This window comes from Methylobacterium sp. P5_C11 (assembly GCF_054049775.1).
The window spans coordinates 1-57,210 of the sequence record NZ_JBFULS010000022.1 but is presented as its reverse complement, the minus strand read 5'-3'; the positions used below and the strand labels follow the sequence as shown (position 1 = coordinate 57,210).

Sequence of the window (57,210 nt, the reverse complement as noted above, 5' to 3'; positions counted from 1 at the left end):
GCGCAAGGGCGCCCTCGAATGGGATTGATGTCCCGCCGCACGCCGCCCGCACCGAATTCCTGAGTCGCCGATGGCCCTGATCACCGACACGAACCGCGCCCTGTCCCGCGCCCCCGCGATCGCGCCCCAGCCGAAGGGGATCATCGATCCCAACACCGGCCGCCCGATCGGCGCGGACGATCCGACCTTCCTGTCGATCAGCGACGAGCTGGCCGACCGGGGCTTCCTGCTCACGACCACGGACGAGCTGATCAACTGGGCTCGCACGGGCTCGCTGATGTGGATGACCTTCGGCCTCGCGTGCTGCGCGGTCGAGATGATGCAGATGTCGATGCCGCGCTACGATTGCGAGCGGTTCGGCTTCGCCCCCCGCGGCTCGCCCCGCCAGTCCGACGTGATGATCGTCGCCGGCACCCTCACCAACAAGATGGCCCCGGCGCTCCGCAAGGTCTACGACCAGATGCCGGAGCCCCGCTACGTCATCTCGATGGGCTCCTGCGCCAACGGCGGCGGCTACTACCACTACTCCTACTCGGTGGTGCGCGGCTGCGACCGGGTCGTGCCGGTGGACATCTACGTGCCGGGCTGCCCGCCCACCGCCGAGGCGCTGCTCTACGGCGTGCTGCTGCTGCAGAAGAAGATCCGCCGGACCGGCACGATCGAGCGCTGAGGAGCGGCCATGACGAACGGCATCTCGATCCTTCCGCACACCCAGCCGGAATACGGTGCGGGCGCATTGCCGGCGCTGGCCGAGCGGGTCGCCGGCGCCCTGGGACCGGCGGTGGTGTCGCACGCCATCGCGTACGGCGAGCTGACCCTGGTGGTGCAGGCCTCCGACATCGTCTACGCGCTCACCTACCTGCGCGACGATCCGGCCTGCGCGTTCCGCAACTTCATCGACCTATGCGGCGTCGATTACCCGCAGCGCGAAAAGCGCTTCGACGTGGTCTACCACCTGCTCTCCCTGCGCCATAACCTGCGCATCCGGGTGAAGGTGCAGACCGACGAGGTGACGCCGGTCCCCTCGGTGATCGAGGTCTTCCCGGCGGCCAACTGGTACGAGCGCGAGACCTACGACCTCTACGGGATCCTGTTCTCGGGCCATCCCGACCTGCGCCGCCTGCTCACCGATTACGGCTTCGAGGGGCACCCCCTGCGCAAGGACTTCCCGCTGACCGGCTTCGTCGAGGTCCGCTACGACCAGGACGAGGCGCGGGTGGTCTACGAGCCGGTGCAGCTGACGCAGGAATTCCGGAACTTCGACTTCTTGTCGCCGTGGGAAGGCACCGACTACGTGCTGCCCGGCGACGAGAAGACGTCGGCATGAGCCGCGGAGACCGTCCGTGACCGAACACAACATCCGCAACTTCGCGATCAACTTCGGCCCGCAGCACCCGGCGGCGCACGGCGTGCTCCGCCTCGTGCTGGAACTCGACGGCGAGGTGGTCGAGCGCGTCGACCCGCATATCGGGCTGCTGCACCGCGGCACCGAGAAGCTGATCGAGCACAAGACCTACCTGCAGGCGACGCCCTACTTCGACCGGCTCGACTACGTGTCGCCGATGAACCAGGAGCACGCCTTCTGCCTGGCGATCGAGAAGCTCGCCGGCATCGCGGTGCCGCGGCGCGCGCAGCTGATCCGCGTGCTGTTCTGCGAGATCGGCCGCCTGCTGTCTCACCTGCTCAACGTCACCACGCAGGCGATGGATGTCGGCGCCCTCACGCCCCCGCTCTGGGGCTTCGAGGAGCGCGAGAAGCTGATGATCTTCTACGAGCGGGCCTCGGGCGCGCGGCTCCACGCCAACTACTTCCGGCCGGGCGGCGTCCACCAGGACCTGCCGCCGAAGCTGATCGACGACATCGACGCGTTCTGCGACCCGTTCCTGCAGGTCGTCCAGGATCTCGACGACCTCGTGATGGCCAACCGCATCTTCAAGCAGCGCAACGTCGATATCGGCATCGTCTCGGTGGACGAGGCGATGGCATGGGGCTTCTCCGGCGTGATGGTCCGCGGCTCGGGCATCCCGTGGGATCTGCGCAAGGCGCAGCCCTACGAATGCTACGAGGAGATGGAATTCGACATCCCCGTGGGTAAGAACGGCGATACCTACGACCGGCAGGTGATCCGCATGGAGGAGATGCGGGAATCGGCCAAGATCATGAAGCAGTGCTGCGCCAAGCTGCGCGAACCCGCCGGCCAGGGGCCGATCGCCTCCGTCGACGGCAAGTTCGCGCCGCCGCCGCGCCACGAGATGAAGCGCTCGATGGAGGCGCTCATCCACCACTTCAAGCTCTACACCGAGGGCTTCCACGTGCCCGAGGGCGAGGTCTACGCCGCCGTGGAAGCGCCGAAGGGCGAGTTCGGCGTGTATCTGGTCTCGGACGGGACCAACAAGCCGTACCGCTGCAAGATCCGCGCGCCGGGCTTCGCGCATCTGCAGGCGATGGACTGGATGTGCCGCGGGCACCTTCTCGCCGACGTGTCCTGCGTGCTCGGCACGCTCGACATCGTGTTCGGCGAAGTGGATCGGTAAGACAGACGCGATGGCAAACCGCAGACTCGCCCCCGCCTCGGAGCAGCCCGAGAGCTTCGCGTTCTCGCCTGAGAACGCCGAGTGGGCGAAGACCCAGATCGCCAAGTATCCCGAGGGCCGTCAGGCTTCCGCGGTGATCCCGCTGCTGTGGAAGGCGCAGGAGCAGAACGGCGGCTGGCTGCCGCGCGCCGCCATCGAGGCGGTGGCGGCCGAACTCGGCATGCCCAACATCCGCGTGCTGGAGGTCGCCACCTTCTACACGATGTTCGCCCTGGAGCCGGTGGGTCGCTTCTGGATCCAGGTCTGCGGCACGGTGCCGTGCGATTCCTGCGGCGCGCACGGCCTGAAGGAGATGCTCCAGGCCCGGCTCGGACCGGCCGGCCACGTCTCGCCGGACGGCAACTTCTCCTGGCTCGAGGTCGAGTGCCTCGGCGCCTGCTGCAACGCCCCGATGGTGCAGATCAACCAGGATTACTACGAGGACCTGACGCCCGAGTCCTTGGGCACGCTGATGGACGACCTCGCCGCCGGCCGACCCGTGAAGATCGGATCGCAGACCGGACGCGTCTCGTCCGAGCCGCTGGGCGGCGCCGACACGCTGACGGATCCGACCCTGTTCGACGGCTCGCGGGTCGGCGCCTGGCGCAAGCGCTTCGAGGAGGCCGGCAAGGCCGAGGAGCCGGCTGCCGGTCCGGTCTCCAAGACCGGCGAGGCGGCCTCCGCCACGCAGCAGGCCGCCGAGACTCCCAAGCCGGCCCGGCCCGATGCCGGCCGTCCGGTGGAGCGGACCGTGAGCGACGCCCCGGCCCAGCGCGCGGCCAACGGCGAGGCACCGGTCAAGCCCGAGGATCAGGCCGACGCGGCCGAACGCGGCCGCTCGACCGCCAAGCACGGGGCCGCCCGCCCGGGGGACGCGGACGTGCTCGACTCGCCGGCCAAGCGCGTCGCCGAGGGCGAGCCCGCCGCCGGGGATCAGGGACATCAGGATGTCCCGGACCGTGACGCGGTCCCGCAGCAGCCCGAGGCGTCGGGCGCCAGCGAGGGGGAAGTCGCCGCCGAGGCCGAGGAGGCCCGCGTCGCCGGCGCGCTCGCGGCCCTTCCGAAGGATGCCACACCCGAGCAGAAGGCCGATGCGGTCGGCCGGCGCCCGCCGGGGCTCGACGCCGCCCGCGCCGCGACGCCGGACGACCTGACGCGGATCAAGGGCATCGGCCCGGGCAACCGCCAGCGGCTGAACGGGCTCGGCATCTACCATTTCGATCAGATCGCCGCCTGGACCCGCGACGAAATCGCCTGGGTCGGCACCTACCTCGCGTTCCCGGGTCGCATCGACCGGGAGGACTGGGTGGGGCAGGCCAAGGCCCTGTCGGCGCCGGCTCAGTGAGGACCTGACATGCTGTCGGATCAGGATCGCATCTTCACCAACCTTTACGGGCTGCAATCCCCGGGCCTGGACGCCGCCAAGAAGCGCGGCGCCTGGGACGGGACCAAGTTCCTGCTGGAGCAGGGCCGCGACTGGATCATCGAGGAGATGAAGGCCTCGGGCCTGCGCGGCCGCGGCGGCGCGGGCTTCCCGACCGGCCTCAAGTGGTCGTTCATGCCCAAGAAGTCGGACGGGCGCCCGCATTACCTCGTGGTCAACGCCGACGAGTCGGAGCCGGGCACCTGCAAGGACCGGGAGATCATGCGGCATGATCCGCATCTCCTGATCGAGGGCTGCATGCTGGCCTGCTTCGCGATGAACGCGCATGCCTGCTACGTCTACATCCGCGGCGAGTACGTGGCCGAGAAGCACGCGCTCCAGAAGGCGGTGGACGAGGCCTATGCGGCCCGCCTCGTCGGACAGTCGAACGTGCACGACTACCCGTTCGACATCTACGTCCACCACGGCGCCGGCGCGTATATCTGCGGCGAGGAGACGGCCCTCATCGAGAGCCTGGAGGGCAAGAAGGGGATGCCGCGGCTCAAGCCGCCATTCCCGGCCAATATGGGCCTCTACGGCTGTCCGACGACGGTGAACAACGTCGAGTCGATCGCGGTGGCCGGCACGATCCTGCGCCGGGGCGGCGCGTGGTTCGCGGGGCTCGGCGGCAAGAACAACACCGGCACCAAGCTCTTCTGCGTCTCCGGGCACGTCAACAAGCCGTGCAACGTCGAGGAAGAGATGGGCATCACCTTCCGCGAGCTCATCGACCGCCATTGCGGCGGCATGCGCGGCGGCTGGGACAACCTCCTGTGCTCGATCCCGGGCGGCTCCTCGGTGCCGCTGGTGCCGGCCGAGCAGATCGTCGACGCCAAGATGGACTTCGACACCCTGCGCAACCTGGGCTCCGGCCTCGGCACGGCAGCGGTGATCGTCCTCGACAGGTCCACCGACATCGTCGCGGCGATCACCCGGATCTCGTACTTCTACAAGCACGAGTCCTGCGGCCAGTGCACGCCCTGCCGCGAGGGCACCGGCTGGATGTGGCGGGTGATGCAGCGCATGACCGAGGGCCGCGCCCAGAAGCGCGAGATCGACATGCTGTTCGAGGTCACCAAGCAGATCGAGGGCCACACGATCTGCGCGCTGGGCGACGCCGCCGCGTGGCCGATCCAGGGCCTGATCCGGCACTTCCGCCCGGAGATCGAGAAGCGCATCGACCGCTACACCGCCAACCCGCACAGCGAGCCTGTGCCGATGGCCGCGGAGTAGGGGCACGATGCCGGTGTCCAGCCCACAGCCTCATCCTGAAATGCCCGCGTCAGCGGACCTCGACGGAGGCCTCCGGAGATCGCGAGGCGGGCCGGACATCTCCTTCGAGGCTCGGCCGCGCCGCGCACCTCGGGATGAGGGCGCGGGTGAGATCCGGCTTCACGCGTTTGGGCCAGTTTACGAGACGATCCGATGACAAAAATCCTCGTCGACGGCACCGAGGTCGATGTCCCCGCCGATTACACCCTGCTCCAGGCCTGCGAGGCCGCGGGGGCCGAGATCCCGCGCTTCTGCTTCCACGAGCGCCTGTCGATCGCCGGCAATTGCCGGATGTGCCTCGTCGAGCTGAAGGGCGCGCCGAAGCCGGTGGCCTCCTGCGCCTACGCGGTGAAGGATTGCCGCCCCGGCCCGAACGGCGAGCCGCCGGAGGTGCTGACGCGCTCGCAGGGCACCAAGAAGGCCCGCGAGGGGGTGATGGAGTTCCTCCTCATCAACCATCCCCTCGACTGCCCGATCTGCGACCAGGGCGGCCATTGCGACCTGCAGGACCAGGCCATGGCCTACGGGGTCGATTCGACCCGCTACACGGAGAACAAGCGCGCGGTCGAGGAGAAGCATATCGGCCCGCTGGTGCGGACCGCGATGAACCGCTGCATCCACTGCACCCGCTGCGTGCGCTTCCTCGCCGAGGTGGCGGGCGTGCCCGACCTCGGCGCGATCGGCCGCGGCGAGGACATGGAGATCACCAGCTACCTCGAGCAGTCGATGGCCTCGGAGCTCCAGGGCAACGTCGCCGACCTCTGCCCGGTGGGCGCCCTCGTGCACCGGCCGCAGAGCTACAACGTCCGGCCCTGGGAGCTGAACAAGACCGAATCGGTCGACGTGATGGACGCGGTCGGCTCGGCGATCCGCATCGACACCCGCGGCCGCGAGGTCATGCAGATCGAGCCGCGGATCAGCGAGGAGATCAACGAGGAGTGGATCTCCGACAAGACCCGCTACCACATCGACGGGTTGCGCATGCAGCGCCTCGACCGGCCCTACCTGCGCGAGAACGGCCGGCTGCGGCCCGCCTCCTGGGGTGAGGCGTTCCAGGCCATCGCCGCGAAGGTGAAGGGCACGGATCCGAAGCGCATCGGCGCGGTCGTCGGCGACCTCGCAGGCGTCGAGGAGATTTTTGCGCTTCGCGAACTGATCAAGAGCCTCGGCTCGCCCAACCTCGACTGCCGCCAGACCGATCCCGGCCTCGACCCGGCGCTGGGCCGCGCCTCCTACATCTTCAACCCGACCATCCCGGGCATCGAGGCGGCGGACGCGATCCTGATCGTGGGCGCCAATCCGCGCACCGAGGCGTCGCTGCTGAACGTCCGCATCCGCAAGCGCTGGCGCATGGCGCCGCTGGCGGTGGGCGTGATCGGCGAGCCGGTCGACCTGACCTATCCGAGCCACTACATCGGCGCCGGCCCGGACTCGCTGGCGGCCCTGGCCCGGGGCGAGCACAGCTTCCTCGAGGTGCTCAAGGAAGCGAAGGCGCCGCTCGTCCTCGTCGGCGCCAATGCCGAGCCTGGCATCCTGGCCGCGGCGGCCACGCTCGCCAAGGCGATCGGCGCAGTCTCGACCGAGTGGAACGGCTTCGGCGTGCTGCACACGGCCGCCGCCCGCGTCGGCGCCCTCGATCTCGGCTTCGTGCCAGGGGAGGGCGGCCTGACCTTCGCGCAGATGCTGGAGCCGGGCGCGCTGGACGTCCTGTTCAACCTCGGGGCCGACGAGCGCGACGTGCCGCCGGGCGCCTTCATGGTCTACCAGGGCACCCACGGCGACCGCGGGGCCTCCCGCGCCGACGTGATCCTGCCGGGCGCCGCCTACAGCGAGAAGTCGGCGACCTGGGTGAACACGGAGGGCCGTGTCCAGATGGGCAACCGCGCCGCCTTCCCGCCGGGCGACGCCCGCGAGGATTGGGCGGTCCTGCGCGCCCTGTCGGACGTGCTGGGCCACCGCCTGCCGTTCGATTCGCTGACCGCGCTCCGCCGGGCACTCTATGCCGCGCACCCGCATCTGGCCGCGGTCGGGGCCGTGGAACCCGGCAACGTCGCGGAGGCGTTGGAGCGGCTCGCCAGCCTCGGCGGCACGGCGAGCGGACCGGCCTTCGCCTCCCCGGTGACCGACTTCTACCTCACCAACCCGATCACCCGCGCCTCGCGCATCCTCGCCGAGTGCTCGCGCATCGCCCGGGAGCGCGCCGCCGAGGCGCAGCCCCTGGCGGCGGCCGAGTAGGAGCCATCGATGACCCCGCTCGAGATCCTCGGGACCGTGCTCCTGATCGTGCTGAAGAGCTTCGTGCTTCTGTCCGCACTGCTCGTCTTCATCGCCTACGCGCTGCTCGCCGACCGGAAGATCTGGGCGGCGGTGCAGCTCCGCCGCGGCCCGAACGTGGTCGGGCCGTTCGGCCTGTTCCAGTCCTTCGCCGACCTGCTCAAGTTCGTGCTGAAGGAGCCCGTCATCCCCGCGGGCGCCAACAAGGCGATCTACCTGCTGGCGCCGCTGGTCTTCGCGATGCTGGCCCTGTCGAGCTGGGCGGTGATCCCGCTGGCGGACGGCTGGGCGATCGCCGACATCAACGTCGGCATCACCTACATCTTCGCGATCTCGTCGCTCGGCGTCTACGGCGTCATCATGGGCGGCTGGGCGTCGAACTCGAAATACGCGTTCCTGGGCGCACTCCGCTCGGCGGCGCAGATGATCTCCTACGAGGTCTCCCTCGGCTTCGTGATCATCTGCGTGCTGCTCTGCGCGGGCTCGCTCAACCTCTCGCGCATCGTGATGGCGCAGGACACCAGCCTCGGCCTGTTCGGCTGGTACTGGCTGTGGCTGTTCCCGATGTTCGTGGTGTTCTTCATCTCGGCGCTCGCCGAGACGAACCGGCCGCCCTTCGACCTGCCGGAGGCCGAGTCGGAGCTCGTGGCCGGCTACATGGTCGAGTATTCCTCGACCCCGTACCTGCTGTTCATGCTCGGCGAGTACGTCGCCATCATGAGCATGTGCGCCCTGGGGACGATTCTGTTCCTGGGCGGCTGGCTGTCGCCGATCCCGTTCGCGCCGTTCACCTGGGTGCCGGGCGTGATCTGGTTCACCCTGAAGGCGAGCTTCCTGTTCTTCCTGTTCGCGATGGTGAAATCCATCGTCCCCCGCTACCGCTACGATCAGCTCATGCGCCTCGGCTGGAAGGTCTTCCTGCCGATCTCGCTGGTCTCGGTCGTGGTCGTCGCCTTCGTGCTCAAGCTGACCGGCCTCGCGCCGGGCGCCTGAGCCCACCCTTCGCATCGGAGATCCGGGCATGAAGCTCGATCAGGTCGCCAAGAGCCTCCTCCTGAAGGAGTTCGTGTCGGGGATGGTCCTCGGCATGCGCTACTTCTTCAAGCCGAAGGCCACGATCAACTACCCGTTCGAGATGGGCCATCGCGGCCCGCGCTTCCGGGGCGAGCACGCGCTGCGCCGCTATCCCAACGGCGAGGAGCGCTGCATCGCCTGCAAACTCTGCGAGGCGATCTGCCCGGCGCAGGCGATCACCATCGAGGCCGGTCCCCGCCGCAACGACGGCACCCGCCGCACGACGCGCTACGACATCGACATGGTGAAGTGCATCTATTGCGGCATGTGCCAGGAGGCCTGCCCGGTGGATGCCATCGTGGAGGGTCCGAACTTCGAATTCTCGGTGGAGACCCGGGAGGAGCTGCTCTACGACAAGCAGAAGCTCCTGCTGAACGGCGATCGCTGGGAGCGCGAGATCGCCCGCAACATCGCGATGGATGCACCGTATCGGTGACGCGTCATCCCGAGGGGCGGTTTCCGGCCTTCGGACGAAGATGATGCCGAATCAAGGATCTCGTGCCCCGCGCCGGTTCCGGTTTCCGGCGCGATGCTCTAGAGCCATGCCGAGGGCGCTGTTGTGCCCCCGCCGACCGGGTTCTATAGACGGGCCGCCCGCTGCGGACCGTTTCAACGCACGGCAGAAGGGGCCGCTTCGGCGGCCGATCCCGACCAGCGCATGACCGCAGCAGCCGCCTTCTTCTACCTGTTCGCGAGCGTCACCGTCGCGTCGGGCTTCATGGTGATCGCCTCGCGCAATCCCGTCGCCTCGGTGCTGTTCCTGATCCTCGCCTTCGTGAACGCCGCTGGGCTGTTCGTCCTGATGGGCGCCGAGTTCCTCGCGATGATCCTGGTGGTCGTCTACGTGGGCGCTGTGGCGGTGCTGTTCCTGTTCGTGGTGATGATGCTCGACGTCGATTTCGCCGAGCTGCGCCAGGGCTTCCAGCAATACCTGCCGATCGGCGGCCTGATCGGGGCGATCTTCCTGGTCGAGCTGCTGCTGGTGGTGGGCTCCTGGAGCATCGATCCGGGCCTCGTCCAGGCGCCCCTCGGCAACGTCGCGGCGGCCGAGAACCTCACCAACGCGCAGGCCCTGGGCCGGGTGCTCTACACGGACTACGCCTACTTCTTTCAGCTCGCCGGCCTGATCCTGCTGGTCGCCATGATCGGCGCGATCGTGCTCACGCTGCGCGACCGGCCCGGCGTCAAGCGCCAGAACATCGCGGTCCAGAACGCCCGCACCCAGGCCATGGCGGTGGAGACCCGCAAGGTTCCGTCGCGCCAGGGTGTCGAGGTCTGATGCGCGGTCTGATGAACGCCGGGAGATTCGAACGATGATCGGCCTGAGCCACTACCTCACCGTCGCGGCGATCCTGTTCACGCTCGGCGTGCTCGGCATCTTCATCAACCGCAAGAACATCATCGTCATTCTGATGTCGGTCGAGCTGATCCTGCTCTCGGTCAACATCAACCTCGTCGCCTTCTCGACGCAGCTGAACGACATCACCGGACAGGTCTTCGCCCTGTTCGTGCTGACCGTCGCGGCGGCCGAATCGGCCATCGGGCTGGCCATTCTCGTGGTGTTCTTCCGCAACCGCGGCTCCATCGCGGTTGAGGACGTCAGCATGATGAAGGGCTGAGGTCTTCTTCTTCGCGCGCCCCGACTGACATCCGGACGCCGCCGCCAAGCGGCCGGCCCGGAGGACGGACTGCAAGAGAGCGATGTATCACGCGATCGTCTTCTTCCCGCTGATCGGCTTCCTGATCGCCGGCCTGTTCGGCCGGTACATCGGGGCGCGGGCCTGCGAGTACATCACCACGGCGTGCCTCGCCTTCACGGCGCTCATCGCCTGGGGCGTGTTCCTCGACGGCGGCCATGCCGAGCGGGTGCAGGTGGCGTCCTGGTTCTCGGCCGGCGACCTGCAGGTCGACTGGGCCTTCAAGGTCGATACCCTGACCCGGGTGATGCTGGTGGTGGTGACSACSGTSTCSWCSCTCGTGCACCTCTAYTCCRTSGGCTACATGGASGAGGATCCGYACCGGCCGCGSTTCTTCGSCTAYCTSTCGCTGTTCACCTTCGCCATGCTGATGCTGGTGACSGCSGACAACCTCGTGCAGATGTTCTTCGGCTGGGAGGGCGTGGGCCTCGCCTCCTACCTGCTGATCGGCTTCTGGTACGAGAAGCCCTCGGCCAACGCCGCCGCCATGAAGGCGTTCATCGTCAACCGCGTCGGCGATTTCGGCTTCTCCCTCGGCATCTTCCTGGTCTTCGTGCTGACCGGCTCGGTGGCGTTCGACGCGATCTTCGGCAAGGTCGACGCGATCAAGACGCTGTCCTTCCACTTCCTCGGCTACGACTGGAACGCCCTGACGCTGGCCTGCCTGCTGCTGTTCATGGGCGCCATGGGCAAGTCGGCGCAGTTCCTGCTGCACACATGGCTGCCGGACGCCATGGAAGGCCCGACCCCGGTCTCGGCGCTGATCCACGCCGCCACCATGGTCACCGCGGGCGTGTTCATGGTCGCTCGGCTGTCGCCGCTCTTCGAGGAAGCGCCGAACGCGCTGATCGTCGTGACGGTGATCGGCGGCATCACGGCGTTCTTCGCGGCCACGGTCGGCCTCGTCCAGAACGACATCAAGCGGGTGATCGCCTACTCGACCTGCTCGCAGCTCGGCTACATGTTCGTGGCGCTGGGCGTCGGCGCCTACTCGGCCGGCGTGTTCCACCTGTTCACCCACGCCTTCTTCAAGGCTCTGCTGTTCCTGGGCGCCGGCTCGGTCATCCACGCGATGCACCACGAGCAGGACATGCGGAACATGGGCGGCCTGCGCCGCTACATCCCCTACACCAGCGCCATGATGGCGATCGGATCCCTCGCGCTGATCGGCTTCCCCTACACGGCTGGCTACTACTCCAAGGACGCGATCATCGAGGCCGCCTACGCCTCGACCCGGCCCGGGCATACCCTCGCCTTCCTGTGCGTGGTGGTGGCGGCCTTCTTCACCTCGTTCTATTCCTGGCGCCTGTTCTTCATGACCTTCGAGGGTCCGGCCCGCTGGGGCGCGCATGCGGCGCACGGCCATCACGACGCCCCCGCGGTGGCGCACTCGGCCATGGCGTACGAGGCCGACGGTGCCCCCGGTCACACCGAGGGCGTCGCCCACGACGATCACGGGCACGACATCGAACCGGCCCACAAGAGCGACCTCGTCGCCGACGACCATCACGGGCACGGCCACCACGGCGACCGCACCCCCCACGAGAGCCCGCTGGTGATGACGATCCCCCTGGCGATCCTCGCCTTCGGGGCGCTGTTCGCCGGGATCATCTTCCACGACCGATTCATCGGTGAGGGGATGGACGCCTTCTGGGGCCACGCCCTGGCACACGGGCCGAACAACCACATCATGCACGAGATCCACGAGGTCCCGGCGCTCGTCTCCTACGCGCCGCTGATCATGCTGATCCTCGGCTTCGTGCTGGCCTTCTGGATGTACATCCGCCGGCCGGAACTACCGGGCCAGCTCGCCGCGCAGCAGCCGTCGCTGTACCGGTTCCTGCTCAACAAGTGGTACTTCGACGAGATCTACGACCGGATCTTCGTCCGCCCGGCCAAGGATTTCGGCCTGTTCCTCTGGAAGCAGGGCGACGGCCGGATCATCGACGGGCTCGGCCCCAACGGCATCGCGGCCCGCGTCGTGGACGTGACCCGCGGGGTGGTTCGCCTCCAGACCGGCTACCTCTACCACTACGCCTTCGTGATGCTCATCGGCGTCGCCGGCCTGATCAGCTGGTACCTGATGTCCGGCCTGCCCAAGGGTGCTCACTGACATGCTCGGCCTCGGCATCCTCTCCGGCCTGCTGATCGTGCCGCTCTGCGGCGCGGCCTTCATCCTGACGCTGAACGGCGACGAGGAATCGGTCGCGCGCAACAGCCGCTGGGCCGCGCTCGCCACCACGATCGTCACCTTTCTCCTCTCGCTGGTGGCCTGGAGCCGCTACGACGCCGCCTCGTCGAGCTTCCAGCTGGTGGAGAGCCACGCGTGGCTCACCGAGACGATCCGGTTCAAGCTCGGCGTCGACGGCTTCTCGATGCCGCTGATCCTGCTGACCACCTTCCTGATGCCGTTCTGCATCGGCGCCTCGTGGCACTCGATCCACTTCCGGGTGAAGGAGTACTTCGTCGCCTTCCTCGTCCTCGAGACGACGATGATCGGCGTGTTCGCCTCCCTCGATCTGCTGCTGTTCTACCTGTTCTTCGAGGCCGGCCTGATCCCGATGTTCCTGATCATCGGGATCTGGGGCGGCGCGCGCCGGATCTACGCGAGCTTCAAGTTCTTCCTCTACACGCTGCTCGGCTCGGTTCTGATGCTGCTCGCCGTGATGGCGATGTACTGGCAGGCCGGCACCACCGACATCCCGACCCTGCTGCAGTACCGCTTCCCGGTGCAGATGCAGACCTGGCTGTGGCTCGCCTTCTTCGCCTCCTTCGCGGTGAAGATGCCGATGTGGCCGGTCCATACCTGGCTGCCCGACGCCCACGTCGAGGCGCCCACCGCCGGCTCGGTGATCCTGGCCGGCATCCTCCTGAAGATGGGCGGCTACGGCTTCATCCGGATCTCGCTGCCGATGCTGCCGGTGGCGAGCCACGACTTCGCGCCCCTCGTCTTCGCCCTGTCGGTGATCGCGATCATCTTCACATCGCTCACCGCGATGATGCAGACCGACATCAAGAAGCTGATCGCCTACTCGTCGGTGGCCCATATGGGCTTCGTGACGCTGGGCCTGTTCACCCTGAACGAGCAGGGCATCCAGGGCGCGCTGTTCCTGATGATCTCCCACGGCATCGTCTCGGGGGCACTCTTCCTCTGCGTCGGCGTGGTCTACGACCGGATGCACACCCGCGAGATCGCCGCCTATGGCGGCCTCGTGAAGCGGATGCCACTCTACGCGGTGGCCATGCTGGTGTTCACCATGGCCAATGTCGGCCTGCCCGGCACCTCCGGCTTCGTGGGCGAGTTCCTGGCGATGCTCGGCGCCTTCAAGGCGAACCCGAACGTCGCGTTCTTCTCGACCTTCGGCATCATCCTGTCGGCGGCCTACGCCCTGTGGCTCTACGCCCGGGTGGTCTACGGCAAGCTGGAGAAGCCGAACCTCCAGGGCATCCTGGATCTGGATCTCCGGGAAAAGATCATCCTGGCGCCCCTGGTTGCTCTGACGATCTACTACGGCGTCCATCCGGCCCCCGTGCTCGACGTGTTCGCGCCCTCGACCGACGCGCTGATGACCAGCATGAAGGCCGCCCTGTCCAACACCCAGACCGCGGCCGCCGCGCTGCCGGTCCCGCGCTGAGACGGAAGACATGCCCACCGTCCACTCCGTCCTGCCCTCGCTGGCCCCGCTTCTCCCCGAGCTGATCCTCAGCATCGGGGTGCTGGTCCTGATCCTCTACGGTGCGTGGCGCGGCGAGCGCTCCGCCGAGACCGTGAGCATCGGCGCCCTGATCCTGCTCCTCGTCGCCCTCTCGGCGGTGATCTCCCAGCCTGTGCATGGCCGGGTGACGACCCTGTCGGGCGCCTTCGTGTCGGATTCCTTCTCCAAGGTGATGAAGTCGCTGGTGCTGCTCGGCTCCTCGGCGACGATCCTGCTGGCGCACGACTTCTTCAAGCGCGAGCGCATCGATCGGTTCGAGTTCCCCGTGCTGATCGTGCTCTGCACCATCGGCATGATGGTGATGGTCTCGGCCAACGACCTGATCGCGCTCTATCTGGGCCTGGAGCTTCAGTCGCTCGCCGCCTACGTGATCGCGGCGTTCCACCGGGACGACGCCAAGTCCACAGAGGCGGGCCTGAAGTACTTCGTCCTCGGGGCGCTCTCGTCGGGCATGCTGCTCTACGGCGCCTCGCTGATCTATGGCTTCACCGGGACCGTCTCGTTCCCCGGCATCGTCTCGGCGCTCAACGAGAATGCCGGCATGGGCGTCGTCCTCGGCATCGTGTTCGTGGCCGCGGGCGTCTGCTTCAAGATGTCGGCGGTGCCGTTCCATATGTGGACGCCGGACGTCTACGAGGGCTCGCCGACGCCGGTGACCGCCTTCTTCGCCTCCGCGCCCAAGATGGCCGCCGTCTCGATGACGGTCCGCGTCTTCATCGGAGCGCTCCCGGATGTGACCGCGGTCTGGCAGCAGATCTTCGTCTTCGTCTCGGTGGTGTCGATGGCCCTCGGCTCCTTCGCGGCCATCGGCCAGACCTCGATCAAGCGCCTGATGGCCTATTCGTCGATCGCCAATATCGGCTACGCGCTGATCGGGCTCGCCTGCGGCTCCGAGGAGGGGATCAGCGGGCTCGTCACCTACATGATCATCTACCTCGCGATGACGCTCGGGACCTTCGCGATCATCCTGTCGCTCCGGCGCCGGGACGTGATGTTCGAGTCGATCGAGGACCTGTCGGGCCTGTCGCGAACCCATCCGTGGCTCGCCTTCTGCCTCGCCGCGATGATGTTCTCGCTGGCCGGAATCCCGCCGCTCGCCGGGTTCTTCGCGAAGTTCTACGTGTTCGCCGCCGCCATCAAGGCGGGCCTCGTGACGCTGGCGGTGATCGGCGTGGTGACCAGCGTGGTCGGCGCCTATTACTACCTGCGGCTGGTCAAGATCATGTATTTCGACGAGCCGAAGGAGCCCTACGAGGCGATGGCCCCGGGCCTGCGCGTGGTGCTCGCCCTGTCGAGCGTCGTGGTAGTGCTGTTCTTCCTGCTGCCCGGACCGCTGGTCGGCGCCGCCGGCCGGGCCGCACGGTCGCTGTTCTAGGGCGGCCTTGCCCTACCGACTTGGGTTGGAGGCGCGCGGCCAGGGCCACCGCCTGCACGTCCACGACACCCTCGGATCCACCAACACGGAGGCCATGGCGCGGGCGCGCGCGGGCGAGACCGGCCCGCTCTGGGTGGTGACCCACCGGCAGGAGGCGGGGCGCGGGCGGCGCGGCAACACCTGGGCCTCGCTGCCGGGCAACCTTGCGGCGAGCGTGTTGTGGCCCATCGCCGGGGTGGCGCCCGACCACCTCGCCGAACTGGGCTTCGTGGCCGGCCTCGCGCTGATGGACGCGCTGGAGGCGGCTTGCGGCACCCTGCCGGATACCGGATCCGGCCGTGACGCCCGATCTTGGCAGCTCAAGTGGCCGAACGACGTCCTGCTCGGCGGCGCCAAACTCGCCGGCCTGCTTTTGGAGGCCGAGACGCTGCCGGGCGGCCGGCGCGCCGCGGTGATCGGCTTCGGCGTCAACGTAGCGGCGTCGCCCGAGGGGCTCGGCGCGGCGAGCTTGACGGGGGCGGGTTACGTCGGGGACGCCGAAGCGCTACTGGAACATCTCTCGGACCGCATGGTTGCGCGGACGCGCGGCTGGGACCGGGGACGGAATTTCGCTGCCCTGCGCGCCGATTGGCTCGCGCGGGCCGCCGGTCTCGGATCGGAGATCGCGGTGCGCAGCGGCGGGCACATCCTGCGGGGCGTGTTCGAGACGATCGACGAGGGGGGGCGGCTCGTGATCCTCGCCCCCGATGGGAATCGGCATACCGTGACGGCGGGCGAGGTGCATTTCGGAACGGCCGCGACGGCGGCCTGAGTTTGGACGACGACAGATGGCAATGGGACAGGAGGAGCTGGTCTTCCTGCCGCTCGGCGGCGTGGGCGAGATCGGAATGAATGCGGCGCTCTACGGGTTCGGCCCCGAGAAGGGCCGGAAGTGGATCATGGTCGATTGCGGCATGGGCTTCGCAAGCGAAGAGAAGATGCCGGGGGTGGACCTGATGTTCCCCGACCTCTCCTTCATCGAGGAGCGGCGCAAGGACCTGCTGGGGATCTTCATCACCCACGCGCACGAGGACCATATCGGGGCAATCTCGGAGTTGTGGCCCCGGCTCAAGGTGCCGGTCTACGCGACCCGCTTCGCCAAGAACCTCCTGGAGACGCGGCGCCTCTCGGAGCCCGGCGCCCCGAAGGTCGACCTGCGGGAGGTGAAGCCCGGCCGGCGCGTGACCGTCGGACCGTTCGAGCTCGAATACGTGCCCGTCTCGCACTCGATCCCGGAATCGAATGCGATCGCGATCCGCACCGCGGCAGGGCTCGTGCTGCACACCGGCGACTGGAAGATCGACCCGACCCCGGTGGCCGGCTCGGTCACCTCGCCGGAGGCATTCACGGCGCTCGGCGACGAGGGCATCCTCGCCATCGTGTGCGACTCGACCAACGTCGTGCGCGAGGGATTCTCGCCCAGCGAGAAGACCGTGGCGGAGACCCTCAAGACCCTGATCTCGGACGCCCCCCACCGCGTCGCGGTGACCACCTTCGCGTCGAACGTCGCGCGCATCCGCGCGGTGGCCGAGGCGGCGGCGGCCTGTGGCCGCGAGGTCATCGCGGTCGGCCGGGCCATGGACCGGGTCATCGATGTCGCCCGCGAATGCGGCTACCTCGACGGCCTGCCGGACTTCCGCCGGGCGGATTCCTGGAAGAGCCTGCCGCGGGAGCGGGTCGTGGCCCTGCTGACCGGCTCGCAGGGCGAGCCGCGGGCGGCGCTGGCCCGGGTCTCCCGCAAGGACCATCCGGACATCAGCCTCGCCCCGGGCGATCAGGTGATCTTCTCATCGCGCGCCATCCCCGGCAACGAGCGCGATGTCGGGTCGATCATCAACGACCTGATCGAGCAGGGCGTCGAGGTGATCACCGACCGGACCGAACTCGTCCACGTCTCCGGCCATCCGCGCCGGGACGAGATGGTCGAGATGTACAAGTGGACCCGCCCCGGCACCGCGATCCCGGTCCACGGCGAGGCCCTGCACCTCGACGAGCATGCCCGCTTCGCCCGGGCGCAGGGGGTGCAGAACGTGGTGAAGGCCCGGAACGGCAGCCTGATCCGCCTGAGCCCCGGCACGCCGGCGGTGGTCGATCACGTGAAGGCCGGCCGGCTGTTCAAGGACGGCGACGTCCTGATCGACGAGAAGGACCGGGCGATCCCCGAGCGGCGCAAGCTCATGCAGGCGGGCCTCGTCTCCGTGGCGATCGCGATCGACGAGGACGGCGTGGTGCTGGGCGAGCCGGCCGTCGACATCATCGGCCTGCCGAACCGCGGCCGGACCGGCGAGCCGCTGATCGAGACCGTGGTGGACGCGGTCTCGCGCACCCTGTCGGGGATGTCGCGGGGCAAGCTCAAGGACTCGGAGAGCGTCGAGAAGACGGTCGACCGGGCCGTGCGCACCGCGGTCAACGAGGTCTGGGGCAAGAAGCCCGCCTGCCACGTGCAGGTGGTGGAGGCGTGATCTTGGCGGCCGATACGGGGGCGCGGTAACCTGCGGGGCCTCGCGGCGGCCGGATTGCCTGGTCGGCGGCCGGATGCGGTTCAGATCCCCTCTCCCGCACGGGAGAGGGAACGGTCGCTCGAGGCGCTCCGCCGGCGTCTCGCCGACAACCAATGAAGCTCCCGGACAGGGAGCCAGCACGCTGGGGAGGAGCATCATGATCGGCCGTCTCAATCACGTGGCCATCGCCGTGCAGGATCTCGACGCCGCCTGCGCGGTATACCGCGACACGCTCGGCGCCACGATCACGGCGCCGCTGCCGCAGCCGGAGCACGGCGTGACGGTGGTCTTCGTCGAGTTGCCGAACAGCAAGATCGAGCTGATGTCCCCCCTGGGCGAGGGCTCACCGATCGAGGCCTTCGTGGCGCGCAACCCGGGCGGCGGCATCCACCACGTCTGCTACGAGGTCGACGACATCCTGGCCGCCCGCGACAGGCTCAAGGCCGAGGGCGCCCGGGTACTCGGCTCCGGCGAGCCGCGGATCGGCGCCCACGGCAAGCCCGTTCTGTTCCTGCACCCGAAAGACTTCCTGGGCACCCTGGTCGAGCTGGAGCAGGTGTGAGCGGGATGATGCACAGCTTGGCCCGCTCGACGCCGGTGACGCTGGCGGCGATCACCGTGCTGATCGCCGCCTTCGTGGCTGCGGCGGTGGGCCTGTTCAAGCTGACGGTGGGCGGCGCGATCGCCCTCTACTTCGTGGTCTGGTGGACGCTGCTCTTCGCGGTCCTGCCCCTGCGCAACCAGCCGGAGACGCGGCCCAGCCACGTCGTGCCGGGCCAGGATCCCGGCGCACCGGCGGCGCCGCGCCTGCGCGAGAAGGCCATCTGGACGACGCTGGTGGCGGGGGCCGCGTTCCTGATCGCCCTGGCGGTGTTCCCGCTCACCGGGCTGTAGCGCGGCGCGAAGCCGTTCACCGCAGTCAGCCCCAAGGTGGCATCACGTCCGGCCTCCGGCTCGGACCGGCGTCGAGGGCGCTCGCGCGTCCGATCGCGAGCCGGTACCAGGAAGCGCGACAATAAAAAAAGCAAGGCGCGAGGCCTTGCTTTTCAAGCTGCAGTGGCTCGACCTTGAGATGTCCCTCGCATTACCTGCGGGGCGGTCGCTTTTCCTCCCGAGACTCGGACCTTGCGCCGCCTCTTCCGGGCGTCGCAAACATCGCCGGACGCTTATAGGAACAACAATTCGTGTTGTCACCGGGCCTGCGAGAAAAATCTGCGCTTTCTTGCCGGCAAATGGGCAGACCGCTTCCGTCCTAGGCAACCATCCCGCCGGAGCCGGCCCGCCGCCTCCGGTTCGCCGCGATTACGCCGCGCCGTGGTCGTGCAGTGCTTGTAATTTACGTCACCGGCGTGTTGTGTGCCGGCGCACCGCGGCTCGTCCCGGCCGGATTCACTCCCAAGACTCTGACGATATGCGTCTCTCCCGCTACTTCATGCCGACCTTGCGCGAGACGCCCAAGGAAGCCGAGATCGTCTCGCATCGGCTGATGCTGCGCGCCGGGCTCGTGCGCCAGGAGGCCGCCGGCATCTACGCCTGGCTGCCGCTCGGCCTGCGGGTTCTGGAGCGCGTCTGCGCGGTGATCCGCCGGGAGCAGGACCGCGCGGGTGCGATCGAGATCCTGATGCCGACGGTGCAGTCGGCCGAGCTGTGGCGGGAATCCGGCCGCTACGAGGCCTACGGCAAGGAGATGCTGCGCCTGAAGGACCGGCACGACCGCGAGATGCTCTACGGCCCCACCGCCGAGGAGATGGTCACCGAGATCTTCCGGGCGAGCGTGCGCTCCTACAAGGATCTGCCGAAGAATCTCTATCAGATCTCGTGGAAGTTCCGCGACGAGGTGCGGCCGCGCTTCGGCACGATGCGCTCCCGCGAGTTCCTGATGAAGGACGCCTATTCGTTCGACTTCGACCAGGCCGGCGCCCGCCACGCCTACAACCGCATGTTCGTGGCGTACCTGCGCACCTTCGCGGGCCTCGGCCTGAAGGCGATCCCGATGCGCGCCGATACCGGCCCGATCGGCGGCGACCTGTCCCACGAGTTCATCATCCTGGCCAAGACCGGCGAGAGCGAGGTCTTCTGCGACAAGGCCTATCTCGACTTCGCGATCCCGCCCGAGACCGTGGATTTCGACGACGTCGCCGCCCTGCAGGGCATCGTCGACGGCTGGACATCGCACTACGCCGCCACCGAGGAGATGCACGAGCCGGAGGCCTTCGCGGAGGTCGGCGAGGAGAGCCGGCTGGCCGCCCGCGGCATCGAGGTCGGGCACATCTTCTATTTCGGCACCAAGTATTCCGAGCCGATGGGCGCCAAGGTCGCCGGGCCGGACGGGATCGAGCGGCCGGTCCATATGGGTTCCTACGGCATCGGCCCGAGCCGGCTGGTGGCGGCGATCATCGAGGCGAGCCACGACGAGGCCGGCATCATCTGGCCGGATTCGGTCGCGCCCTTCGACGTCGCGCTGATCAACCTCAAGGTCGGCGATGCCGGAACCGACGCGGCCTGCGCGCAGATCCAGTCGGATCTCGAGACCGCCGGCCTCTCGGTGCTCTACGACGACCGCGACGAGCGCCCGGGCGCCAAGTTCGCCACCGCCGACCTGATCGGCCTGCCCTGGCAAATTATCGTCGGACCGAAGGGTCTCGCGGAGGGCAAGGTCGAGCTGAAGCGGCGCGCGGGGGGCGAGCGCGAGAGCCTCGCGACCGTCGACCTGCTGGCGCGCATCCGGCGCGTCTGAGACACACCGATGGCGGCATCAGCGGCGCTGGACCGGGTGAAGGGCTTCGCGGCGTCGCTCCGCGAGGGCACTGCGCCCTTCGCGCCGTTCGAGTGGATCCTCGCCGGCCGCTACCTGCGCGCCCGCCGCCGGGGCGGCGGCGTCTCGGTGGTGGCGTTCTTCTCGGTGCTGGGCATCGCGCTGGGCGTCGCCACGCTGATCATCGTCCTGTCGGTGATGAACGGCTTCCGGGCCGAGCTGCTGTCGAAGATCGTGGGCATCAACGGCCATCTCTTCGCCACGCCGATCGACCGGCCGTTCAACGACTGGACCGACCTATCGGATCGCCTGTCGAAGGTGGCGGGTGTGCGGGCGGCGGTGCCGCTGGTGGAAGGCCAAGCCTTCGCCTCGTCGCAATACGGCGGCTCGGGCGTCATCATCCGCGGCGTGCGGGCGGCCGATCTGGACGCCCTGGCAGCAGTATCGGCGTCGATCCGCGGCGGGACGCTGGAGGGCTTCGACGACGGCACGGGCGTCCTGATCGGGCGGCGGCTCGCCGACACGCTGGGCCTGCAGGCCGGCGACACGATCACCCTGGTGACGCCCAAGGGCTCGTCCACGCCGTTCGGGACCGCGCCGCGCACCAAGAGCTACACGGTCAAGGCGGTGTTCGAGGTCGGCATGACCGAGTTCGACCAGACCTTCGTGTTCATGCCGCTCCCCGAGGCGCAGGCGTTCTTCAACAAGGACGGCGACGTCAGCATGATCGAGATCTACGTCGACGATCCCGACCATGTCGGCGAGATGCGCGAGCCCCTGGAGATGGCGGCCGAGCGGCCGATCCTGCTCACGGACTGGCGGCAGCGCAACCGGACCTTCTTCGGGGCGCTGGAGGTGGAGCGGAACGTCATGTTCCTGATCCTCAGCCTGATCGTCGTGGTGGCGACGCTCAACATCGTCTCCGGCCTGATCCTGCTTGTGCGCGACAAGTCGAGCGACATCGCGATCCTGCGGACCATGGGTGCGACGCCCGGCACGATCATGCGGGTGTTCCTGATCAACGGCGCGCTGATCGGGATCGTCGGCACGCTCGGCGGGCTGGCGCTCGGCATCCTGATCACCCTCAACATCAAGCCGATCCAGCACGTGCTGTTTCCCGGCGCCTGGGACCCGACGGTGCGCTTCCTCGCCGAGATCCCGGCCCAGATGAACCCCAAGGAGATCACCGCCGTGGTGATCACCTCGCTGCTCCTGTCGCTCGCCGCGACACTCTATCCTTCCTGGCGCGCCGCCCGGCTCGATCCGGTGCAGGCCCTCCGCTACGGCTGACGGTCCGCCCACCGATGAGCGATTCGAGCCAGACGACCGGCGACCAGCCGGTCCCGGCCCTGTTCTTTTCCCGCGTCGAGCGGCGCTACGCCCAGGCCGAGGGCGCCCTGGAGATCCTGCGCGGGGCCGACCTCGCGATCTGGCCGGGCGAACTGGTGGCGCTGGTGGCGCCCTCGGGTGCCGGCAAGTCGACCCTGCTGCACCTCGCCGGCCTCCTGGAGCGGCCGGACGGGGGCGAGATCTATATCGGCGGCCATCCCACGGCGGCGATGGCGGATGCCGAGCGCACCCGCCTGCGCCGCGAGGAGATGGGCTTCGTCTACCAGTTCCACCACCTCCTGCCGGAGTTCTCCGCCCTGGAGAACGTGGTGATGCCGCAGCTCATCCGCGGCCTGAAACGCGCGGAGGCGAAGGCCCGCGCCACGGAACTCCTGAGTTTCCTCGGCCTGAAGGATCGCCTGCTCCATCGCCCGGCCGAGCTGTCGGGGGGCGAGCAGCAGCGTGTCGCCATCGCCCGGGCGGTGGCCAACGGCCCGCGGCTGCTGCTGGCCGACGAGCCGACCGGCAATCTCGATCCCGGAACCGCGGGCCATGTCTTCTCGGTGCTGATGTCCCTGGTCCGTGCCTCGGGCCTCGCCGCCCTTGTCGCGACCCACAATCTCGAACTGGCCGCCCGCATGGATCGCCGGGTGACGATCCGCGACGGGCTGATCACGCAGCTCGACTGAGCACGGGCGCGACGTCCCCGCGGGCGGGCGCGCCGGTCTCAAGCGGCGGCGGTGTCCGCAAGCGGATCCCGGTGAGGCCCGACACCGATCCCGGGGCTCGGGATCGGCTTCGCCGCTCATGAACCCCAAGGAACCGCAGCGTCGCCTGCCGGCGGCCGCGCCGCCGCCGGGCGTGTCTCCGCGGGGGCTGCGCGACGCGCCCGCGCGACCGATCGGCCCGAAGAGGTGGCGCATTTTAATCCCGCGCGCCGCGTGCGTCGAGGCACGTCATGGAAGACACCGGCTCCCTATCTTCAGATCACGCAAGACGAAACAGGGCCGATTGATCGGACTGTACTGCGGAGGAGTTTGATAACCACCATGAAGACCCGTATCGCCGCCGTCGTCACCGCGCTTGTCCTTGGCGTGGCTCCGATCTCGTCCGCCATGGCGGCCAACGGCGCCCGCTGGGCCGGCTTCGCCAACTCCGAAATCGAGACCACCGGCTCACTGGGCCTCGGGGTCCACGACAATCCCGCCTATGTGGGCTGCCCGCTGAGTTCGGCCGCGGAGGGCAACGCTGACCAGCAGACCCGGCCGGTCAAGCAGTACGGCCAGACCGCCGGCGGTTACCGCTGCTGATCAGACCGGAGGCCGGATGAAGCTCAAGGCTCTCTCCTACGTCATGATCGGCGCCTTCGTGACCGGCCTGCTCATGACGCTCTACGGCTCGGCCACGACCCTGCTGAGCCATTGACCTGCGTGCGCCGCTCCCATCAAGGGGCGGCGCCGCTCGCGCGCGGACAGCCCTGTCCGGGTCCGCCCGGCTGGAGCGATCAGGGGCCGCCCCGAGATCCCGCTCCGGACTCACCCTCCGCGGCCGCGGGGCGCGGTCCGGATCGGATGGCGGGACTCGTCAGCGCCTCGACGTAGTCGCAGGCGTCGAGGATGGCGTCGGAACTCCCCGCGATCCGCGCCTTCGCGGCCGCCGTTGCGCGTGCCACCGCGGGATCGGTGAGCAGACGGCCGAGCACCCGGGCCGCCCGAGCCGGGCGGAAGGCGCGGCGGCTCAAGGTGGCACCCAGGTCGCGGTCCTTCAGCCGCCGCCCCTCATCGAAATGGTCGAAGGCTACCGGAACGACGAGTTGCGGAACGCCCGCGGCCAGTGCCTGCGCCACCGTCCCGACGCCGCCGTGATGGACCAGGGCCGCGCTGCGCGGCAGGAGGGCGCTCAGCGGCGCGTAGGGCAGGTGGATGATCTCGGCGGGCAGCGGCTTCGGGATCTGGCCGCCCTGCGGGGCGAGCAGAACGCCGCGGCGGCCCATGCGCCGGCACAGCCGCACCGCGGTGTCGAAGAAGCCGGCGCCCTGGCGCATGGCCGAGCCGTAGGTGAACACGACCGGCGGCGCGCCTGCCTGGAGGAATGCCTCCAGCTCCGGCGGCATGGCCGCCACGTCGCCGAACCGGTCGACCAGCGGGAAGCCGAGCTGCACCGCCTGGTTCGGCCAATCGGCCTGCGGCGCGGCGTACCAGTCTGGGAACATCAGGAGCATACCGGTCGGGCTGTTCCACCAGTGCCGCAGCCGGTAGACTGGGTCGAGGCCCAGTCGCGCGCGCAGGGCGTTGAGCGGCGGCAGCGTGAACGGACCGACCGCGACCTGATCGACGCCGAGATTCACGTAGGCCCGCAGGGAAGCCGGGAGGAATCGCGGCAGCGGCAGGCCCGGCAGGCGGGGCGGATCGTACCGGCTCTCGATCAGGAACGGCATCACGTGCAGCGTCGCGGTCGGGAGATCGTAGAGATCCTGCGCGAGCCGTGCCCCCCATCCGAGCGGCGAGGCGACCACACGGAGGTCGACGCCCCGTCCCCGGGTCGCCCCGAGCCACAGGCAGGCCGCCTCGGCGACCTGGAGGGCGTAGTCGAACATCGGCCGGAAGCCCTGTTGCGGGTGCCACAGATCCGGCTGGCGGATCACCGCCTCGTAATCCGCCACCGTGCCGAGGGGCTGGAAGGCGAGGCCGGCCCGGCGGGCCATCGCCTCGAACGGAGCCGGAGCCGCCAGCGAGACGCCGTGACCACGCTTCAACAACTCGTGACCCAGCGCGATGAACGGCAGCACGTCGCCGTGTGTGCCGACGGCCACGAGGGCGACGTCGAACCGTTCGACCGTCCGGTGCGCGGGAATGGCTTGCTCCTTCGAACCCCCCGATCAGATGACGAGTTCGTCTCGGCGCGAGGGCATGCCAGCACGCCCGATCCGCATCAAGACACTTTTTACCGTAACCGATAGACGCGCAGGAATTATTGCGCGCCGCCTCTATCATTAGAACAAAACATGAACATACTGGGACCGGAACGCGGGAGGTACGACGATGCTGAAGCGGATGGTCCTGACCGGAATGGTCGAGTTCATGGCATTCGGACTTTTGTTCGCGGCGGTCGGCGCCTGGGCGATAGCCTTGGCACCGGTTCGTTAGCCGGATTTTTCCAACGCGCCCCCGGTTCCTCCGAGAGGCCGGTTATACACAGGCGATCGGCCCTGCAGGGGAGATCATCCACAGGCTTGGCCCGAACTGGTGCTTCCGGGGCACGACCGGTGGATATCGTCTATCGGCGGCCCGGCACACGTCGACTTGGAGCCGGCGAGCGGGGATGCTGCCCGACCCCTGAACAAGGTCGGCCATGCCACGCCAGCTCAAGGAGGTCGGATTCGTCCACCTCCACGTCCACTCGTCCTATTCCCTGCTCGAAGGGGCGCTGAAGGTCGGCTCCCTGATCAAGGCGGCGGTGGCCGACCGGCAGCCGGCCCTGGCGCTCACCGACACCAACAACCTGTTCGGGGCGCTGGAATTCTCCGAGAAGGCGGCTGGCGAAGGCGTTCAGCCGATTGCCGGGGTGCAGCTTTCGGTGGCGTTCGAGGCCGCCGATCCGCACCAGCGGCAGGCGCCGACGAGCCACGGCATCGTGCTCCTCGCCCAGGACGAGGCCGGCTACGCCAACCTGCTGCGGCTGGCGAGCCGCGCCTATTTCGATACGGCCCTCGGCGAGGCGCCGCGCCTGGACGCCGCGGCCCTCGTCGGTGCCTCGGAGGGGCTGATCGCCCTCACGGGCGGCCTGTCCGGCCCCCTCGACGCGGCATTCCGGGCCGGGCGGCCCGAGTTGGCCCTCGGCCGCCTCAGGAGCCTCAAGGAGGCCTTCGGCGAGGACCGGCTCTATGTCGAGCTGCAGCGCCACGGCCTGCCCGAGGAGGGGCGGATCGAGACGGCGCTCCTCGACCTCGCCGGCCGCCACGGTCTCGGGATCGTGGCGACCAACGAGCCCTACTTCGCCAAGCCCGACGATTACGACGCCCATGACGCGCTGCTCGCCATCGCGGAGGGCCGCCTCGTCTCGGACGAGCGCCGCCGCCGTCTGACGCCGAGCCACGCCTTCAAGACCCGCGCCGAGATGGCCGAGCTGTTCCGCGACCTGCCGGACGCGCTCCAGGCCACGGTCGAGATCGCCATGCGCTGCGCCGTGCGGGCACGGACCCGCAAGCCGATCCTGCCGAATTTCGGCGCCGTGGCGGCGGGGGAGACGCCCCCCATGGCCGAGGCCCTGGCGGAGGCCGCCGAGACGGGCGTGCAGGCGGTCTCGGCCGACGAGCCGACCGAGCTGCGCCGGCAGGCCGAGGCGGGGCTGGAGCTGCGCCTCAAGCAGCACGGCACGGCGCCGGGCTTCTCGGAAGAGGATTACCGCAAGCGCCTCGCGTTCGAACTCGACGTCATCGTGTCGATGAAGTTCCCGGGCTACTTCCTGATCGTCTCGGACTTCATCAAGTGGGCCAAGGACCACGACATCCCGGTGGGGCCGGGCCGCGGCTCGGGCGCCGGCTCGCTGGTGGCGTGGTCGCTGCTGATCACCGACCTCGACCCGCTCCGCTTCGGCCTGTTGTTCGAGCGCTTCCTCAACCCCGAGCGCGTCTCGATGCCGGATTTCGACATCGACTTCTGCGTGGAGGGCCGCGAGCGGGTGATCCGCTACGTGCAGCAACGCTACGGCGAGGGGCAGGTCGGGCAGATCATCACCTTCGGCACGCTGCTCGCCCGCGGCGTGCTGCGCGACGTCGGCCGCGTCCTGGAGATGCCCTACGGGCAGGTCGACAAGCTGACCAAGCTCGTTCCGCAGAACCCGGCCAACCCGGTGACGCTCGCCCAGGCGATCGAGGGTGAGCCGAAGCTGCAGCAGGCCATGGAGGAGGAGCCGATCGTCGGCCGGCTCATCGACATCTCCAAGAAGCTGGAGGGCCTGCACCGCCACGCCTCGACCCACGCGGCCGGCGTGGTGATCGGCGACCGGCCCCTGGAGGAACTGGTCCCGCTCTACCGAGACCCGAAGACCGGCATGCGGGTCACCCAGTTCAACATGAAGTGGGTCGAGCAGGCCGGGCTGGTGAAGTTCGACTTCCTCGGCCTCAAGACTCTGACCATGCTGCGGTGCTGCACGGATCTCCTGAAGGCGCGCGGCATCGACATCGACCTCGCCTCGCTGCCGCTCGACGACCCGAAGACCTACGGCCCGATGGGCCGCGGCGAGACGGTCGGCGTGTTCCAGGTGGAATCGGCCGGCATGCGCAAGGCGCTCTGCGAGATGCAGGCCGACCGGCTGGAGGACATCATCGCCCTGGTGGCGCTGTACCGGCCGGGCCCGATGGCCAACATCCCGGTCTATTGCGAGCGCAAGCTCGGCCGCGACGCCGGCAACGAGGCGACCTGGTACCCGGATCCGAAGCTGGAGCCGATGCTGAAGGAGACATTCGGCATCATCGTCTACCAGGAGCAGGTGATGGAGATCGCCAAGGTCCTCGCCGGCTACTCGCTCGGCGAGGCCGACATGCTCCGGCGCGCCATGGGCAAGAAGATCCGCGCCGAGATGGACGCGCAGCGCGACCGGTTCCTCAAGGGCTGCACCGAGCGCGGCCTGACCAAGGCCAAGGCCAACGAGATCTTCGACCTGCTCGCCAAGTTCGCCGATTACGGCTTCAACAAGAGCCACGCCGCGGCCTACGCGCTGCTCACCTACCAGACCGCCTATCTGAAGGCGAACTATCCGGTCGAGTTCCTGGCCGCCGCCATGACGCTCGACATCGACAACACCGACAAGCTCGCCGAATTCCGCCAGGACGCGCAGCGCCTCAAGATCACGGTGGAGCCGCCCTCGATCAACACCTCCGGCGAGGTGTTCGAGGTGCGCGACGGCAAGATCTTCTACGCCCTCGCGGCCATCAAGGGCGTCGGCCGCGAAGCGGTGCGGGCGCTGGTGGAGGCCCGGGGCGATCGGCCGTTCAAGGACCTCGCCTGCCTCGCCCGCCGCCTCAACCCGCGGCAGATCAACAAGCGCACCCTGGAGAGCCTCGTCCAGGCCGGGGCGCTCGACTGCATCGAGCCCGACCGGGCGCGGGCCTTCGCGGCGGTCGAGCCGATGATGAAGCTCGCCGCCAGCGCGGCGGAAGCCGAATCCGCCGGCGTCACCGACATGTTCGGCGGCGTGGTGGCGGACGACGTGTCCCTGCGGATCCCCCCGCACGAGATCTGGCCGATGGCCGACACGCTGAAGCGGGAATACGCGGCGATCGGGTTCTTCATCTCCGGCCATCCCCTCGACGAGTATGGCGACCTGCTCGACAAGCTGCGGGTGCAGAGCTGGACCGATTTCTGCCGCGCGGTGCGGGCCGGGACCTCCAGCGTCGGCCGGGTGGCGGCCTCCGTGCTCGACCGGGCGGAGCGGCGCACCAAGACCGGCAACAAGATGGGCATCGTCACCCTGTCGGACCGGACCGCCCATTTCGAGGCGATCATCTTCTCCGAGGGCCTCGGCCAGTACCGCGACATCCTGGAGCCGGGCCGCCCGCTCGTGCTCCAGCTCCAGGCGAACCTGGAGGGCGAGGACGTGCGCGCCCGGATCCTCACCGCCGAGCCCCTAGACCAGGCGGTGGCCCGCCACCAGAAGGGGATCCGCATCCACCTGAGCGATCCGCGCGGCGTCGCGCCCGTGCAGCAGCGTCTGTCAATGCGCGGGGAGAGCGAGGTCTCGCTGATCCTCAAGCTCGACGGCGGCAGCCGCGAGGTGGAGATCCGACTGCCCGGCAAGTTCCAGGCGACGCCGACGCTGGCCGGCCAGCTCCGGACCGTGCCAGGGGTGGTGCAGGTGGAGGTGAGCTAGAACGGCGCCGCGAGGCAGCCGGCGAGGGCGTCCTTCAGCGCGGCGGCGTCGGCCTCCGCCACCGTGGCCGTCGCGGTCAGGGCCGGATCGCCGGAGCGTGGGCTCGCCTGCGTCCAGGTAAGCTTGGCGCCGGGCTGGCTGAGCGCCTGGGCGAGCCCGCGCAGGGGATCGTCGCCGCGGCGGGCGCCCGTCACCGTCAGGGTGAAACCCGCATCCGCCCCGGTTGCCGCGCCCTGAACCGGGATCCGCACCGAGCGCACGCTGCCCGCGCTGGAAACCAGGATGCCGGTGAGGGGGGGTTCGCTGCCGGAACCTGCGAGCCCGGCGAAGTCGAAGCGCGGCGCCAGCTCGGCGAAGCGCGGTACTGTCAGCGCCGCCGAAAGGCCGGTCCCGCCCGGATCGCAGGCGAGGTGCAGGGTCGCCGGGCGCCGATCCGGCCCCAGCTCCGCGGCGCCGGTGAGGGTCGCGCTGCCACCGGGCGCCCGGGCGCCGCCGGCGAGCAGCGGTGTCTGCCCGGTGAGGATGTCGGACAGCCGGTCGCCGCGACTCAGCGGCCCCGCCAGGAGCGCCACGGCGGCGATGCCGACGACCGCGAGGGCTACGCCGATCCGGAGCCGCATCTCATCCTCCGCCTGTGGACATCCCGGGCCGGCGGCATAGACGAACGCGGCCGGCCCGCAACCCTTCCTTCACCACGCCCGCAGAAATCCGGCTGCAAGTCCACCTGTGTGCAGCGCAGCAACTCCTTAAAAAGCGATCGATCCTATGCACCGGCGCTCAAGCTTGAGCGTCGCCATGCGCACGAAGATCCTGCTCGCCCTCACCCTCCTGGTCTACGTCACCACCGGCCGCGCCCCCGGCATCCGGGAGCCGCGCAACCCCGATGCCGAGCATGCGGGCGGTCGCGTCGCGGTGGTGATGAAGCGCGCCTGGACCTGAACCTCACGCCCCGGGCACGCAGACCCGGAGCCGGTCCGCCACCAGGGCCTGGAGATTCCAGAGATGGCGGTCGCGGATGCCGAGGCGCTCGCAGGCCTCCACGGTCCGGAACAGGTATTCCGCGCTCGGTCCCTTGTGCCCGCAGGCGGCGGCGATCTTCTCCGCGATCTCGGCGTCCGAGAGGCGGCCGGCGTAGCGGTCGCTGGCGCGGTTGGCCAGGAAGGTCAGCGCCGACACGGTCCCGGCCTCGGTGGCGACCGGCAGCCAACGGGCGACGTAGCCCCGGCCGCGCATCTCCCGTCGCCAGACCGGCATCAGCGTCTCGCGGATCTCCATGCCCGGCAGGCGGAAGGCGACGCCCCGGCAGAGGCCGCCGCGATCGAGGGCCAGGACGAAGCCCGGTCGCTCCGGCGTGCCGCGGAACCGGCGCTGGAGCAGGCAGAATCGGCGATGGAAGCCGCGGACGGTGCCGATCCGGCGCTCGATGACCGCGAACTCCGGATTCCACATCAGCGAGCCGTAGGCGAAGACCCAGAGGTCGCGGCCCTCGCGCCCGGCGACGATCGCGTCGAGCCCCGGGCGCAGTTCCGCGTCGCTCAGCACGTCGAGGGCGCTCGGATCGTCGGGCACCGGCTCGGAATGGGCACGGGCGATCAGGTCGAGGCTGAGGTCGAGGGCGCGGGTGGCATCGGCGGGCATGGCCCGTCAACGCGGATCCGTCACGGCTTGTTGCCCATCGCGTCCAGTTCGAGGAAGGGTCGGCTGCGATGGCCGGTGCAGACCTCGTCGTCGTCGATCACCTCGAACCGGTCGGCCGCGTAACGCATCACCGCCCTCGGCCGCTCGGGCTTGCCGAAGGTGCGGCCGTACATCCGGCCCGACACGCAGTAGATCACCCGGCCGGCATCCGCGATCGGCCCGGCGATCCGGCTGCCCTCGAACCGCACCGGCAGCAGCGAGACCGAGCCGAAGGCGACCTGCTTGAGCGCCAGGGCGGCGATCCGCTGGAGGAGGGCCGGGGAGGGCGCGTCCTCGGTCACGGGCTTCGGGGGCCGCGGCGCGGCCTGCGCCCCGGCGGCGATCAGGATCAGGCAGGCGGCGAGGGCGGCGCGGGGCGGCATCGGCCCTGCCTACGCCGCCGAGGTTGCCCGGGGCTGGACAATGCGCGCGGGCAGCGCCGGACCGCACGCCTTCCTATATGGGTCTGATGAGCGGAACGCGTCCGTCGCGCGCCGCGCCCCTCTCACCGCGTGACGCGACCCGCGATGCAATGGACCGACGACGCCCTGGTGCTCGGCCTGCGCCGGCACGGGGAGACCGGCGTCATCCTGGAGGCGATGACCGAGAACCACGGGCGCCATCTGGGACTCGTGCATGGCGGGCGCTCGCGCCGGATGCAGCCGGTGCTGCAGCCCGGCAACCGGGTCCGGCTGACGTGGCGGGCGCGCCTCGACGAGGGCCTCGGGTCCTACGGGGTTGAGCCCCTCGAGTCGCAGGTCTCGCGGATGATCGGGTCGAGCCTCGCCCTCTACGGCCTGGGCCACATGGCGGCCCTGCTGCGGCTCCTGCCCGAGCGCGATCCCCATCCAGGCCTCTACGCGGCGGCCGGGATCCTGGTCGCCCACCTCGACGACCCGACGATCGCGCCGCCCCTGATGGTGCGCTTCGAGCTGGCGATCCTGTCGGAACTCGGCTTCGGCCTCGACCTGACCGCCTGCGCGGCCACCGGCGACAACGACGCCCTGGCCTACGTGTCGCCGAAGAGCGGCCGGGCCGTGAGCGCCTCGGCGGGCGAGCCGTACCGGGACCGCCTGCTGGCACTTCCGAGCTTCCTGCATGCGGGCGGCCCCCCCGGCCCCGACGGCGTTGCGCAAGGGTTTACCTTGACGGGGTACTTCCTGGACCGGCACGTCTGGGCGCCCCGCGGCCTCGGGCCTCCCGAGGAGCGGGCGCGATTCGTTGCGCTCGGTCGCGAGGCCGAGTAATGTTCGCTTTCTGTTCTCAACCGTCGCTCCGGGGGGCTGCGGGCGGGCCCGGAATCCAGAATCGCCGCAGCGCCGGATGCGAGGAGCCTCGCCCGGCAGGGACGACGCGTCTGGATTCCGGGCTCCGCTCCGCGGCACCAGACTGACGGGCGCGCGGGCAGAGACGATTGAGAGTGTGAGGAGCCGTCATGGGCCAGCCCTTCGAGCCGCCGTCCGGCGACGGGATCGAGAGCGTCGAGCTGAAATCGGCGCTGGAGGAGCGCTACCTCGCCTACGCGCTCTCGACGATCATGCACCGGGCGCTGCCGGACGCCCGCGACGGGCTGAAGCCCGTGCACCGGCGCATCCTGTACGGCATGCGGCTGCTGCGCCTCGACCCGAATACCGCGCATAAGAAGTGCGCCAAGATCGTCGGCGACGTGATGGGCGACTTCCACCCCCACGGCGACCAGGCGATCTACGACGCCCTGGTGCGGCTCTCCCAGGACTTCGCCCAGCGCTACCCGCTGGTCGACGGCCAGGGCAATTTCGGCAACATCGACGGCGACGGCCCGGCCGCCTACCGCTACACCGAGGCGCGGCTCACCGAGGTCGCCCGGCTGCTCCTCGACGGGATCGACGAGGACACAGTTGATTTCCGGCCCTCCTACAACGGCGAGAAGGAGGAGCCGATCGTCCTGCCGGCGGCCTTCCCGAACCTGCTGGCCAACGGCAGCCAGGGCATCGCGGTCGGCATGGCGACCTCGATCCCGCCGCACAACGCCGCCGAACTGTGCGATGCGGCGCTCTACCTGATCAACCACCCCGAGGCGACCTCGGCGCACCTCGCCAGGTTCGTGCAGGGTCCGGACTTCCCCACCGGCGGCATCCTGGTCGACTCGGCCGAGTCCATCGCCGAGGCCTACCGGACCGGCCGCGGCGCCTTCCGGGTCCGCGCCCGCTGGCACAAGGAGGATCTGGGCCGCGGCACCTGGAACATCGTCGTCACCGAGATCCCCTACGGCATCCCGAAGGGCCGGCTGATCGAGAAGATGGCCGAGCTCCTGCAGGAGAAGAAGCTGCCGCTCCTGGCCGACGTGCGGGACGAATCGGCCGAGGACGTGCGCGTCGTGCTGGAGCCGCGCGCGCGCACGGTGGATCCGGTGATCCTGATGGAATCGCTGTTCCGGCTGACGGAACTCGAGGCCCGGATCCCGCTCAACCTCAACGTCCTGGTCGGCGGCCTCGTGCCGAAGGTGATCGGGCTCGTCGAGTGCCTGCGGGAATGGGTCGACCACCGCCGCGTGGTCCTGCAGCGCCGCTCGCGCTACCGCCTCGGCCAGATCGACCGCCGCCTGGAGATCCTGGGCGGCCTGCTCATCGTCTATCTCGACCTCGACGAGGTGATCCGCATCATCCGCGAGGAGGACGAGCCCAAGGCCGCCCTCATGGCCCGGTTCGAGCTGACCGAACTCCAGGCCAACGCGATCCTCGACACGCGCCTGCGCTCCCTGCGCAAGCTGGAGGAGATGGAGCTGAAGCGCGAGTTCGAGGGGCTCACCGCCGAGAAGGCCGAGATCGACGCCCTGCTCGCCTCCGAGCCGGCGCAGTGGAAGGCGATCCAGGCGCAGATCCGCGCCGTGAAGAAGACCTTCGGCCCCGAGACCAAGCTGGGCCGCCGCCGCACCACGCTGGCGAGCCCGCCGGATGTCGGCGGCATCGACTTCACCGCGGCCCTGGTGGAGCGCGAGCCGATCACCGTGATCGTCTCCACCAAGGGCTGGATCCGGGCGCTCAAGGGCCACGTCGCCGACCTGTCGGGGGTGGCGTTCAAGGGCGACGACACCCTGAAGATCGCGTTCCCGACCGAGACCACGCAGAAGATCCTGCTGCTCGCCACGAACGGCAAGGTCTTCACCCTCGACGCCTCGAAGCTGCCGGGCGGGCGCGGCTTCGGCGACCCGGTGCGCCTGATGGCCGACCTCGACGACGGCACCGAGATCGTGGCAGCTCTGCCCTACCGGCCGGAGACCAAACTGCTCATCGTGGGCTCGGACGGCCGCGGCTTCGTGGCGCCCGCCGACGCGCTGGTCGCCAACACCCGCAAGGGCAAGAGCGTGCTCGGCCTCGACGGAGACGCCACCGCGGCCGTGCTGGTGCCGGCCGAGGGCGACCACGTCGCGGTGGTCAATACGGAGAAGCTGCTGCTGATCTTCCCGATCTCCGAGGTGGCGGAACTCGCCCGCGGCAAGGGCGTGCGGCTCCAGCGCTGCCGCAGCGGCCGGCTCCAGGACGCGCACGTGTTCAAGCTGGCGGACGGCCTGCCCTGGCAGGACGGCTCGCCGGAGGGGCGGCTCGCCAACGCGTCGGTGCTGGAGAAGTGGCTCGGCCACCGGGCCGAGGTCGGGCTGATGATGGCGCGCAGCTTCCCGAAGTTCGAGCGGTTCGGGCGCTGAGGAGAGGGCGGTTGCTCCGTCATCACGAGCGCAGCGAAGTGACCCAGGGCAGCGCCACCTTGACGAACGTGGCGCCGCTGGATGGCTTCGCTCCGCTCGCAACGACGACGGCGCCGACGTCACGGGCGGCGGTCACCGCCCCTTAACGGCCGCCTCGTCCGCAGCCCAGAGGTGCTGCGCCGCGTAGGCGCGGAAGGGCCGCCACGCCTCGGCCCGGGCCAGAAGCTCCGCCGGACTCGGGCGACCGGTGCCGGTCTCCAGAGCCCGCAGCAGGCCGACATCGCCCACCGGCAGGGCGTCCGGCAGCTTGAGCGCCCGCAGGGCGATATACTGTGCCGTCCACGGCCCGATCCCGCGGATCGCCGTGAAGCGCAGCAGCGCGGCCTCCAGCGACTCGGCCGGAGCGAACAGGTCCGGTTCGGCCAGCGTCGCCGCCGCCAGCGCCCGGATCGCCGCGCCGCGGGCGCGCGGCATGTTGAGCGCCAGGGCGATATCGGCCTCGACCAGATCCGCCGCCGTCGGGAAGACGTGGGTCAGGACGCCCACCGGCTCCGGCAGCCGCGTCCCGAACGCCGCCACAAGCCTGCCCGCCAACCCGATCGCGGCGGAGACCGAAACCTGCTGGCCGAGGATCGCCCGGCAGCCGGTCTCGAACGGATCCCAGGCGCCCGGCAGGCGCAGCCCGGGCCGGGCCGCCACGAGGGGGGCCAGGACCGGATCCCGGGCCAGGCAGCCGGCGATGGCAGCCGGGTCGGCGTCGCAGTCGAACAGGCGGCCCAGGCGCTCCGCCACCGCGGCGGCGTGTCCGGGATCGATGCCGCGGAGGACGACGCGCAGGCAATCCGTGCCGGGCTCCGCCGTCAGGTGGCCGAACCGACCCGCGACGCGGACCGTGCGCCGGTAGGCCGAGCCGTCGGGCGCCACCGTCTCGACGCCCGGGATCGCGCGCTTGGCCAGGAAGGCGCGGATCGCCGCCCAGTCGTAGGGCGGGCGGCAGGGCAGGCGGAGATCGATGGCCTCCGCACACGCGAAGGGCGGCCTTTCGGCCGCCCCCATGGTCGTGTCCTGGGTCGCGTCCCGGGACAGGTCCCGCCTCAGCCGCGCTGATCGACCGGCACGTAATCGCGCTGGGCCGGACCCACGTAGAGCTGGCGCGGACGGCCGATCTTCTGCGAGGGATCCTCGATCATCTCGGCCCACTGGGCGATCCAGCCCACCGTGCGGGCCACCGCGAACAGCACCGTGAACATGTCGGTGGGGAAGCCCATCGCCTTGAGGGTGATGCCCGAGTAGAAATCGATGTTCGGGTAGAGCTTCTTCTCGATGAAGTACTCGTCCTTGAGGGCGATCTGCTCCAGCTCCATGGCGACGTGCAGCAGCGGATCGTCGGTCTTGCCGAGTTCCTTCAACACCTGGTGGGTGGTGTGCTGCATGATCCGGGCGCGCGGGTCGTAGTTCTTGTAGACCCGGTGGCCGAAGCCCATCAGGCGGAACGGGTCGTTCTTGTCCTTGGCCTTGGCGACGTACTTGCTGACGTTCTCGGGGGTGCCGATCTCCATCAGCATCTTGAGGGCCGCCTCGTTGGCGCCGCCATGGGCCGGCCCCCAGAGGCAGGCGATGCCGGCCGCGATGCAGGCGAAGGGGTTGGCGCCGGACGAGCCCGCGAGCCGCACCGTCGAGGTCGAGGCGTTCTGCTCATGGTCGGCGTGCAGGATGAAGATCTTGTCGAGCGCCCGGGCGAAGACCGGGTTCACCTCGTAATCCTCGCACGGCACAGCGTAGCACATGCGCAGGAAGTTCGAGGTGTAGTCGAGGTCGTTCTTCGGGTACACGAACGGCTGGCCGATCGAGTACTTGTAGGCCATCGCGGCGAGCGTCGGCATCTTGGCGATCATGCGGATCGACGCGATCAGCCGCTGGCTCTCATCGGTGATGTCGGTCGAGTCGTGGTAGAAGGCCGAGAGCGCGCCCACGGAGGCGACCATCACGGCCATCGGGTGCGCGTCGCGGCGGAAGCCGGTAAAGAACCGGTTCATCTGGTCGTGCACCATGGTGTGGCGCGTGACCCGGTAGTCGAAATCGGCCTTCTGGGCGGCGGTCGGCAGGGCGCCGAACAGCATCAGGTAGCAGGTCTCGAGGAAGTCGCCCTTCTCGGCGAGCTGCTCGATCGGGTAGCCGCGGTAGAGCAGCACGCCCTCGTCGCCGTCGATGTAGGTGATCTTCGATTCGCACGAGGCCGTCGAGGTGAAGCCCGGGTCGAAGGTGAAGGCGCCGGTCTGGGCGTAGAGCTTGCCGATATCGATCACGTCCGGCCCGATCGTGCCGGATTTAACCGGCAGCTCGACCGACTTGCCGTCCACGGTGATGGTGCTGGGTGCGCTCATGGATCGTGGACCCTTCTCTGGCGACGTGGCGGATGCCGGCCTCGGGCTGCCCGAGCCGGTCCCGGGGGCCTGAGCACCACGCATTATGCTGCGGGTGCTCACTGGCATGGGTTACCCAAACGGCACTGCAGCAGCAACGGGGTCGGTGACAACCCGACCCCGACGCCAAGCATATTCCGCCAAGCGAAATCCGGGCCGGGGCGCTGGGCTCCCGGCTGCGCCCGGCCGTCTCAGCCCTGCGGCACCTGATCGCCGAGCCGGGCCAGGGTCTCGTCCCGGCCCAGCACCGCCATCACGTCGAACAGGGGCGGGGAGGTGGTGCGGCCCGTGAGCGCGGCGCGCAGGGGTTGAGCCACCTGCCCGAGCTTGCATCCGGCCGTCTCGGCGTAAAGGCGCACGGCGCCCTCGGTCGAGGCCGCGTTCCAGTCGGTCAGCGCCTCGAGCGCCGGGCGAACACCCGCGAGGCGGGCGCGGCCCTCGTCGGAGAGAAGGGCGCCGGCCTTCTCGTCCAACGCCAGGGGGCGTTGCGCGTACAGGTAATAGGCGCTGTCGAGGAGTTCGATCAGCGTCTTGGCACGCTCCTTCAGACCCGGCATGGCCTGGGTCAGCTTGTCCTTCAGGTCTGCCGGGAGCGGCGCCGACAGGCCGCGCGCGGGGCCGACATTCGGCAGGATGGTCTCGATCGCCGCCACGAGGTCGGCATCCGCGCTGGTGCGGATGTAGAGGCCGTTGAGGTTGGCGAGCTTGGCGAAGTCGAACCGCGCCGCCGAGCGCCCGACCGAGCCGAGATCGAAGGCCGCGACCATCTCCTCGGTGGAGAAGACCTCCTGGTCGCCGTGGCTCCAACCGAGGCGGACGAGGTAGTTGCGCAGGGCCGCCGGCAGGTAGCCGAGGTCGCGATAGGCCTCGACGCCGAGGGCGCCATGGCGCTTCGAGAGCTTGGCTCCGTCGGCCCCGTGGATCAGGGGGATGTGCGCCATCGTCGGGACCTCCCAGCCGAGGGCAGAAAAGATCTGGGTCTGGCGCGCGGCGTTGGTGAGGTGGTCGTCGCCGCGGATGATCTGCGTGACGCCCATGTCGTGGTCGTCCACCACGACGGCGAGCATGTAGGTCGGCGTGCCGTCCGAGCGGAGGAGCACGAGGTCGTCGAGGTCCTTGTTGGCCCAGGTGACGCGACCCTGGACGGCGTCGTCGACCACGGTCTCGCCCGTGAGGGGCGCGCGCAGGCGGATCACCGGCTTGACCCCGGCGGGGGCCTCGGACGGGTCCCGGTCGCGCCAGCGCCCGTCGTAGCGGGGCGCGCGGCCCTCGGCGCGGGCGGTCTCGCGCATCTGCGCCAGCTCCTCGGCGGTAGCGTAGCAATGGTAGGCGCGGCCCGCAGCCAGCAGCTCCTCGGCTACGGCGCGGTGGCGCTCGGCCCGGGCGAACTGGAAGACCACGTCGCCGTCCCAGTCGAGGCCGAGCCAGGACAGGCCGTCGAGGATCGCGTCGATCGCGCCCTTGGTCGAGCGCTCCCGGTCGGTGTCCTCGATCCGCAGCAGCATCCGGCCACCGGTGTGGCGGGCGTAGAGCCAGTTGAACAACGCCGTGCGGGCTCCGCCGATATGGAGGTAACCGGTGGGCGAGGGCGCGAAGCGCGTGACGACGGCTGAGGACATCGGTCCGATAGGTTCGGGGGCGAGGCGCGAAGGGGTGGAGGCGGGGCGGCGGAGAGAGCGTCGATGGGTCTCGACACGGCGCCCGTAGCACGAAGCGCCGGCTGTAGCACGGGCCTGCGGATGGGTTAAGAATCGCCTGGGGAATCGCCCGGCCGCCGACGACAGGTCGCGCGGTGCGGGGTGGCGGCAATGCGACGGATCGGCGCGAGGCTCGCGGGTGGCGCTGTGGCGCTGGCCGGCCCGCGCGCGCCCGCCCTCCCGGCAGTCCGCCACTGGGTGGCCAAGGGCCTCGTCCGGGAGGCCGAACAGCGCCGGCTGTTCCCCTGGCTGGCCGTGGCGTTCGGGGCCGGAATCCTCATCTACTTCGTGGCGGCGGATGGCACGCCGCTCCTAGCCGCGCCCCTGATCGGCGCGGGTCTCGCCCTGGCGCCGACCCCGATCCTGGGGGCGCGGCCGGCGGCCCTGGCGCTGGCCCTCGGCGTGGCGGCCGCGTTCCTCGGCTTCGCGGCGGCGACCTGGCGGGTCGCGCAGGTCGCCGCCCCGATCCTCACCCGCACCACCATCGGCCCGCTGGTCGGGATGGTCGAGGCGCTCGACGAGCGGGAGGTCGGCGCCCGACTGATCATCCGCGTCGAGACCTTCGCGGGGCTCGCGCCGGAGTCGCGGCCGGTGCGGGTGCGGGTCTCGTTCCGCAGGACCCCCATCCCGCGCCCCGGGGACGTCGTCGCCGCCACCGCCCGGCTGCTGCCGCCGCCGGAGGCCGCCCGGCCGGGCGGCTACGACTTCGCCCGGGACGCGTATTTCCAGGGACTCGGCGCGGTGGGCTCGCTCGTCGGCGCGGTCGCGATCCGGGCGCCGACCGAGCCGCCGCCCATGAGCCTGCGCCTCGCCGCTCTGCTGGACGAGGCCCGCAACGCGCTGACCCGCCGGATCGCGCAGGCCGCAGGGGGACAAGCGGGCGCGGTGGCGGCGGCTCTTGTAACGGGCAAGCGGGGACTGATCGCGCCGGCGACCAACGACGCGCTCCGCGCCGCCGGAATCTACCACGTGGTGTCGATCTCGGGGCTCCACATGGTGCTGGCCGCCGGCGTGGTCTTCTGGCTGGTGCGGGCGGTCCTCGCCGCGGTGCCGTACTGCGCGCTGGTCTGGCCGATCAAGAAGATCGCCGCCGGCTTCGCCATGGTCGGGGTCACCGCCTACTGCGCCTTCTCGGGCTGGGACATCGCCGCCGAGCGCTCCCTGATCATGACCCTGATCATGCTGGGCGCGATCCTGGCGGACCGGCCGGCCCTGTCGATGCGCAACCTCGCGCTGGCCGCCCTGATCGCCCTCGCCCGGGAGCCCGAGGGCCTGCTCGGCCCGAGCTTCCAGATGTCGTTCGGCGCCGTGGCCGGGCTGATCGCCTGCGCCCGGCTGATCGACGGGCGGCTGTTCGTGCGCCCCGGGGCGGGGCGGCTCGGGCGGCTCGTCGGCACCGGCCTCTCGGCGGTGACCGGGACCCTGGCCACGACCCTCGTGGCCCAGATCGCGACCGCGCCCTTCGCCACCTATCATTTCCAGACGGTTCAGCCCTTCGGGCTTGTCGGGAACGCACTGACCCTGCCGCTGGTCTCCCTCGTGGTGATGCCGTCGGCGGTGATCGGGATCCTGGCCTATCCCTTCGCCCAGGACCGGCCGATCTGGTGGCTGATGGGTCAGGCGGTGGGGGGCATGCTCGTCGTCTCCGACTGGATCGCCGGGTTCGAGCGGGCGATCGTCGTCGTGCCGGCCTTCGGCACGTCGGCGCTGATCCTGCTGACCCTCGGCCTGCTGCTGGCGACGCTCCCAGCCTCGCGCCTGCGCTGGCTCGCCCTGGCGCCTGCCCTGGTCGGCCTCGTCCTCGCGGCCAGGCCGGACCGTTACGACCTCTACGTCGACCGACAGGGCGCAGGAGCCGCGGTCCGGGGGCCAGACGGACGCCTCACGGTGCTGGGCAGCCCTTCCGGCTTCGTCCTCGAGCAATGGCTGAAGGCGGACGGTGACGGACGGCGGCCCGCAACGCTGGTCGCACCGCAGGGCAGCGGCCGCTGCGACCACCTCGGCTGCACGGCGCGCCTGCCGGACGGCCGAGCGGTGGCCCTCGTCCGGGATCGGCGCGCCTTCCCGGAGGATTGCGCCCGCGCCGCAGTGGTGATCACCGGCCTCGTGGCGCCCCCGACCTGCACGCGCCCGCTGGTGATCGACCGGCGCGTCCTCACCGCCCACGGAGCGGTCGCCCTCCGGGCCGAGGGTGACGGTTTCGCCACCCGGTACACCCGTGCCGACGGCCGCGCCGTACCCTGGCGGCCGGGACCGGCACGTGAGCCGCGCCTGCGGACGCCCGTCACATCCGGGTCGGACGGATCCCACACCGCGGAGGCTCCGCCTCCGGAAACCGACGGGTCAGGCAACGGCGCCGTCTCCGGCGACGCGCCCGCCGAGCCGCTTCAGTAGCGGCGGACGAGGCTGACCAGGCGTCCCTGGATGCGCACCCGGTCGGGCCCGAGCACGCGGGTCTCGTAGGCCGGATTGGCGGCTTCCAAGGCGATCGAGGAGCCCCGGCGACGCAGGCGCTTGAGGGTCGCCTCCTCGTCGTCGATCAGGGCCACGATGATGTCGCCGGTGTTGGCAGTGTCCTGCTTGCGGATCACCACGAGGTCGCCGTCGAGGATGCCGGCCTCGACCATCGAGTCGCCGCGCACCTCAAGGGCGTAGTGCTCGCCGCCGGCCACGAAGTCCGGCGACAGGGTGATGGCGTGGCTCTGGTTCTGGATCGCGGAGACCGGCGTGCCGGCCGCGATCCGGCCCATCACGGGAATCGAGATGGCGCGGCCGGCCTCGTCGAGGATCCGCGTGCTCGCCGGTGCGGGCGGCTGCTTGGACTTGCCGCCCTCGACCACGCTCGGCGTGAACCGGCGAGGCTCTGCCGAAGCCGCGGTCGGGGGCGCCTGGGTCAGGCTCTCGGGGATGCGGATCACCTCGATGGCACGCGCCCGATTCGGCAGGCGCCGCAGGAAGCCGCGCTCCTCGAGGGCCGTGATCAGCCTGTGGATGCCCGATTTCGACTTGAGGTCGAGGGCGTCCTTCATCTCGTCGAAGGACGGCGGGACACCGCATTCCTGCATCCGGCTCTGGATGAATCGCAGGAGGTCCAGCTGCTTGCGCGTGAGCATCGACGGGGGACTCGCGGCTTGGCGGACCGCCACGTGACGGTCTCCGAAACAAATCACGAACAGGTTAAACGTTCCGCAAGTGTTCTGCAAGGGCGGGACCGCTACGCTTGGACCGGTGTCGGCCCGGCCATGCGGCCGATCCGGCGCCTCGCCGGACGGGACGGGCCGAGAAACGCATTGACGGCGCAAGCGGAGCCGTTTCAATGCTGGCCCGTGCCCCGCCGGAGAGGCGGCGGATCCGGGACGCGGGCCGGGACCAGCTTGGAATGACGCGGATGCGACGACCCGCAGCTCTGCTGCCCCTCGGCCTCGCCGCCCTCGGCCTCGCCGGCTGCACCACCGGGTTTTCCTATATCTCGCGGAACTATGTGGCGCTCACCCCTCAGGTGGTGACGATCGGCTGCAAGGAGCCCTACGAGGTCTACGATAACCGGCAGCAGCGCCGGATGCTGATCGTCTCGAACGCCCTGCGCGAATATGCCGGCTGCAACCTGAGCGAGGCGCGGATCGATCCGGAGCCGGACGCGACCCGGGTGAAGCGCTTCCGCACCGCCGCCCGGGCCTATCTCGACGAGACGGTGCGGGAAGATTGCCGGATCACCGGCGAGACCGTGTTCGATCCGCTGAAGAGCGAATTCGCCTACGCGTGCGACGCGCCGATCGAGCGGCGCGGCACGGTGGTTCCGCGCCTGCCAGGCCGCAATCCGGGTCTCGGCCCGCGCTAGCACCACTTTGGGAAATTGATATCAGGGCGGGTGTTCGAAGGCGACTTTACTATTCGGGCCGCGCGGCGTCTGCAGCCTGTTGAGGAGATCGAGGATGGCCGACGGGGCCGCTTCCGGCAAAGGGGTGGCGCTCGCGTAGGGCCTGCTCCCTTGAACTTCCGATTACCCGGGTCGCGGGGGGCCGGCCGCAGCTGGATCGGGCACGGTGGTGCGGACCCTGCGCCCGCGCACCACGACGCTGGCCAAGCCCATCGCCCGCATCAGCCGGGCGACCGTGCCGCGCGCCACCGCGATCTCCTTGCGGGCGAGCTGACGCCACGCCTTCCTGAGCCAGCAGACGCCGAAGTTCGCCGCTTGAACGCGCCGGATCTCGGCCATCAGCATCGCGTCGCGCCTAGCCCGAGCCGACAGCCGCTCCGGATCGGCCTGCCGTTCAGCGTCCTGCTCCTATGCAGCGCTGCCGAGTTCGCAGCAATCCGCAACKGAATCAAGACGAGACAGATTAAGAGAAAAAGTCCGGATAGCTCGCGTCTTTGCTGCCAAATACAAGCTTTATATTTTGTTTTTCAAAAATATAGGTACCACGCATGACCTAAAGCTGAGTATATAGACGGATCATTACGCTACCCGTGCGTCTCTCCCGCGAACGCGTCGAGACCCGTGAGAGTCCCGCCATCCGTCCCGAGCGAACATATTCGCGGTAATATTGGTCACGTTCAAAAGTCGATCTGTTTTGATCGACCAATACGGCAAGACCAGAAACACTCGGCTCACTTTGATCGTCGCCGCGTCGCTTCCACGTCGAGGCCTATTGCCGAACGAGTCGCTTCGGCCTAGCTCCCTTGCGGCCATCAGAGCCTGCGCGGCCCCGGTCGCGATTTGAGACGGACGGAGACACCCCGAGATGCCCTTCGCTTTCTGCCGATCCCTTCCCCTGGCCGCCCTGGCGCTCGCCGCGGCCACCGTGCCGGGCTACGCCCTGGAGGTGACCCGCTCGGCCGATATCGCCGCGCCCCCGGCCAAGGTCTGGCAGACCATCGGGGAGTTCTGTGGCATCGGCGACTGGCACCCGGCCATCGAGAAATGCGCGCTCTCCGACAAGGACGGCATGAAGGTCCGCACCCTCAGCCTGAAGGGTGGCGGCACCATCAAGGAGGAGCAGGTCTCCCGGGACGACAAGGTGATGAGCTACACCTACACGATCCTGGAGAGCCCGCTGCCGGTCTCCGACTACAAGTCCACCCTCTCGGTCGCCCCGGCGGGTTCGGGCTCGAAGGTGACCTGGACCGGAACCTTCAACGCCAAGGGCGCGCCGGACACGGTCGCCACCGATGCGATCCAGGGCATCTACGAGTCCGGCCTGAAGGCGCTCGCCGACAAGGCCAAGTAGCCGCCGTCACGATTTGGTGCGCGCCGCTGAGCGGATTTGGCAGCGGCGCGCGCCGACCTCCTTCTTGGGCCGTGGAATTTTGCGGCTCCGGTTCAGCCTGACCGCATCGTAGGTCGGGCTGGCGTGTCGCCGCGCCGATTGACCCACTGCCACGCTCGGCTCAAAACCCTGCCGGCGCAGCCCCCCCCGCGCCCCAACAGGATGATCGCCGTGCCCGCGTCCCGTCTGCCGATGCGCCTCAGCCTCGCCGCCCTCGCCGTCGCGGCGCTGGGCGCCTGCCAGCAGCGCAGCGCCCCCGCGGTCGCGGAGCCCTCGCCGATCGTCCCGGCTCCGATCGCGCTGCCCACGGGCAGCGGCTGCGGTCCCGAGATCGCCCGCACCAAGGCGATCGTCGACAGCGACGTGGCCACGGGCAATCTCAACAAGCCGGTGGGCGACCGCTTCAACGCCGACCTCGCCCAGGCTGCGGCGGAATGCTCGGCCGGCAAGTCGGGCGAAGCCCTCCACCTCCTGGCCGCCGCCAAGAGCCGCTTCGGTTACCGCTGAGCCGGCCGCGCCGCCCGCCGATCCTGATCCCGTGCGATCGGGGTCGGTCGAAGCTGCGCGGTGAGTCAGCCCCTGGTATCGCGCGCCATGTCAGGCCGGCGCCCGCATCCCGAGAGGGCTGGGCCGGACGAGGGTGCGGCCTTCCGGCTAGATCACGAACATCAGGTTGAGGCCCGCCCGGCGGAACCCTTCCTCGGCGATCTTCAGGTCGAGCCCATAGGAGGCGATGTCGTCGGCCACCGGATCGAGGGATGGCGCCCGGTGCTGGTGCAGGTGCTTGATGTAGCTGTGACAGGTCGTGCAGCTCTCGACCTGGACATCCTTCGAGACCTCGTCCAGCCCGTAATAGCTGATCCCCTCGCCGGACCCGCAGRCGGTGCACCGGATCCGGACGTGGTTCCAATACGTGCCGCAGAGCGAGCAGCTGAGGTACCGGGCCTTGTCGGCCGGGGTCCAGGCGACGATCACGCTCGCCACCGGCGCGCCGCCGCAGCACGGGCAGACCCCGTCGGCGACCGGCTTCAGGCTGCCGGTGTCGAGGCGCGCGGCCAGCTCGGCGAGGCGGATCTGCAGGGCCGCCGACACGAACACGCACTCGGCGATCCGGTCGACCGGCAGCGCTCCCTCGAAGACCTGCAGGGCGAGGTCGAGGCGGTCCTCCCGGGAGGCCCCGCGCAGAGTCTCGCGGGCCGCGGCCGACGCCTCGGGCGCCGTGGCGAGGTCGAGTTCGCCGAGGAGGGCCAGCAGGAAATCGTCGAAGCCCCGATCGACCTCCAGGCTATGCCGAGACAGGAGCGGCATGCCGTGCTCGCTCCGGAGCGCCAGATCGGCAGCCTCGGGTGCCGCCACGGGCGGACCCTTCGCCTGAACCACGGCCTGGGCGCGGGCGACCTCGGCGACGAAGCGCAGATAGGCCTCGAGCGGATGCCCGGGCGCGGCCTCCGACAGGCGCGCGGCCCGGTCGGCGAACAGCGTCGTCGGATCGGGCAGGCGCACGAACGGCACCGAGCCCGAGATGCCGATCTTGTCGGGATCGGGCTTCAGCTCGCTGAAATCGCGGCGGCGGGGCTTCGGCTCCGTCGCCTGCGCGGTCTTCGCGTCCGCGGCGGGCGACGCGGGCGTACGCTTGAAAAAACGGGCCACGCGTTCAGGATCCGCGCTTGTCCACCGAGCCGTGGCGGGCCTTGCCACCGACGATCTGCCGGAACCACTTGCGGTGATGCCGATAGGCCCAGCCGCCGGTGACCGTGCCGCGCACCATCGCCCGGCCGGTGCCGCGCACCCAGATGCCCGCGTAGACGTGGACCACGATGATCGCGATGGCGATCACGGCGGCCAGCGAATGGGCCAGGAGCGCCCAGCGCTGGGTCTCGATGGAGGTGAGGCCGCCGAAATAGGTGTTCCAGATCACGAGGCCAGTGACGAACATCACGCCGATCAGCGCGGTCTGGCCCCAGAACACACCCTTCTGGCCGGCATTGTACTTGCCGAGTTCCGGCAGCCGGTCCTCGCGGTTGGTGACCACGTCGCCGATGTGCTTGGTCCACTCGACGTCGTCCCTGTTGGGAATGTTGAGCTTCCAGAAGCGCACGAACAGGAAGAAGAAGCTGACCGCCAGCGCCACGCCGAACCAGGGATGGATCGCCCGGGTCGCCTGCCCGCCGCCGAACAGGCCGGTGAGGGAGAACAGGTAGGGCGTGAACATCGCCAGCCCCGATAGGGTCAGCAGGGTGAACAGGATCGCGGTGATCCAGTGGTTGACGCGCTGCACGCCGGTGTAGCGCGGGACGTACAGCACCTCCGGCGCCTCGGATTTGGCGTGGTGGAGGGGGCGGGGATCGCCGTCTCGGATGTCGCTGTGGATCGTCATCGGCCTTCTCGCGCCTGACGGGCCGGCTCCGCGGGCGGCGGAGGCGGCTTTGTGAGTCAAGATAGGGCCTGTCGGCCCCGCCGTCTTCGGTCGTCCGATCCCTGCAACGTCAGAAGGGACCGCGGGTCCCCTCTCCCGTGCGGGAAAGGGCAGGGTGAGGGGTGTGGGCTTACGGAGGAGGCTCGCCCCAGGCGCGCTTCGATGGCGTGCTCGGCTCTGAACCGTCTCGTCCCTTACCCCGACTCTCTCCCGCTCGGGAGAGGGGGCGCGTTGCGTCTCCCGGGCCGCGCCGGCCGCCCGGGACCCGTCTCAGTGCGGCCGGACCTCGCCGCCGCCGGTCTCGCGGCGCCTGGCCTCGTCGTACTCGACCGCCTCTTCCTCTTCCTCGGGCACGACCTCGTTGGGGCCGGCCGTCACGTAGTGGAAGAAGCCCGCCACGGCCGCAAAGCCCATGGCGGCGAGACCGAACACCTTGGCGCCGCCCTTCCAGAAGGCGACGAGCGGCGAGATCTTCGGGTCGTTCGGCAGGCCCGCATAGAGGCTCGGCTGGTCGGCGTGGTGGAGCACATACATGACGTGCGTGCCGCCGACGCCGGCTGGGTCATAGAGACCGGCATGCTCGAAACCGCGCGACTTCAGGTCCTCGACGCGGGTCTGCGCCTGTTCGATCATCGCCTGCTTGGTGCCGAACATGATCGATCCGGTCGGGCAGGCCTTGGCGCAGGCCGGAGCCTGACCCACCGCCACCCGGTCCGAACACAGGGTGCACTTGTACGCCTTGTGGTCGGTCTGGCTGATGCGCGGGATGTTGAACGGGCAGCCCTTCACGCAGTAGCCGCAGCCGATACAGTTCTCCTCGATGAAGTCGACGATGCCGTTGGAGTACTGCACGATCGCCCCGGGCGACGGGCAGGCCTTCAGGCAGCCCGGCTCGGAGCAGTGCATGCAGCCGTCCTTGCGGATCAGCCATTCGAGGTTGTTGGTCTCCGGGTTCTCGTACTCGGTGAACCGCATCAGGGTCCACGACTTCGGCGTGAGGTCGTGGGGGTTCTGGTAGACGCCGGTGTTCACACCGATGTCGTCGCGCAGGTCGTTCCACTCCTCGCAGGCCGATTGGCAGGCCTTGCAGCCGATGCACTTCGACACGTCGATGAGCTTGGCGACCTCCACCTGGCGGCGGATCTCCGGCGGCGTCTCCGTCGAGGCGGAGCGCTGGCGGATGTCGAGGGAGCTGTAGTCGGCCATGATTCAGCTCCCCCTTACGAGACCGCGTCCGACGGCGGCGTGGTCGGCTCGATGTTCACGAGCCAGGCCTTGAACTCCGGCGTCTCGGTGTTCGCGTCGCCCACGACCGGCGTGAGCGAGTTCGGGTGCCACCCTTTCCTGGTGAGGCCCATGAAGCCCCAGTGCTGCGGGATGCCGACGACGTGGACGGGCTTGCCGTCGCAGATCAGCGGCTTGATGCGCTTCGTCACCACGGCCTTGGCTTTCAGGGAGCCGCGCTTCGACCAGACGCGGACCCATGAGCCCTTGGCGATGCCCTTCTCCTTGGCGAGCTCCTCCGAGATCTCCACGAAGGCCTCCGGCTGGAGGATCGCGTTGATCCGGGCGTGCTTGGTCCACCCGTGGAAGTGCTCGGTCAGGCGGTAGCTCGTCGCCGCGTAGGGGAAGTCCTTCGCGTCGCCGAGATCGGCGAGGTCGTCCTTGAAGATCCGGGCGGCAGGCGCGCCCTTGATCTTCGGGAAGGCGACGTTCTGCACCGGGGACTCGAAGGGCTCGTAGTGCGTCGGGAAGGGCCCGTCGCGCATGAGACCGCGGGTCCACAGGCGGGCGACGCCCTCCTGGTTGAGGATGAACGGGCCGACACCCTTATCGGGGGCGACGGTGACCCCGTAGTCCGGCACGTCGAAGCCGATCCACTGCTTGCCGTTCCACTCGATGAGCTTCTTCTTCTCCGACCACGGACGGCCCTCGGGGTCGCACGAGGCGCGGTTGTAGAGGACGCGCCGATTGGCCGGCCACGCGAAGGCCCAGTTCGGCGCGATGCCGCGGTCGCCAGGATCGGTGTTGTCCCGGCGGGCCATGGTGTTGCCCTTCTCGGTGTAGCAGCCCGAGTAGATCCAGCACCCGCAGGCGGTCGTCCCGTCGTCCTTGAGCTGGGCGAAGCCGTCGACCTGCTTGCCCGCGGGGATGATCGTCCCGTTGAGGTCCGGGGTCGGCGCCACCGTGTAGCCGTTGAGCTCGCGGGCGAGTTCGGTCGGCGTGGGGGACTCGGCGATCGCGTAGTCCCACTTCAGATTGACGATCGGGTCCGGGAAGGCCCCGCCGTCCTTCTTGTACGCCGCCTTCATGCGGAGGAAGATCTCCGACACGATCTCGATGTCCGAGCGGCACTCGCCCGGCGGCTCCTGCGCCTGCCAGTGCCACTGCAGCCAGCGGCTGGAGTTCGACAGCGAGCCTTCTTCCTCCACGAACAGGGTGGTCGGAAGCTCGAACACCTCGGTCTGGATTTGGGTCGGATCGACGTCGTTGTACTCGCCGTGGTTCTCCCAGAACCGGGCCGTCTCGGTCTTGAGCGGATCCATCACCACGATGAACTTCATCTTGGAGAAGGCTTCCGTCATCTTGGCGCGGTTCGGGAACGACAGCAGGGGGTTGAAGCCCTGGATGACGTAGCCGGTCATCTTGCCCTGCTTGGCGAGCTCGAACCCGCGCAGCACGTCGTAGGTCGGCACGTCGAGCTTGGGCAGGTAATCGTACGCCCAGTCGTTCTCCTTGGTGGCGTAATCGCCCCACATCGCCTTCTGGAACGAGACGAAGAACTTGTTGTAGTTCTGCCAGTAGCTCGTCTGTCCGGGACGCAGCGGCTTGAATTGCCGCTTGGCGATGTAGCTCGCGTAGTCGGGCTCCTTCTCCACCGGGATGTTCAGGTACCCCGGGATGAGGTTCGACATCAGCCCGATATCGGTCAGCCCCTGAATGTTGGAGTGACCGCGCAGCGCCTGCATCCCGCCGCCGAGCATGCCGATGTTGCCCAGCAGCGTCTGCACGATGCACATCGAGCGGATGTTCTGCGAGCCCTTGGAATGGTGCGTCCAGCCCAGGGCATAGAGCGACGCCATCGTCCGGTCCGGCGCGGCCGTCGTCGCCATCAGCTCGCAGACCTTCAGGAAGGTCTCCTTGGGCGAGCCGCAGATCGTCTCGACCATCTCGGGCGTGTAGAGGGCGACGTGCTTCTTCAGGAGCTGCATCACGCAGCGCGGGTGCTGCAGCGTCTCGTCGACTACGGCGTAGCCGTCGGGGCCGATCTCGTAGTCCCAGGTGGTCTTGTCGTAGTCGCGCTTGTCCGCGTCGTAGCCCGCGAACAGCCCCTCGCTGAAGTCGTAGCCCTCGCGGACCACGTACCCGGCGTTGGTGTAGGCGGCGACGTAGCGGTGCTGCAGCTTGTCGTTGTCGAGCAGGTACTTGGCCACGCCCGACAGGAACGCGATGTCGGTCCCCTGCCGGATCGGGCAGTAGAGATCGGCCACCGACGCCGTGCGGGTGAAGCGCGGGTCGACGACGATGAGCTTGGCGTTGTTATGGGCCTTCGCCTCGACGACCCACTTGAAGCCGCACGGATGCGCCTCGGCGGCATTGCCGCCCATCACGGTGATCACGTCCGCGTGCTTGATGTCCATCCAGAGGTTGGTCATCGCACCGCGTCCGAAGGAGGGCGCCAAACTGGCGACCGACGGACCGTGTCAAACCCTGGCCTGATTGTCGAAGACCAGAGCCCCCATGCTTCGAACGGTCTTGTAGGTGAGCCAGGCCGTCTCGTTGGTGGTGGCCGAGGCGCCCAGGAAGCCCATCGTGGTCCAGCGGTTGACCGCGAGGTCGCCGTTCTTGGCCACGAAGTTCTTGTCCCGGTCCTCCTTCATGAGCTTCGCGATCCGGTCGAGGGCGAAGTCCCAGGAGACGCGCTTGAACTCCGAGGAGCCGGGAGCGCGGTGCAGCGGGTACTTGGTGCGGGTCTCGGCGTGCACGAAGTCGAGGAGCGCAGACCCTTTGGGGCAGAGCGTGCCGCGGTTGATCGGGTGATCGGGGTCGCCCTCGATGTGCATCACCGAGGAGCGCGCGTTCTTCGAACGGTCCCCGAGGCTGTAGAGGATGACGCCGCACGACACCGAGCAGTACGGGCAGGTGTTGCGGGTCTCGCGCATCTGCGCGAGCTTGAAGGGCCGCACTGCGGCGGCCATAGCCGGTTCGAGTCCGCCGAACCCGAGGGCACCGAGCGAGCCGCCCGCGAGGCCGGCGCCGGCCCCCTTGAGCAGGCCACGCCTTGAGACCTGGACAGTCATCTCCGCCTCACAGAAAAGCAATCTGGTATAATTCCAGGGTGTCCCAAAAAAGCGCGTGGGAGGCAAGTGCGGTTGCGTGACACAGCGAGTCGTCCTGTCTCGGGCGAAGCAGCACGTTGATCTGGGTCAATATCATCCTCGCCAGAAACGATTTTTTTACTTGCTGGGCGCGGCGGGATTCATGCCCGAGGGGCCGGCCGTGCGGTGCTCCAGGGGCGCCTGCGGGTCGGTGGCGGAGGAACCGCCGGGGCTGGCTGTCGGGACCGGGCGGTTCGCGTTCTCCTGGATCGACTGGCCGCCTGGGTTCGGAGCATCCTTGGCGGCCGACTGCTCCCGGGGAACGGGCGCCTGGCTCCAGCCGTCCTGGGCGCTACGGGACTTGTCGCCCATCGCGTCGACGCCCTTGATCTCCCCCGGCTGCGTCTGGGCGAGGACGGGCGAGGCCGCCGCGGCCGCCGCGACGAGAGCGAGGACCGGCAGCGGAAGGAACGACGTCGAGCGGGACAAGGTACGGCTCCGGGCAGCGTGAGGGGTCAGCCGGGCAACGTCCCCTCGGCGGGCCAGTTCCGGGCCGCGACACCGGTCCCGCACCCGCCGCACGGCCGCCCGCAAGGCCTGCACAGTGACATCTCATTAACCAAGCTTTGCCATTCTCCTCGGGATGGGACGCGGAGGCTTTCGGAGCATGTCGAAACCGAATCCAGAGCGTCCGGACGAGCCGGAGCGGACCGCCGCCACCGCGCCTCTCCCCCCCGGGGTGCGCCGCCATATCGGCCAGAACCTGCGGACCTTCTATTCCGACGCCCTCGCGGCCCCGGCCAACCAGCGACTCGAAGCCCTGATCGCCCAGCTCGCCAAGCCGAAGCGTTGAGCGGCAGCGTCGACCGGGTTTTCCGCACCGCGCGGCTCTGCGTGCGCGCAGGACCCCGCCCTTGTTCGGCTCGGCCTGACGGTCGGGCGCAGCAGGTTCGGTATCCTGCGTTGCTGCCGGCGGAGCCGTGCGATCCGACTTCGCCGCTCCCGATGACGGGAGACGCGGCGGCCTCCGGCTGAGGCCAGGCACGGACCGACTGTCGGCCCTGCAGCCCCGCGATCGGACCCCGCCCAGATCTCCGCCTCAGGCCTTCGCCCCGATCTCCGTCGGCCCTCGCAAAGCTCGATCGATGTGCGTCGCCGCACCTAAGATCGTTCGTTCTGCGAAACCGCGCGACTCATTGAATTTCTTCTTTGTCGAACCGGTTCCGGAGAAGATCCATGCCTTCTCGTGGGCTACCCCCCTGACATCGCTTGCCTTCTGAAGGAATCCGTCGCTCCTGCTCATCGCATCGCGCCGCGCGCCGCTGCCCGTCGGGCTTGACTTCGTTCGGTAAAACGAACGATTTTCGGGACCATGCGGCGCCCTCTTGCGCGCTGCAACCGCGAAGGGCTGGGGATCGGACGTGATGACGAACGCTGCGGGTCGGGTCCGGATGGTTCGGGCGATCGGGCTGTCTGTGCTGGCCGGAGCCGGTCTCTGGGCCTGCGTGATGCCGGCGACCGCAGAGACCGCGCTGCTCAACGTCTCGTACGATCCCACCCGCGAACTCTACCGGGAGATCAACGCCGCCTTCGCGGAGGACTGGAAGGCCAAGACCGGCGAGGCCATCACGGTGCGGGCCTCGCATGGCGGCTCGGGGTCCCAGGCGCGCACGGTCATCGACGGGGTGGACGCCGACGTGGTCACCCTCGGCATCCCGTCGGACATCGACGCCATCGCCAAGCTCACGCACAAGATCCCGGACGACTGGCGCAGCAAGCTGCCGAACACGGCGACTCCCTACACCTCGACGGTGGTGTTCCTGGTCCGCAAGGGCAATCCGAAGGGGATCAAGGACTGGGCCGACCTCGTGAAGCCCGACGTGAAGGTGATCACCCCGAACCCGAAGACCTCTGCCGGCGGGCGCTGGAACTTCCTCGCCGCCTGGGGCTACGCCTACGGCCAGGACAAGGATTCCGCGAAGGCCGACGCCTTCGTCGGGCAAGTCTACAAGAACGTGCCGATCCTCGACACCGGCGCCCGCGGCTCGACGGTGACCTTCGCCCAGCGCGGCCTCGGCGACGTGCTGCCGACCTGGGAGAACGAGGCCTATCTGGTGCTCCAGGAATTCGGTGCCGACAAGTTCGACATCGTCTCGCCGCCGAGTTCGATCTACGCCGAGCCGCCGGTGGCCCTCGTGACGGTCAACGCCGCGCGGAAGGGCACCACGAAGGCCGCGCAGGCCTATCTCGACTTCCTCTACACCGACCGCGCCCAGGCGATCTTCGCCAAGCACCATTACCGGCCGATCCGCCGGGAGGCGGCTGCGCCGGCCGATCTCGCCCAGCTGGCCGACATCACGCTGTTCAAGATCGAGGACCTGCAGGGTTCCTGGGACGAGATCCAGAAGCGGAACTTCGATGCCGGCGGCCTGTTCGACCGTCTGAGCCGCGCTGGCCGCTGAGGCTCGAGAACCATGGTCGCATCGCCCCGTCCGAGACGGACATTCCGACGGCCGAGCGTGATCCCGGGCTTCGGGATCAGCTTCGGCTACACCCTGGCCTGCCTCGGCCTGATCGTCCTGCTGCCGCTGGCCGGGCTCGTCGTGAAGGCCTCGGGTCTCGGCCTCTCGGGGATCTGGGAGGTCGCCACCGATCCGCGGGTGGCGAGCGCCTTGCGGATCAGCTTCGGCGTCTCGGCCCTCGCGGCGCTCGTCGCCTCCGTGTTCGGCTTCCTGGTGGCCTGGGTGCTGACCCGCTACCGTTTCCCGGGCCGCAAGCTCGTCGATGCGGCGGTCGATCTGCCCTTCGCGCTGCCGACCGCCGTCGCCGGCATCGCGCTGGCGTCGCTCTACGCCCCGAACGGGCTGCTGGGCGCCCCGCTCGCCCGCCTCGGCATCCAGGTGGCCTACACCCCGCTCGGCATCTTCATCGCCATGGTGTTCATCGGCCTGCCCTTCGCGGTGCGGACCGTGCAGCCGCTGATCGCCGAGATCGACAAGGAGATCGAGGAGGCCTCCGCCACCCTCGGGGCGACGCGGCTCGCCACGCTCACCAGGGTGGTGCTGCCGCCGCTGATCCCGGCGGTGCTCACCGGCTTCGCGCTGGCCTTCGCCCGGGGGGTCGGCGAGTACGGCTCGATCATCTTCATCGCCGGCAACCTGCCCTACGTGTCGGAGATCGCGCCGCTGCTGATCGTCATCAAGCTCTCCGAGTTCGATTACGGCGGCGCGGCGGCCATCGCCACGATCATGCTGGGGATCTCGTTCCTGACGCTGCTGGCCATCAACCTGATCCAGGCGTGGTCACGGAGGCGGTTCGGCTATGTCTGAGATCTTCTCCCCGGCCTTCGTGCCGGCTGCCAAGCCGGCCCCGGTCGCCTCGGAGCGGGCCGCCACCCGCGCGGTGCTGATCGGGATCGCCGTGGCGTTCCTGGCCCTGTTCCTGGTCCTGCCGCTGTTCGCGGTGTTCACCCAGGCCTTCTCGCACGGGCTGGCAGCCTTCCTGGACGCGTTCCGGGAGCCCGATGCCTGGAGCGCGATCCGCCTGACGCTGACGGTGGCGGCGATCGCGGTGCCGTTCAACGTGGTGTTCGGGCTCGCGGCCTCCTGGGCGATCGCCAAGTTCGAGTTCCCCGGCAAGTCGCTGCTGATCACCCTGATCGACCTGCCGTTCTCGGTCTCGCCCGTAGTCTCGGGGATGATCTACGTGCTGCTGTTCGGGTCCCAGGGCCTGTTCGGCTCGTGGCTCATCGACCACGGCATCCAGATCCTGTTCGCGCTGCCGGGGATCGTGCTCGCCACGGTGTTCGTGACCTTCCCGTTCGTCGCCCGCGAGCTGATCCCGCTGATGCAGGAGCAGGGCACGGCCGAGGAGGAGGCGGCGCTGACGCTCGGCGCCTCGGGCCTGCATGCGTTCCGCACGGTGACGCTGCCCAACATCCGCTGGGGCCTGCTCTACAGCGTGCTCCTCTGCAACGCCCGGGCGATGGGCGAGTTCGGCGCGGTGTCGGTGGTGTCGGGCCACATCCGCGGCCTGACCAACACCATCCCACTCCACGTGGAGATCCTCTACAATGAGTACAACTTCGTCGCCGCATTCGCCGTCGCTTCGCTCCTCGCCGTCCTTGCCCTCATCACCCTCGTCCTCAAATCCGTCCTCGAGTGGCGCTTCGCGGGGGATCTCGCGGGTGGGCGGTCTCACTGAACGGCCCTCTACGGCGATCCGGGTCGAAGCCGTCTCGAAGACCTTCGACACGGCGGCGGTGCTGCACGACCTCTCCCTCGACGTCCGGGCAGGCGAGCTGATCGGGCTCCTGGGGCCGTCGGGCTCGGGCAAGACGACGCTGCTGCGGATCATCGCCGGGCTCGACGCGCCGGACCGGGGCCGGATCCTGTTCGGGGACGACGACGCCACCGGGCTCGCCGTCCAGGAGCGGGCCGTGGGCTTCGTGTTCCAGCACTACGCCCTGTTCAAGCACATGAGCGTGGCCGACAACATCGCCTACGGACTGAACGCGCGCAGCCGGGCGGACCGCCCCGCCAAGGCCGAGATCAAGCGCCGGGTCGGCGACCTCCTCGACCTGATCCGGCTCTCGGGCTTCGGCGACCGCTACCCGTCGCAGCTCTCCGGCGGCCAGCGCCAGCGGGTGGCGCTCGCCCGGGCGCTGGCGGTGGAGCCCCGCGTGCTGCTGCTCGACGAGCCCTTCGGCGCCCTCGACGCCCAGGTCCGCAAGGATCTGCGCCGCTGGCTGCGCGAGATCCACGACCGCACCGGCCAGACCACGATCTTCGTGACCCACGACCAGGACGAGGCCCTGGAGCTGTCCGACCGCGTCGCGGTGCTCGACCGCGGCCGGCTGGAGCAGGTCGGCACGCCCGACGAGGTGCAGGAGAACCCGGCCTCCGCCACCGTGATGAAGTTTTTGGGCGATTCCGTCGAGGTCGAGGCGATCGCCGAGGGCGGCCGGGTGCTGGTGCGCGGCCGGGAGACGCCGGTGGCGGCGCCGGCCGGTGTGATCGGCCCCGTCAAGCTCTACGTCCGGCCCTGGCAGCTGCAGCTCGCCGAGCCCGAGGCCGCGCACCTGTCCGGCACCGTACGCAGCTCGTACCGCACGCAGGGGCGCCAGCGGATCGAGGTGGTCGATCCGGAGGGGCGCGTGCTGGCGGTGGAGGATTTCGACGGCATCCGTTACCCGGCTGGGCACCCGGTCGGGCTGCGGATCAACGGCGGGCACGTGTTCGGATGAGGCTCGCCAGCGGCGGCGCAGCATCCTAGGCTCGCGACCATGACTGGACCGCGTCTCGAACCCGCCCCCGATGTCCTCGCCGCCATCGGCCACACGCCCCTGATCCGCCTGCGCCGCGCCTCCGAGGAGACCGGCTGCGCGATCTACGGCAAGGCCGAGTTCCTCAATCCCGGCCTCTCGGTGAAGGACCGCGCCGCCCTCTCCATCGTGCGCGACGCAGAGGCGAAGGGCCTGATCCGTCCGGGCGGCACCATCGTGGAAGGCACGGCCGGCAACACCGGCATCGGCCTCGCCCTCGTGGCCTCGGTGCGCGGCTACCGGACGCTGATCGTCATTCCGGTCACCCAGTCCGAGGAGAAGAAGCAGACCCTGCGGCTCGCGGGCGCCCGGCTGGTGGAGGTCCCGGCCGTGCCCTTCGCCAACCCGAACAACTACGTCCACGTGGCCCGGCGGCTCGCCGAGAAACTCGCCGCGACGGAGCCGGCGGGCGCATTCTTCGCCGACCAGTTCGACAACGTCGCCAACCGGCAGGCGCATGTGGACGGCACCGGCCCGGAGATCTGGGACCAGACCGGCGGCCGGGTCGACGGCTTCGTCTGCGCGGCCGGGACCGGCGGAACCCTCGCCGGCACCGCCGAAGCCCTGCGCGCCCGCAACCCGCAGGTGCGGATCGCCCTGTCCGACCCGGAGGGCTCGGCCCTCTACGCCCACTACACGACCGGGACGTTGAAGGCCGAGGGCTCCTCGATCACCGAGGGGATCGGCCAGGGGCGCATCACCCGCAACCTCGCGGGCTTCACGCCCGACAGCGCCTTCCGCGTCCCCGACCGGGAGGCCCTCGACATCGTGTTCGCGCTGATGCGGGAAGAGGGGCTGTCGTTGGGTGGCTCGTCCGGCATCAACGTCGCCGGGGCGATCCGGCTGGCCCGGGAGCTGGGACCCGGCCACACCGTCGTGACGATCCTCTGCGACGGGGCGGCGCGCTACGCCTCGAAGCTGTTCAACCCGGCCTTCCTCGCCGAACGCGACCTGCCGGTTCCGGCCTGGCTCGACGCGCCGCAGGATCCGCTGCCGGACTGGCACGCCTAGGGCGCGGGACCCCATCCCGAACTTTCCTCATAAAAGCGTGGCTTTGCGTTGAACGGAACGGATTGTCGCAGCGTTTGAACGGTCACGCTCGCATAAGCGCGACGGTCCGGAGAAGTCGACCATGTCCCTCGTCACCATCATACTCATCATCCTGATCATCCTGGCCTTCGGTGGCGGCGGCTTCCTCGGCGGCGGCGCGTATCGTGGCCCCGGCTTCGGCCTCGGCGGCATCCTGCTCATCGTGCTGATCGTGCTGCTGGTGACCGGCCGGCTGTAAGCCGGATCCCGCGAAAGCGGACGAAGCGGCGCGCAGACAGGCCGGCGCTTCGTCCGCCCGCGCCCTGGCGGGGCTGCGAGGTGCCGCCGAACCGCGGGGGCGCCCTTCGCGGGACCGGCTCAGCGGCAGGTGATTCCCACCACCGCGGCGGCGACCGCGCCGGGGCCACCCTCCCGACTCGGCGTCGCTTCGGGCAAGCCCTGAGCGGCCAGGAACGCCG

Annotated in this window: 50 protein-coding genes and 1 pseudogene (1 of these 51 only partly in view); 37 read left to right on the top strand and 14 right to left on the bottom strand. The window is 69.4% G+C overall.

The genetic code is table 11. The annotated features are described in order from the left end of the window. The 22 genes from ACXJKQ_RS13900 to ACXJKQ_RS13795 all read left to right on the top strand — a co-directional run. On the top strand, positions 1-28 hold the final stretch of the coding sequence (locus ACXJKQ_RS13900; RefSeq protein ID WP_210034424.1) for an NADH-quinone oxidoreductase subunit A. 338 nt of this gene lie to the left of the window's left edge; only the last 28 of its 366 coding nucleotides appear in the window; the start codon falls outside the window, past its left edge; the stop codon is at positions 26-28. Between the two features lie 42 nt (positions 29-70). Continuing rightward, positions 71-670: a NuoB/complex I 20 kDa subunit family protein gene (locus ACXJKQ_RS13895; protein WP_043353985.1), complete on the top strand. Its 600-nt coding sequence runs from the start codon at positions 71-73 to the stop codon at positions 668-670. Between the two features lie 9 nt (positions 671-679). Continuing rightward, on the top strand, positions 680-1,327 hold the full coding sequence (locus ACXJKQ_RS13890) for an NADH-quinone oxidoreductase subunit C (protein ID WP_457106318.1): 648 nt from the start codon (positions 680-682) through the stop codon (positions 1,325-1,327). A 16-nt stretch (positions 1,328-1,343) separates the two neighbouring features. After that, positions 1,344-2,534, top strand: a complete 1,191-nt coding sequence (locus ACXJKQ_RS13885) for an NADH-quinone oxidoreductase subunit D (protein WP_457106317.1) — start codon at positions 1,344-1,346, stop codon at positions 2,532-2,534. Positions 2,535-2,544: 10 nt separating this feature from the next. Beyond that, on the top strand, positions 2,545-3,918 hold the full coding sequence (nuoE, locus tag ACXJKQ_RS13880) for an NADH-quinone oxidoreductase subunit NuoE (protein WP_457106316.1): 1,374 nt from the start codon (positions 2,545-2,547) through the stop codon (positions 3,916-3,918). Positions 3,919-3,927: 9 nt separating this feature from the next. Then, positions 3,928-5,229 carry an NADH-quinone oxidoreductase subunit NuoF gene (gene nuoF, locus ACXJKQ_RS13875; RefSeq protein WP_238284701.1) on the top strand — a complete coding sequence of 434 codons (1,302 nt, stop codon included), beginning with the start codon at positions 3,928-3,930 and terminating at the stop codon, positions 5,227-5,229. Between the two features lie 192 nt (positions 5,230-5,421). Further along, entirely contained in the window at positions 5,422-7,503 is a 2,082-nt protein-coding gene (gene nuoG / locus ACXJKQ_RS13870; RefSeq protein WP_457106315.1) for an NADH-quinone oxidoreductase subunit NuoG, read from the top strand. 9 nt (positions 7,504-7,512) lie between these two features. After that, a complete protein-coding gene (gene nuoH, locus ACXJKQ_RS13865; protein WP_457106314.1) occupies positions 7,513-8,535 on the top strand; it encodes an NADH-quinone oxidoreductase subunit NuoH in 1,023 nt (340 codons plus the stop codon). 28 nt (positions 8,536-8,563) lie between these two features. After that, positions 8,564-9,052 (top strand): NADH-quinone oxidoreductase subunit NuoI, encoded by a 489-nt coding sequence (gene nuoI / locus ACXJKQ_RS13860; protein ID WP_043354217.1) that lies wholly within the window; start codon positions 8,564-8,566, stop codon positions 9,050-9,052. A gap of 222 nt (positions 9,053-9,274) precedes the next feature. Beyond that, positions 9,275-9,895 carry an NADH-quinone oxidoreductase subunit J gene (locus ACXJKQ_RS13855; RefSeq protein ID WP_457106313.1) on the top strand — a complete coding sequence of 207 codons (621 nt, stop codon included), beginning with the start codon at positions 9,275-9,277 and terminating at the stop codon, positions 9,893-9,895. 34 nt (positions 9,896-9,929) lie between these two features. Continuing rightward, on the top strand, positions 9,930-10,235 hold the full coding sequence (gene nuoK, locus ACXJKQ_RS13850) for an NADH-quinone oxidoreductase subunit NuoK (protein WP_010686008.1): 306 nt from the start codon (positions 9,930-9,932) through the stop codon (positions 10,233-10,235). A gap of 82 nt (positions 10,236-10,317) precedes the next feature. After that, positions 10,318-12,426: an NADH-quinone oxidoreductase subunit L gene (gene nuoL, locus ACXJKQ_RS13845; RefSeq protein ID WP_457106312.1), complete on the top strand. Its 2,109-nt coding sequence runs from the start codon at positions 10,318-10,320 to the stop codon at positions 12,424-12,426. 1 nt (position 12,427) lies between these two features. After that, positions 12,428-13,948, top strand: coding sequence for an NADH-quinone oxidoreductase subunit M (locus ACXJKQ_RS13840; protein ID WP_457106311.1), 1,521 nt, complete (start codon positions 12,428-12,430; stop codon positions 13,946-13,948). A gap of 10 nt (positions 13,949-13,958) precedes the next feature. Continuing rightward, positions 13,959-15,404, top strand: a complete 1,446-nt coding sequence (gene nuoN / locus ACXJKQ_RS13835; RefSeq protein ID WP_457106310.1) for an NADH-quinone oxidoreductase subunit NuoN — start codon at positions 13,959-13,961, stop codon at positions 15,402-15,404. 7 nt (positions 15,405-15,411) lie between these two features. Beyond that, on the top strand, positions 15,412-16,215 hold the full coding sequence (locus ACXJKQ_RS13830) for a biotin--[acetyl-CoA-carboxylase] ligase (RefSeq protein WP_457106309.1): 804 nt from the start codon (positions 15,412-15,414) through the stop codon (positions 16,213-16,215). Between the two features lie 16 nt (positions 16,216-16,231). Next, on the top strand, positions 16,232-17,905 hold the full coding sequence (locus ACXJKQ_RS13825) for a ribonuclease J (RefSeq protein WP_457106308.1): 1,674 nt from the start codon (positions 16,232-16,234) through the stop codon (positions 17,903-17,905). A 196-nt stretch (positions 17,906-18,101) separates the two neighbouring features. After that, entirely contained in the window at positions 18,102-18,506 is a 405-nt protein-coding gene (gene mce / locus ACXJKQ_RS13820; protein ID WP_457106307.1) for a methylmalonyl-CoA epimerase, read from the top strand. A gap of 5 nt (positions 18,507-18,511) precedes the next feature. Continuing rightward, a complete protein-coding gene (locus ACXJKQ_RS13815; protein WP_457106306.1) occupies positions 18,512-18,838 on the top strand; it encodes a DUF1467 family protein in 327 nt (108 codons plus the stop codon). Positions 18,839-19,355: 517 nt separating this feature from the next. Next, complete coding sequence (gene proS / locus ACXJKQ_RS13810) at positions 19,356-20,681, top strand: proline--tRNA ligase (protein WP_457106305.1); 1,326 nt, start codon at positions 19,356-19,358, stop codon at positions 20,679-20,681. 9 nt (positions 20,682-20,690) lie between these two features. Next, positions 20,691-21,989, top strand: coding sequence for a lipoprotein-releasing ABC transporter permease subunit (locus ACXJKQ_RS13805; RefSeq protein WP_457106304.1), 1,299 nt, complete (start codon positions 20,691-20,693; stop codon positions 21,987-21,989). Positions 21,990-22,003: 14 nt separating this feature from the next. Continuing rightward, entirely contained in the window at positions 22,004-22,717 is a 714-nt protein-coding gene (locus ACXJKQ_RS13800) for an ABC transporter ATP-binding protein (RefSeq protein ID WP_457106303.1), read from the top strand. A gap of 360 nt (positions 22,718-23,077) precedes the next feature. Next, positions 23,078-23,338 (top strand): hypothetical protein, encoded by a 261-nt coding sequence (locus tag ACXJKQ_RS13795; protein ID WP_457106302.1) that lies wholly within the window; start codon positions 23,078-23,080, stop codon positions 23,336-23,338. Between the two features lie 194 nt (positions 23,339-23,532). Here the strand turns inward: ACXJKQ_RS13795 and ACXJKQ_RS13790 are convergent, their stop codons facing one another. Next, positions 23,533-24,840: a glycosyltransferase gene (locus ACXJKQ_RS13790; RefSeq protein WP_457106301.1), complete on the bottom strand. Its 1,308-nt coding sequence runs from the start codon at positions 24,838-24,840 to the stop codon at positions 23,533-23,535. A gap of 539 nt (positions 24,841-25,379) precedes the next feature. Between ACXJKQ_RS13790 and dnaE the strand changes: the two genes are divergently transcribed. Beyond that, positions 25,380-28,898, top strand: coding sequence for a DNA polymerase III subunit alpha (dnaE, locus tag ACXJKQ_RS13785; protein ID WP_457106300.1), 3,519 nt, complete (start codon positions 25,380-25,382; stop codon positions 28,896-28,898). Here the strand turns inward: dnaE and ACXJKQ_RS13780 are convergent. Continuing rightward, the gene (locus tag ACXJKQ_RS13780; RefSeq protein WP_457106299.1) at positions 28,895-29,518 is read right to left on the bottom strand and encodes a hypothetical protein; all 624 of its coding nucleotides are present in this window, start codon (positions 29,516-29,518) and stop codon (positions 28,895-28,897) included. The two genes, dnaE and ACXJKQ_RS13780, sit on opposite strands and share 4 nt — an antisense overlap. A 175-nt stretch (positions 29,519-29,693) precedes the next feature. On the opposite strand from ACXJKQ_RS13780, the gene ACXJKQ_RS13775 reads away from it, so the two are divergent. Then, on the top strand, positions 29,694-29,837 hold the full coding sequence (locus tag ACXJKQ_RS13775; RefSeq protein ID WP_164706385.1) for a hypothetical protein: 144 nt from the start codon (positions 29,694-29,696) through the stop codon (positions 29,835-29,837). 3 nt (positions 29,838-29,840) lie between these two features. Here the strand turns inward: ACXJKQ_RS13775 and ACXJKQ_RS13770 are convergent, their stop codons facing one another. After that, entirely contained in the window at positions 29,841-30,536 is a 696-nt protein-coding gene (locus ACXJKQ_RS13770; RefSeq protein WP_457106298.1) for a gamma-glutamylcyclotransferase, read from the bottom strand. A gap of 20 nt (positions 30,537-30,556) precedes the next feature. After that, positions 30,557-30,958 (bottom strand): hypothetical protein, encoded by a 402-nt coding sequence (locus ACXJKQ_RS13765; RefSeq protein WP_457106297.1) that lies wholly within the window; start codon positions 30,956-30,958, stop codon positions 30,557-30,559. 144 nt (positions 30,959-31,102) lie between these two features. Between ACXJKQ_RS13765 and recO the strand changes: the two genes are divergently transcribed. After that, entirely contained in the window at positions 31,103-31,822 is a 720-nt protein-coding gene (recO, locus tag ACXJKQ_RS13760) for a DNA repair protein RecO (RefSeq protein WP_457106296.1), read from the top strand. Between the two features lie 188 nt (positions 31,823-32,010). Further along, positions 32,011-34,257 (top strand): DNA topoisomerase IV subunit A, encoded by a 2,247-nt coding sequence (gene parC, locus ACXJKQ_RS13755; RefSeq protein WP_457106295.1) that lies wholly within the window; start codon positions 32,011-32,013, stop codon positions 34,255-34,257. 132 nt (positions 34,258-34,389) lie between these two features. Here the strand turns inward: parC and ACXJKQ_RS13750 are convergent, their stop codons facing one another. The 3 genes from ACXJKQ_RS13750 to gltX all read right to left on the bottom strand — a co-directional run bounded on the left by ACXJKQ_RS13750 (position 34,390) and on the right by gltX (position 38,299). Continuing rightward, a complete protein-coding gene (locus ACXJKQ_RS13750) occupies positions 34,390-35,313 on the bottom strand; it encodes a DNA-3-methyladenine glycosylase family protein (protein ID WP_457106294.1) in 924 nt (307 codons plus the stop codon). Between the two features lie 38 nt (positions 35,314-35,351). After that, positions 35,352-36,641 carry a citrate synthase gene (gene gltA, locus ACXJKQ_RS13745; protein WP_457106293.1) on the bottom strand — a complete coding sequence of 430 codons (1,290 nt, stop codon included), beginning with the start codon at positions 36,639-36,641 and terminating at the stop codon, positions 35,352-35,354. A gap of 230 nt (positions 36,642-36,871) precedes the next feature. Next, entirely contained in the window at positions 36,872-38,299 is a 1,428-nt protein-coding gene (gltX, locus tag ACXJKQ_RS13740) for a glutamate--tRNA ligase (RefSeq protein ID WP_457106292.1), read from the bottom strand. 189 nt (positions 38,300-38,488) lie between these two features. On the opposite strand from gltX, the gene ACXJKQ_RS13735 reads away from it, so the two are divergent. Next, positions 38,489-40,771, top strand: a complete 2,283-nt coding sequence (locus ACXJKQ_RS13735; RefSeq protein ID WP_457106291.1) for a ComEC/Rec2 family competence protein — start codon at positions 38,489-38,491, stop codon at positions 40,769-40,771. Here the strand turns inward: ACXJKQ_RS13735 and lexA are convergent. After that, entirely contained in the window at positions 40,765-41,490 is a 726-nt protein-coding gene (gene lexA, locus ACXJKQ_RS13730) for a transcriptional repressor LexA (RefSeq protein ID WP_457106290.1), read from the bottom strand. The genes ACXJKQ_RS13735 and lexA overlap by 7 nt on opposite strands. 275 nt (positions 41,491-41,765) lie before the next feature. On the opposite strand from lexA, the gene ACXJKQ_RS13725 reads away from it, so the two are divergent. Further along, entirely contained in the window at positions 41,766-42,215 is a 450-nt protein-coding gene (locus tag ACXJKQ_RS13725; RefSeq protein WP_457106289.1) for a hypothetical protein, read from the top strand. Between the two features lie 131 nt (positions 42,216-42,346). On the opposite strand, the pseudogene ACXJKQ_RS13720 reads toward ACXJKQ_RS13725, so the two are convergent. Beyond that, positions 42,347-42,653: pseudogene (locus ACXJKQ_RS13720) on the bottom strand (IS3 family transposase); the annotation flags it as partial. Between the two features lie 466 nt (positions 42,654-43,119). Between ACXJKQ_RS13720 and ACXJKQ_RS13715 the strand changes: the two are divergent. Together ACXJKQ_RS13715 and ACXJKQ_RS13710 are read left to right on the top strand one after the other, a co-directional pair. Then, a complete protein-coding gene (locus ACXJKQ_RS13715; protein ID WP_457106288.1) occupies positions 43,120-43,605 on the top strand; it encodes an SRPBCC family protein in 486 nt (161 codons plus the stop codon). 201 nt (positions 43,606-43,806) lie between these two features. Next, positions 43,807-44,151 carry a hypothetical protein gene (locus tag ACXJKQ_RS13710; protein ID WP_457106287.1) on the top strand — a complete coding sequence of 115 codons (345 nt, stop codon included), beginning with the start codon at positions 43,807-43,809 and terminating at the stop codon, positions 44,149-44,151. Between the two features lie 147 nt (positions 44,152-44,298). Here ACXJKQ_RS13710 and fdhE read toward each other — a convergent pair whose 3' ends face one another. The 5 genes from fdhE to ACXJKQ_RS13685 all read right to left on the bottom strand — a co-directional run bounded on the left by fdhE (position 44,299) and on the right by ACXJKQ_RS13685 (position 50,868). Continuing rightward, entirely contained in the window at positions 44,299-45,294 is a 996-nt protein-coding gene (fdhE, locus tag ACXJKQ_RS13705) for a formate dehydrogenase accessory protein FdhE (protein WP_457106286.1), read from the bottom strand. A 4-nt stretch (positions 45,295-45,298) separates the two neighbouring features. Next, complete coding sequence (locus tag ACXJKQ_RS13700) at positions 45,299-46,021, bottom strand: formate dehydrogenase subunit gamma (protein ID WP_457106285.1); 723 nt, start codon at positions 46,019-46,021, stop codon at positions 45,299-45,301. Between the two features lie 309 nt (positions 46,022-46,330). Continuing rightward, positions 46,331-47,266, bottom strand: a complete 936-nt coding sequence (fdxH, locus tag ACXJKQ_RS13695) for a formate dehydrogenase subunit beta (protein WP_457106284.1) — start codon at positions 47,264-47,266, stop codon at positions 46,331-46,333. Positions 47,267-47,280: 14 nt separating this feature from the next. Continuing rightward, positions 47,281-50,361, bottom strand: a complete 3,081-nt coding sequence (fdnG, locus tag ACXJKQ_RS13690; protein WP_457106283.1) for a formate dehydrogenase-N subunit alpha — start codon at positions 50,359-50,361, stop codon at positions 47,281-47,283. Positions 50,362-50,517: 156 nt separating this feature from the next. Beyond that, positions 50,518-50,868, bottom strand: a complete 351-nt coding sequence (locus ACXJKQ_RS13685) for a hypothetical protein (RefSeq protein WP_457106282.1) — start codon at positions 50,866-50,868, stop codon at positions 50,518-50,520. 178 nt (positions 50,869-51,046) lie between these two features. Between ACXJKQ_RS13685 and ACXJKQ_RS13680 the strand changes: the two genes are divergently transcribed. From ACXJKQ_RS13680 to ACXJKQ_RS13650, 7 genes are all read left to right on the top strand, one after another. Next, positions 51,047-51,232, top strand: coding sequence for a hypothetical protein (locus ACXJKQ_RS13680; protein WP_457106281.1), 186 nt, complete (start codon positions 51,047-51,049; stop codon positions 51,230-51,232). Between the two features lie 571 nt (positions 51,233-51,803). Next, positions 51,804-52,841 (top strand): sulfate ABC transporter substrate-binding protein, encoded by a 1,038-nt coding sequence (locus ACXJKQ_RS13675; protein ID WP_457106280.1) that lies wholly within the window; start codon positions 51,804-51,806, stop codon positions 52,839-52,841. Between the two features lie 12 nt (positions 52,842-52,853). After that, complete coding sequence (gene cysT / locus ACXJKQ_RS13670; protein WP_457106279.1) at positions 52,854-53,708, top strand: sulfate ABC transporter permease subunit CysT; 855 nt, start codon at positions 52,854-52,856, stop codon at positions 53,706-53,708. Further along, entirely contained in the window at positions 53,701-54,582 is an 882-nt protein-coding gene (gene cysW, locus ACXJKQ_RS13665) for a sulfate ABC transporter permease subunit CysW (protein WP_457106278.1), read from the top strand. Before cysT ends, cysW begins: the two co-directional genes overlap by 8 nt. A 58-nt stretch (positions 54,583-54,640) precedes the next feature. Continuing rightward, positions 54,641-55,624 carry a sulfate/molybdate ABC transporter ATP-binding protein gene (locus tag ACXJKQ_RS13660; RefSeq protein WP_457106336.1) on the top strand — a complete coding sequence of 328 codons (984 nt, stop codon included), beginning with the start codon at positions 54,641-54,643 and terminating at the stop codon, positions 55,622-55,624. Between the two features lie 39 nt (positions 55,625-55,663). Then, entirely contained in the window at positions 55,664-56,713 is a 1,050-nt protein-coding gene (locus ACXJKQ_RS13655) for a cysteine synthase A (RefSeq protein ID WP_457106277.1), read from the top strand. Positions 56,714-56,834: 121 nt separating this feature from the next. Continuing rightward, positions 56,835-56,990 carry a DUF3309 domain-containing protein gene (locus tag ACXJKQ_RS13650; RefSeq protein WP_091716874.1) on the top strand — a complete coding sequence of 52 codons (156 nt, stop codon included), beginning with the start codon at positions 56,835-56,837 and terminating at the stop codon, positions 56,988-56,990. Positions 56,991-57,210: the final 220 nt, after the last annotated feature.

Excerpts from the sequence above, each read along its gene's own strand:
- ACXJKQ_RS13895 (WP_043353985.1), top strand. The coding sequence starts at position 71 with ATGGCCCTGATCACCGACACGAACCGCGCCCTGTCCCGCGCCCCCGCG.
- ACXJKQ_RS13890 (WP_457106318.1), top strand. The coding sequence starts at position 680 with ATGACGAACGGCATCTCGATCCTTCCGCACACCCAGCCGGAATACGGT.
- nuoE (WP_457106316.1), top strand. The coding sequence starts at position 2,545 with ATGGCAAACCGCAGACTCGCCCCCGCCTCGGAGCAGCCCGAGAGCTTC.
- nuoF (WP_238284701.1), top strand. The coding sequence starts at position 3,928 with ATGCTGTCGGATCAGGATCGCATCTTCACCAACCTTTACGGGCTGCAA.
- nuoG (WP_457106315.1), top strand. The coding sequence starts at position 5,422 with ATGACAAAAATCCTCGTCGACGGCACCGAGGTCGATGTCCCCGCCGAT.
- nuoH (WP_457106314.1), top strand. The coding sequence starts at position 7,513 with ATGACCCCGCTCGAGATCCTCGGGACCGTGCTCCTGATCGTGCTGAAG.
- nuoI (WP_043354217.1), top strand. The coding sequence starts at position 8,564 with ATGAAGCTCGATCAGGTCGCCAAGAGCCTCCTCCTGAAGGAGTTCGTG.
- ACXJKQ_RS13855 (WP_457106313.1), top strand. The coding sequence starts at position 9,275 with ATGACCGCAGCAGCCGCCTTCTTCTACCTGTTCGCGAGCGTCACCGTC.
- nuoK (WP_010686008.1), top strand. The coding sequence starts at position 9,930 with ATGATCGGCCTGAGCCACTACCTCACCGTCGCGGCGATCCTGTTCACG.
- ACXJKQ_RS13840 (WP_457106311.1), top strand. The coding sequence starts at position 12,428 with ATGCTCGGCCTCGGCATCCTCTCCGGCCTGCTGATCGTGCCGCTCTGC.
- nuoN (WP_457106310.1), top strand. The coding sequence starts at position 13,959 with ATGCCCACCGTCCACTCCGTCCTGCCCTCGCTGGCCCCGCTTCTCCCC.
- ACXJKQ_RS13825 (WP_457106308.1), top strand. The coding sequence starts at position 16,232 with ATGGCAATGGGACAGGAGGAGCTGGTCTTCCTGCCGCTCGGCGGCGTG.
- mce (WP_457106307.1), top strand. The coding sequence starts at position 18,102 with ATGATCGGCCGTCTCAATCACGTGGCCATCGCCGTGCAGGATCTCGAC.
- ACXJKQ_RS13815 (WP_457106306.1), top strand. The coding sequence starts at position 18,512 with ATGATGCACAGCTTGGCCCGCTCGACGCCGGTGACGCTGGCGGCGATC.
- proS (WP_457106305.1), top strand. The coding sequence starts at position 19,356 with ATGCGTCTCTCCCGCTACTTCATGCCGACCTTGCGCGAGACGCCCAAG.
- ACXJKQ_RS13805 (WP_457106304.1), top strand. The coding sequence starts at position 20,691 with ATGGCGGCATCAGCGGCGCTGGACCGGGTGAAGGGCTTCGCGGCGTCG.
- ACXJKQ_RS13800 (WP_457106303.1), top strand. The coding sequence starts at position 22,004 with ATGAGCGATTCGAGCCAGACGACCGGCGACCAGCCGGTCCCGGCCCTG.
- ACXJKQ_RS13795 (WP_457106302.1), top strand. The coding sequence starts at position 23,078 with ATGAAGACCCGTATCGCCGCCGTCGTCACCGCGCTTGTCCTTGGCGTG.
- dnaE (WP_457106300.1), top strand. The coding sequence starts at position 25,380 with ATGCCACGCCAGCTCAAGGAGGTCGGATTCGTCCACCTCCACGTCCAC.
- ACXJKQ_RS13780 (WP_457106299.1), bottom strand. The coding sequence starts at position 29,518 with ATGCGGCTCCGGATCGGCGTAGCCCTCGCGGTCGTCGGCATCGCCGCC.
- ACXJKQ_RS13775 (WP_164706385.1), top strand. The coding sequence starts at position 29,694 with ATGCGCACGAAGATCCTGCTCGCCCTCACCCTCCTGGTCTACGTCACC.
- ACXJKQ_RS13770 (WP_457106298.1), bottom strand. The coding sequence starts at position 30,536 with ATGCCCGCCGATGCCACCCGCGCCCTCGACCTCAGCCTCGACCTGATC.
- ACXJKQ_RS13765 (WP_457106297.1), bottom strand. The coding sequence starts at position 30,958 with ATGCCGCCCCGCGCCGCCCTCGCCGCCTGCCTGATCCTGATCGCCGCC.
- recO (WP_457106296.1), top strand. The coding sequence starts at position 31,103 with ATGCAATGGACCGACGACGCCCTGGTGCTCGGCCTGCGCCGGCACGGG.
- parC (WP_457106295.1), top strand. The coding sequence starts at position 32,011 with ATGGGCCAGCCCTTCGAGCCGCCGTCCGGCGACGGGATCGAGAGCGTC.
- ACXJKQ_RS13750 (WP_457106294.1), bottom strand. The coding sequence starts at position 35,313 with ATGGGGGCGGCCGAAAGGCCGCCCTTCGCGTGTGCGGAGGCCATCGAT.
- gltA (WP_457106293.1), bottom strand. The coding sequence starts at position 36,641 with ATGAGCGCACCCAGCACCATCACCGTGGACGGCAAGTCGGTCGAGCTG.
- gltX (WP_457106292.1), bottom strand. The coding sequence starts at position 38,299 with ATGTCCTCAGCCGTCGTCACGCGCTTCGCGCCCTCGCCCACCGGTTAC.
- ACXJKQ_RS13735 (WP_457106291.1), top strand. The coding sequence starts at position 38,489 with ATGCGACGGATCGGCGCGAGGCTCGCGGGTGGCGCTGTGGCGCTGGCC.
- lexA (WP_457106290.1), bottom strand. The coding sequence starts at position 41,490 with ATGCTCACGCGCAAGCAGCTGGACCTCCTGCGATTCATCCAGAGCCGG.
- ACXJKQ_RS13725 (WP_457106289.1), top strand. The coding sequence starts at position 41,766 with ATGCGACGACCCGCAGCTCTGCTGCCCCTCGGCCTCGCCGCCCTCGGC.
- ACXJKQ_RS13715 (WP_457106288.1), top strand. The coding sequence starts at position 43,120 with ATGCCCTTCGCTTTCTGCCGATCCCTTCCCCTGGCCGCCCTGGCGCTC.
- ACXJKQ_RS13710 (WP_457106287.1), top strand. The coding sequence starts at position 43,807 with ATGATCGCCGTGCCCGCGTCCCGTCTGCCGATGCGCCTCAGCCTCGCC.
- ACXJKQ_RS13700 (WP_457106285.1), bottom strand. The coding sequence starts at position 46,021 with ATGACGATCCACAGCGACATCCGAGACGGCGATCCCCGCCCCCTCCAC.
- fdxH (WP_457106284.1), bottom strand. The coding sequence starts at position 47,266 with ATGGCCGACTACAGCTCCCTCGACATCCGCCAGCGCTCCGCCTCGACG.
- ACXJKQ_RS13680 (WP_457106281.1), top strand. The coding sequence starts at position 51,047 with ATGTCGAAACCGAATCCAGAGCGTCCGGACGAGCCGGAGCGGACCGCC.
- ACXJKQ_RS13675 (WP_457106280.1), top strand. The coding sequence starts at position 51,804 with ATGACGAACGCTGCGGGTCGGGTCCGGATGGTTCGGGCGATCGGGCTG.
- cysT (WP_457106279.1), top strand. The coding sequence starts at position 52,854 with ATGGTCGCATCGCCCCGTCCGAGACGGACATTCCGACGGCCGAGCGTG.
- cysW (WP_457106278.1), top strand. The coding sequence starts at position 53,701 with ATGTCTGAGATCTTCTCCCCGGCCTTCGTGCCGGCTGCCAAGCCGGCC.
- ACXJKQ_RS13655 (WP_457106277.1), top strand. The coding sequence starts at position 55,664 with ATGACTGGACCGCGTCTCGAACCCGCCCCCGATGTCCTCGCCGCCATC.
- ACXJKQ_RS13650 (WP_091716874.1), top strand. The coding sequence starts at position 56,835 with ATGTCCCTCGTCACCATCATACTCATCATCCTGATCATCCTGGCCTTC.